This is a genomic window from Perspicuibacillus lycopersici (genome assembly GCF_025660475.1).
Taxonomy (GTDB): Bacteria; Bacillota; Bacilli; order Bacillales; family Caldibacillaceae; genus Perspicuibacillus; species Perspicuibacillus lycopersici.
Genome location: NZ_JAOUSF010000003.1, coordinates 1 through 57,671, shown reverse-complemented (window position 1 = coordinate 57,671; position 57,671 = coordinate 1). Strand labels below are relative to the sequence as shown.

At 35.4% G+C, this 57,671-nt stretch carries 61 protein-coding genes, 1 pseudogene and 2 riboswitches (1 of these 64 running past the window's edge); of the genes and pseudogenes, 39 read left to right on the top strand and 23 right to left on the bottom strand.

What is annotated here, in order from left to right:
- The 3 genes from OEV98_RS08285 to OEV98_RS08275 form a co-directional block, all read left to right on the top strand.
- A protein-coding gene (locus OEV98_RS08285) for a prolyl oligopeptidase family serine peptidase (protein WP_263072796.1) crosses the window boundary here: on the top strand, nucleotides 1-1,539 show its 3' portion. 480 nt of this gene lie to the left of the window's left edge; the window shows 1,539 of its 2,019 coding nt (coding positions 481-2,019); the start codon falls outside the window, past its left edge; its stop codon occupies nucleotides 1,537-1,539.
- 155 nt (nucleotides 1,540-1,694) lie between these two features.
- Nucleotides 1,695-2,225 (top strand): mismatch-specific DNA-glycosylase, encoded by a 531-nt coding sequence (locus tag OEV98_RS08280; RefSeq protein WP_263072795.1) that lies wholly within the window; start codon nucleotides 1,695-1,697, stop codon nucleotides 2,223-2,225.
- A gap of 87 nt (nucleotides 2,226-2,312) precedes the next feature.
- Nucleotides 2,313-3,158, top strand: a complete 846-nt coding sequence (locus OEV98_RS08275) for a DegV family protein (RefSeq protein ID WP_263072794.1) — start codon at nucleotides 2,313-2,315, stop codon at nucleotides 3,156-3,158.
- A 182-nt stretch (nucleotides 3,159-3,340) separates the two neighbouring features.
- On the opposite strand, the gene OEV98_RS08270 is transcribed toward OEV98_RS08275, so the two are convergent.
- A complete protein-coding gene (locus OEV98_RS08270) occupies nucleotides 3,341-4,477 on the bottom strand; it encodes a CAP domain-containing protein (protein WP_263072792.1) in 1,137 nt (378 codons plus the stop codon).
- A gap of 210 nt (nucleotides 4,478-4,687) precedes the next feature.
- Here OEV98_RS08270 and OEV98_RS08265 point away from each other — a divergent pair, with 210 nt between their 5' ends.
- Nucleotides 4,688-4,810: a DUF4023 domain-containing protein gene (locus OEV98_RS08265; RefSeq protein WP_263072791.1), complete on the top strand. Its 123-nt coding sequence runs from the start codon at nucleotides 4,688-4,690 to the stop codon at nucleotides 4,808-4,810.
- Between the two features lie 70 nt (nucleotides 4,811-4,880).
- Here OEV98_RS08265 and OEV98_RS08260 read toward each other — a convergent pair whose 3' ends face one another.
- Complete coding sequence (locus tag OEV98_RS08260) at nucleotides 4,881-6,434, bottom strand: BCCT family transporter (protein ID WP_263072790.1); 1,554 nt, start codon at nucleotides 6,432-6,434, stop codon at nucleotides 4,881-4,883.
- A gap of 561 nt (nucleotides 6,435-6,995) precedes the next feature.
- Nucleotides 6,996-7,574, bottom strand: a complete 579-nt coding sequence (locus OEV98_RS08255; RefSeq protein ID WP_263072789.1) for a GNAT family N-acetyltransferase — start codon at nucleotides 7,572-7,574, stop codon at nucleotides 6,996-6,998.
- A 309-nt stretch (nucleotides 7,575-7,883) separates the two neighbouring features.
- Here OEV98_RS08255 and OEV98_RS08250 point away from each other — a divergent pair, with 309 nt between their 5' ends.
- Complete coding sequence (locus OEV98_RS08250) at nucleotides 7,884-7,985, top strand: YjcZ family sporulation protein (protein ID WP_263072788.1); 102 nt, start codon at nucleotides 7,884-7,886, stop codon at nucleotides 7,983-7,985.
- Between the two features lie 173 nt (nucleotides 7,986-8,158).
- On the opposite strand, the pseudogene OEV98_RS17820 reads toward OEV98_RS08250, so the two are convergent.
- The 3 genes and pseudogenes from OEV98_RS17820 to OEV98_RS08235 all read right to left on the bottom strand — a co-directional run.
- A pseudogene (locus OEV98_RS17820) lies at nucleotides 8,159-8,236 on the bottom strand (YjcZ family sporulation protein); the annotation flags it as partial.
- A gap of 110 nt (nucleotides 8,237-8,346) precedes the next feature.
- Nucleotides 8,347-8,442, bottom strand: coding sequence for a YjcZ family sporulation protein (locus tag OEV98_RS08240; protein ID WP_263072786.1), 96 nt, complete (start codon nucleotides 8,440-8,442; stop codon nucleotides 8,347-8,349).
- A gap of 156 nt (nucleotides 8,443-8,598) precedes the next feature.
- Entirely contained in the window at nucleotides 8,599-8,817 is a 219-nt protein-coding gene (locus OEV98_RS08235; RefSeq protein ID WP_263072785.1) for a YppG family protein, read from the bottom strand.
- Between the two features lie 301 nt (nucleotides 8,818-9,118).
- On the opposite strand from OEV98_RS08235, the gene OEV98_RS08230 reads away from it, so the two are divergent.
- The 3 genes from OEV98_RS08230 to OEV98_RS08220 all read left to right on the top strand — a co-directional run bounded on the left by OEV98_RS08230 (nucleotide 9,119) and on the right by OEV98_RS08220 (nucleotide 13,424).
- A complete protein-coding gene (locus OEV98_RS08230) occupies nucleotides 9,119-10,912 on the top strand; it encodes a glycosyl hydrolase family 18 protein (protein ID WP_263072784.1) in 1,794 nt (597 codons plus the stop codon).
- A gap of 135 nt (nucleotides 10,913-11,047) precedes the next feature.
- Nucleotides 11,048-11,902: an STAS domain-containing protein gene (locus tag OEV98_RS08225; RefSeq protein WP_263072783.1), complete on the top strand. Its 855-nt coding sequence runs from the start codon at nucleotides 11,048-11,050 to the stop codon at nucleotides 11,900-11,902.
- A 355-nt stretch (nucleotides 11,903-12,257) separates the two neighbouring features.
- Entirely contained in the window at nucleotides 12,258-13,424 is a 1,167-nt protein-coding gene (locus OEV98_RS08220; protein WP_263072782.1) for a TraB/GumN family protein, read from the top strand.
- 51 nt (nucleotides 13,425-13,475) lie between these two features.
- Here OEV98_RS08220 and OEV98_RS08215 read toward each other — a convergent pair whose 3' ends face one another.
- A complete protein-coding gene (locus OEV98_RS08215; RefSeq protein WP_263072781.1) occupies nucleotides 13,476-14,606 on the bottom strand; it encodes a hypothetical protein in 1,131 nt (376 codons plus the stop codon).
- Nucleotides 14,596-15,183: a sigma-70 family RNA polymerase sigma factor gene (locus OEV98_RS08210; protein WP_263072780.1), complete on the bottom strand. Its 588-nt coding sequence runs from the start codon at nucleotides 15,181-15,183 to the stop codon at nucleotides 14,596-14,598. Before OEV98_RS08210 ends, OEV98_RS08215 begins: the two co-directional genes overlap by 11 nt.
- A gap of 184 nt (nucleotides 15,184-15,367) precedes the next feature.
- Between OEV98_RS08210 and OEV98_RS08205 the strand changes: the two genes are divergently transcribed.
- From OEV98_RS08205 to OEV98_RS08190, 4 genes are all read left to right on the top strand, one after another.
- Nucleotides 15,368-16,135, top strand: coding sequence for a DUF2087 domain-containing protein (locus tag OEV98_RS08205; protein ID WP_263072779.1), 768 nt, complete (start codon nucleotides 15,368-15,370; stop codon nucleotides 16,133-16,135).
- Between the two features lie 17 nt (nucleotides 16,136-16,152).
- Nucleotides 16,153-16,497 (top strand): DUF6176 family protein, encoded by a 345-nt coding sequence (locus tag OEV98_RS08200; protein ID WP_263072778.1) that lies wholly within the window; start codon nucleotides 16,153-16,155, stop codon nucleotides 16,495-16,497.
- Nucleotides 16,498-16,518: 21 nt separating this feature from the next.
- A complete protein-coding gene (locus tag OEV98_RS08195; protein WP_263072777.1) occupies nucleotides 16,519-17,379 on the top strand; it encodes a gamma-glutamylcyclotransferase in 861 nt (286 codons plus the stop codon).
- 224 nt (nucleotides 17,380-17,603) lie between these two features.
- Complete coding sequence (locus tag OEV98_RS08190; protein ID WP_407676499.1) at nucleotides 17,604-18,020, top strand: GNAT family N-acetyltransferase; 417 nt, start codon at nucleotides 17,604-17,606, stop codon at nucleotides 18,018-18,020.
- 124 nt (nucleotides 18,021-18,144) lie between these two features.
- Here OEV98_RS08190 and OEV98_RS08185 read toward each other — a convergent pair whose 3' ends face one another.
- Both OEV98_RS08185 and OEV98_RS08180 read right to left on the bottom strand, forming a co-directional pair.
- Complete coding sequence (locus OEV98_RS08185; RefSeq protein ID WP_263072775.1) at nucleotides 18,145-18,333, bottom strand: DUF6440 family protein; 189 nt, start codon at nucleotides 18,331-18,333, stop codon at nucleotides 18,145-18,147.
- A gap of 105 nt (nucleotides 18,334-18,438) precedes the next feature.
- Nucleotides 18,439-18,777: a DUF192 domain-containing protein gene (locus OEV98_RS08180; RefSeq protein ID WP_263072774.1), complete on the bottom strand. Its 339-nt coding sequence runs from the start codon at nucleotides 18,775-18,777 to the stop codon at nucleotides 18,439-18,441.
- Nucleotides 18,778-18,915: 138 nt separating this feature from the next.
- Nucleotides 18,916-19,001, top strand: a riboswitch (cyclic di-GMP riboswitch).
- An 85-nt stretch (nucleotides 19,002-19,086) separates the two neighbouring features.
- Here OEV98_RS08180 and OEV98_RS08175 point away from each other — a divergent pair.
- The 10 genes from OEV98_RS08175 to OEV98_RS08130 all read left to right on the top strand — a co-directional run bounded on the left by OEV98_RS08175 (nucleotide 19,087) and on the right by OEV98_RS08130 (nucleotide 27,123).
- Nucleotides 19,087-19,275, top strand: a complete 189-nt coding sequence (locus tag OEV98_RS08175) for a Flp family type IVb pilin (protein ID WP_263072773.1) — start codon at nucleotides 19,087-19,089, stop codon at nucleotides 19,273-19,275.
- A 146-nt stretch (nucleotides 19,276-19,421) separates the two neighbouring features.
- Entirely contained in the window at nucleotides 19,422-19,916 is a 495-nt protein-coding gene (locus OEV98_RS08170) for an A24 family peptidase (RefSeq protein ID WP_263072772.1), read from the top strand.
- Nucleotides 19,910-20,293, top strand: a complete 384-nt coding sequence (locus OEV98_RS08165) for a TadE family protein (RefSeq protein ID WP_263072771.1) — start codon at nucleotides 19,910-19,912, stop codon at nucleotides 20,291-20,293. Before OEV98_RS08170 ends, OEV98_RS08165 begins: the two co-directional genes overlap by 7 nt.
- A 2-nt stretch (nucleotides 20,294-20,295) precedes the next feature.
- On the top strand, nucleotides 20,296-21,201 hold the full coding sequence (locus OEV98_RS08160) for a TadE/TadG family type IV pilus assembly protein (protein WP_263072770.1): 906 nt from the start codon (nucleotides 20,296-20,298) through the stop codon (nucleotides 21,199-21,201).
- Between the two features lie 14 nt (nucleotides 21,202-21,215).
- Entirely contained in the window at nucleotides 21,216-21,713 is a 498-nt protein-coding gene (gene cpaB / locus OEV98_RS08155) for a Flp pilus assembly protein CpaB (protein WP_263072769.1), read from the top strand.
- A 50-nt stretch (nucleotides 21,714-21,763) separates the two neighbouring features.
- Nucleotides 21,764-22,948: an AAA family ATPase gene (locus tag OEV98_RS08150; protein ID WP_263072768.1), complete on the top strand. Its 1,185-nt coding sequence runs from the start codon at nucleotides 21,764-21,766 to the stop codon at nucleotides 22,946-22,948.
- Between the two features lie 11 nt (nucleotides 22,949-22,959).
- On the top strand, nucleotides 22,960-24,309 hold the full coding sequence (locus tag OEV98_RS08145) for a CpaF family protein (protein WP_263072767.1): 1,350 nt from the start codon (nucleotides 22,960-22,962) through the stop codon (nucleotides 24,307-24,309).
- Nucleotides 24,310-24,315: 6 nt separating this feature from the next.
- Nucleotides 24,316-25,281: a type II secretion system F family protein gene (locus tag OEV98_RS08140; RefSeq protein WP_263072766.1), complete on the top strand. Its 966-nt coding sequence runs from the start codon at nucleotides 24,316-24,318 to the stop codon at nucleotides 25,279-25,281.
- A gap of 3 nt (nucleotides 25,282-25,284) precedes the next feature.
- Nucleotides 25,285-26,217: a type II secretion system F family protein gene (locus OEV98_RS08135; RefSeq protein ID WP_263072765.1), complete on the top strand. Its 933-nt coding sequence runs from the start codon at nucleotides 25,285-25,287 to the stop codon at nucleotides 26,215-26,217.
- 69 nt (nucleotides 26,218-26,286) lie between these two features.
- Nucleotides 26,287-27,123, top strand: coding sequence for an SDR family oxidoreductase (locus tag OEV98_RS08130; RefSeq protein ID WP_263072764.1), 837 nt, complete (start codon nucleotides 26,287-26,289; stop codon nucleotides 27,121-27,123).
- Nucleotides 27,124-27,294: 171 nt separating this feature from the next.
- Here OEV98_RS08130 and OEV98_RS08125 read toward each other — a convergent pair whose 3' ends face one another.
- From OEV98_RS08125 to OEV98_RS08110, 4 genes are read right to left on the bottom strand one after another with little or no spacing between them, the layout of a single operon-like run.
- Nucleotides 27,295-27,888: a hypothetical protein gene (locus tag OEV98_RS08125; RefSeq protein WP_263072763.1), complete on the bottom strand. Its 594-nt coding sequence runs from the start codon at nucleotides 27,886-27,888 to the stop codon at nucleotides 27,295-27,297.
- Between the two features lie 45 nt (nucleotides 27,889-27,933).
- Nucleotides 27,934-29,040 carry a Ger(x)C family spore germination protein gene (locus OEV98_RS08120; RefSeq protein ID WP_263072762.1) on the bottom strand — a complete coding sequence of 369 codons (1,107 nt, stop codon included), beginning with the start codon at nucleotides 29,038-29,040 and terminating at the stop codon, nucleotides 27,934-27,936.
- Entirely contained in the window at nucleotides 29,037-30,125 is a 1,089-nt protein-coding gene (locus tag OEV98_RS08115; RefSeq protein WP_263072761.1) for a spore germination protein, read from the bottom strand. The genes OEV98_RS08120 and OEV98_RS08115 overlap by 4 nt, the downstream gene beginning before the upstream one ends.
- Before the next feature lie 31 nt (nucleotides 30,126-30,156).
- Nucleotides 30,157-31,500 (bottom strand): spore germination protein, encoded by a 1,344-nt coding sequence (locus OEV98_RS08110; RefSeq protein ID WP_263072760.1) that lies wholly within the window; start codon nucleotides 31,498-31,500, stop codon nucleotides 30,157-30,159.
- A 584-nt stretch (nucleotides 31,501-32,084) separates the two neighbouring features.
- Between OEV98_RS08110 and OEV98_RS08105 the strand changes: the two genes are divergently transcribed.
- Entirely contained in the window at nucleotides 32,085-32,816 is a 732-nt protein-coding gene (locus OEV98_RS08105) for an N-acetylmuramoyl-L-alanine amidase family protein (protein ID WP_263072759.1), read from the top strand.
- A gap of 97 nt (nucleotides 32,817-32,913) precedes the next feature.
- On the opposite strand, the gene OEV98_RS08100 is transcribed toward OEV98_RS08105, so the two are convergent.
- Nucleotides 32,914-33,531: a spore coat protein gene (locus tag OEV98_RS08100; RefSeq protein ID WP_263072758.1), complete on the bottom strand. Its 618-nt coding sequence runs from the start codon at nucleotides 33,529-33,531 to the stop codon at nucleotides 32,914-32,916.
- Nucleotides 33,532-33,794: 263 nt separating this feature from the next.
- On the opposite strand from OEV98_RS08100, the gene OEV98_RS08095 reads away from it, so the two are divergent.
- A complete protein-coding gene (locus OEV98_RS08095; protein WP_263072757.1) occupies nucleotides 33,795-34,040 on the top strand; it encodes a hypothetical protein in 246 nt (81 codons plus the stop codon).
- A gap of 95 nt (nucleotides 34,041-34,135) precedes the next feature.
- Here OEV98_RS08095 and rlmN read toward each other — a convergent pair whose 3' ends face one another.
- Together rlmN and yfkAB are read right to left on the bottom strand one after the other, a co-directional pair.
- A complete protein-coding gene (rlmN, locus tag OEV98_RS08090) occupies nucleotides 34,136-35,197 on the bottom strand; it encodes a 23S rRNA (adenine(2503)-C(2))-methyltransferase RlmN (protein WP_263072756.1) in 1,062 nt (353 codons plus the stop codon).
- 433 nt (nucleotides 35,198-35,630) lie between these two features.
- Nucleotides 35,631-36,761, bottom strand: a complete 1,131-nt coding sequence (yfkAB, locus tag OEV98_RS08085; RefSeq protein WP_263072755.1) for a radical SAM/CxCxxxxC motif protein YfkAB — start codon at nucleotides 36,759-36,761, stop codon at nucleotides 35,631-35,633.
- A 291-nt stretch (nucleotides 36,762-37,052) separates the two neighbouring features.
- Here yfkAB and OEV98_RS08080 point away from each other — a divergent pair, with 291 nt between their 5' ends.
- Nucleotides 37,053-37,136 (top strand): putative holin-like toxin, encoded by an 84-nt coding sequence (locus OEV98_RS08080; protein WP_263073542.1) that lies wholly within the window; start codon nucleotides 37,053-37,055, stop codon nucleotides 37,134-37,136.
- Between the two features lie 176 nt (nucleotides 37,137-37,312).
- Here the strand turns inward: OEV98_RS08080 and OEV98_RS08075 are convergent, their stop codons facing one another.
- Complete coding sequence (locus OEV98_RS08075) at nucleotides 37,313-38,065, bottom strand: (S)-benzoin forming benzil reductase (RefSeq protein WP_263072754.1); 753 nt, start codon at nucleotides 38,063-38,065, stop codon at nucleotides 37,313-37,315.
- A gap of 205 nt (nucleotides 38,066-38,270) precedes the next feature.
- Between OEV98_RS08075 and OEV98_RS08070 the strand changes: the two genes are divergently transcribed.
- The gene (locus OEV98_RS08070) at nucleotides 38,271-39,143 is read left to right on the top strand and encodes a manganese catalase family protein (RefSeq protein WP_263072752.1); all 873 of its coding nucleotides are present in this window, start codon (nucleotides 38,271-38,273) and stop codon (nucleotides 39,141-39,143) included.
- Nucleotides 39,144-39,225: 82 nt separating this feature from the next.
- On the opposite strand, the gene OEV98_RS08065 is transcribed toward OEV98_RS08070, so the two are convergent.
- Nucleotides 39,226-39,780, bottom strand: a complete 555-nt coding sequence (locus OEV98_RS08065) for a CDP-alcohol phosphatidyltransferase family protein (protein ID WP_263072751.1) — start codon at nucleotides 39,778-39,780, stop codon at nucleotides 39,226-39,228.
- Nucleotides 39,781-40,097: 317 nt separating this feature from the next.
- On the opposite strand from OEV98_RS08065, the gene OEV98_RS08060 reads away from it, so the two are divergent.
- On the top strand, nucleotides 40,098-40,844 hold the full coding sequence (locus OEV98_RS08060; RefSeq protein WP_263072750.1) for a class I SAM-dependent methyltransferase: 747 nt from the start codon (nucleotides 40,098-40,100) through the stop codon (nucleotides 40,842-40,844).
- Between the two features lie 107 nt (nucleotides 40,845-40,951).
- Complete coding sequence (locus OEV98_RS08055; RefSeq protein ID WP_407676498.1) at nucleotides 40,952-42,409, top strand: amidase; 1,458 nt, start codon at nucleotides 40,952-40,954, stop codon at nucleotides 42,407-42,409.
- Between the two features lie 75 nt (nucleotides 42,410-42,484).
- Here the strand turns inward: OEV98_RS08055 and OEV98_RS08050 are convergent, their stop codons facing one another.
- Nucleotides 42,485-42,763: a hypothetical protein gene (locus OEV98_RS08050; protein ID WP_263072748.1), complete on the bottom strand. Its 279-nt coding sequence runs from the start codon at nucleotides 42,761-42,763 to the stop codon at nucleotides 42,485-42,487.
- Nucleotides 42,764-42,923: 160 nt separating this feature from the next.
- Nucleotides 42,924-43,382 carry a DinB family protein gene (locus OEV98_RS08045; protein ID WP_263072747.1) on the bottom strand — a complete coding sequence of 153 codons (459 nt, stop codon included), beginning with the start codon at nucleotides 43,380-43,382 and terminating at the stop codon, nucleotides 42,924-42,926.
- 161 nt (nucleotides 43,383-43,543) lie between these two features.
- Between OEV98_RS08045 and OEV98_RS08040 the strand changes: the two genes are divergently transcribed.
- The 5 genes from OEV98_RS08040 to OEV98_RS08020 all read left to right on the top strand — a co-directional run bounded on the left by OEV98_RS08040 (nucleotide 43,544) and on the right by OEV98_RS08020 (nucleotide 46,936).
- Nucleotides 43,544-44,257, top strand: coding sequence for a GNAT family N-acetyltransferase (locus tag OEV98_RS08040; protein ID WP_263072746.1), 714 nt, complete (start codon nucleotides 43,544-43,546; stop codon nucleotides 44,255-44,257).
- Nucleotides 44,258-44,307: 50 nt separating this feature from the next.
- Nucleotides 44,308-44,354: riboswitch (PreQ1 riboswitch) on the top strand.
- 117 nt (nucleotides 44,355-44,471) lie between these two features.
- Nucleotides 44,472-44,957, top strand: a complete 486-nt coding sequence (gene queF / locus OEV98_RS08035) for a preQ(1) synthase (protein ID WP_263072745.1) — start codon at nucleotides 44,472-44,474, stop codon at nucleotides 44,955-44,957.
- Nucleotides 44,958-45,012: 55 nt separating this feature from the next.
- Nucleotides 45,013-45,549, top strand: a complete 537-nt coding sequence (locus tag OEV98_RS08030) for a VUT family protein (RefSeq protein WP_263072744.1) — start codon at nucleotides 45,013-45,015, stop codon at nucleotides 45,547-45,549.
- 110 nt (nucleotides 45,550-45,659) lie between these two features.
- Nucleotides 45,660-45,836, top strand: coding sequence for a hypothetical protein (locus OEV98_RS08025; protein WP_263072743.1), 177 nt, complete (start codon nucleotides 45,660-45,662; stop codon nucleotides 45,834-45,836).
- Nucleotides 45,837-46,129: 293 nt separating this feature from the next.
- On the top strand, nucleotides 46,130-46,936 hold the full coding sequence (locus tag OEV98_RS08020) for an enoyl-CoA hydratase (RefSeq protein WP_263072742.1): 807 nt from the start codon (nucleotides 46,130-46,132) through the stop codon (nucleotides 46,934-46,936).
- 140 nt (nucleotides 46,937-47,076) lie between these two features.
- On the opposite strand, the gene OEV98_RS08015 is transcribed toward OEV98_RS08020, so the two are convergent.
- Nucleotides 47,077-47,730: a GntR family transcriptional regulator gene (locus OEV98_RS08015; RefSeq protein WP_263072741.1), complete on the bottom strand. Its 654-nt coding sequence runs from the start codon at nucleotides 47,728-47,730 to the stop codon at nucleotides 47,077-47,079.
- A gap of 426 nt (nucleotides 47,731-48,156) precedes the next feature.
- On the opposite strand from OEV98_RS08015, the gene OEV98_RS08010 reads away from it, so the two are divergent.
- The 6 genes from OEV98_RS08010 (at nucleotide 48,157) to OEV98_RS07985 (ending at nucleotide 55,691) form a co-directional block, all read left to right on the top strand.
- Nucleotides 48,157-49,434 (top strand): SLC13 family permease, encoded by a 1,278-nt coding sequence (locus tag OEV98_RS08010; RefSeq protein WP_263072740.1) that lies wholly within the window; start codon nucleotides 48,157-48,159, stop codon nucleotides 49,432-49,434.
- Nucleotides 49,435-49,677: 243 nt separating this feature from the next.
- Nucleotides 49,678-50,886, top strand: a complete 1,209-nt coding sequence (locus tag OEV98_RS08005) for a CaiB/BaiF CoA transferase family protein (protein ID WP_263072739.1) — start codon at nucleotides 49,678-49,680, stop codon at nucleotides 50,884-50,886.
- A gap of 49 nt (nucleotides 50,887-50,935) precedes the next feature.
- On the top strand, nucleotides 50,936-51,454 hold the full coding sequence (locus OEV98_RS08000; RefSeq protein WP_263072738.1) for a gamma carbonic anhydrase family protein: 519 nt from the start codon (nucleotides 50,936-50,938) through the stop codon (nucleotides 51,452-51,454).
- 150 nt (nucleotides 51,455-51,604) lie between these two features.
- The gene (locus OEV98_RS07995) at nucleotides 51,605-52,753 is read left to right on the top strand and encodes a sugar diacid recognition domain-containing protein (RefSeq protein WP_263072736.1); all 1,149 of its coding nucleotides are present in this window, start codon (nucleotides 51,605-51,607) and stop codon (nucleotides 52,751-52,753) included.
- A gap of 168 nt (nucleotides 52,754-52,921) precedes the next feature.
- On the top strand, nucleotides 52,922-54,322 hold the full coding sequence (gene glcD, locus OEV98_RS07990) for a glycolate oxidase subunit GlcD (protein WP_407676497.1): 1,401 nt from the start codon (nucleotides 52,922-52,924) through the stop codon (nucleotides 54,320-54,322).
- A complete protein-coding gene (locus OEV98_RS07985) occupies nucleotides 54,315-55,691 on the top strand; it encodes a (Fe-S)-binding protein (protein WP_263072735.1) in 1,377 nt (458 codons plus the stop codon). Before glcD ends, OEV98_RS07985 begins: the two co-directional genes overlap by 8 nt.
- Before the next feature lie 161 nt (nucleotides 55,692-55,852).
- Here OEV98_RS07985 and corA read toward each other — a convergent pair whose 3' ends face one another.
- Nucleotides 55,853-56,794, bottom strand: coding sequence for a magnesium/cobalt transporter CorA (gene corA / locus OEV98_RS07980; RefSeq protein WP_263072734.1), 942 nt, complete (start codon nucleotides 56,792-56,794; stop codon nucleotides 55,853-55,855).
- Nucleotides 56,795-57,671: the final 877 nt, after the last annotated feature.

Below are 57,671 nucleotides of genomic sequence, written 5' to 3'. Positions count from 1 at the left end.
GAATGGGTGAAATTTACAAGTATTGCTTGGCTACCAGATGAATCAGGTTTTTACTATAGCAAACTTCCTGAGCCAGGAACGGTTGCTCCAGAGGATGAAAGCAAATATAACAAAGTATACTTCCATAAATTAAATACACCACAGAGTGAAGATCAGTTAGTATTTGCACATCCAACGAATAAAGAACTCATGTTTTATCCGTTTATTAGTGATGATGAGAACTATCTTTGTTTAAACGTTCATCTAGGTACTGCAACAGAAAATGCGTTTTATGTAAAAAAACTTGCAGATAATAGTCCGTTCGTATATTTACTAGACGAATTGGACGCTTCGTATGAATATGTTACAAATGAAGGGGAGTTATTTTATTTCCAAACAAATTTACAAGCTCCAAATGGTAGAATTGTCTCATTAAATATTGAGCAAACGGAATTAGCCTTTCAAGAAGTAGTTCCAGAGCAAAATAATTTATTAGATGGAATAAAATATATCGCTGGAAAATTTGTTATTGCTTATTTACAAGATGCCCATCATCAACTGCATTTATATGGAATAGATGGGGAATACTTGCGGGAAATCAAGCTACCAGTGATTGGTTCATTAACGAATATTACAGGTAATGTAACAGATTCGGAAATATATTTTGGGTTAACGTCATTTTTAACACCAACAGTCGTATATCATTATGAAGTCGAAAAAGATGAATTATCGGTATTTGCCCAATCCGAATTAAACTTTGACCCAAGTCTATATGAAACGAGACAAGTGTTTTATCCTTCCAAGGATGGTACAAAGGTTCCAATGTTTATTACATGTAAAAAGGATATTGTCTTAAACGGGGAAAATCCGGTTATTCTTTATGGCTACGGTGGCTTCAATATTAATATGACTCCAGCCTTTAGCCCTGCCTATTTACGTTGGCTAGAAAAAGGGGGCGTATATGCTGTTGCAAATCTTCGTGGTGGTACAGAATATGGAGAAGAATGGCACCGTGGGGGAATGTTAGAAAATAAGCAAAATGTATTTGATGATTTCAGTTCTGCAGGAGAATGGTTAATCGATAATAACTATACACGAAAAGGGAAACTTTCCATTATGGGTGGCTCTAATGGTGGATTACTAGTCGCTGCATCGATGGTGCAAAGACCAGATTTATTTGGTGCAGTTATATGTCGTGTTCCAGTAATTGATATGCTCCGTTATCATAAATTTACCGTTGGACGATACTGGATTCCAGAATATGGTGATCCAAGTATTCCAGAGCATTTTCAATTTCTTTATGCATACTCCCCACTGCATAATATAAAGGAAGGTGTACTTTATCCACCAGTATTAATTGCTACTGCGGAAAGTGATGACCGCGTGGTTCCAGCTCATGCGAAAAAATTTGCTGCAACATTGTTGGAAAAGGCAAATCCGAATTCTAAAGTTTTATTGCGATTAGAATCAAAGGCGGGACATGGACATGGTAAACCAACTTCGAAAATCATTGATGAATGGGTAGACTTCTTTGCCTTTTTAGATAAAGAATTATGTTAGAAATATAGTGTAAAATAGACTAGTAGAACACTGCTAAAAAGAAGCAGTGTTCTATTAATTTTCGAAAGCAAGGATACGAAAAACGCAATCTTTGTCAAACGGAGACGAACAATATATAATATTTTCATAAACGTTTCAATAAATGAGGGTAAATTATGTTAACATCCATTAGCGATCATTTAAAACATAATCTTGATATTATATTTGTTGGTTTTAATCCAAGCTTGAAATCTGGTGAATTAGGTCACCATTATGCGAATCCAAATAATCGTTTTTGGAAGCTTTTATTTGAATCTGGTTTAACGCCTCGAAAATATGCACCAGAAGAGGATGCGAAGCTGTTAGAATTAGGCTATGGGCTAACGAATATAGTTTCGCGGCCAACAAAAGCGGCTGATGAAATTACAAAGGAAGAATATCAACAGGGGAGAATTCTATTAAAGCAAAAAATAGAATATTATTCTCCTTTAGTAGTATGTTTCGTTGGAAAAGGTGTTTATCAACAATATAGCGGTAAGATGGCAGTAGATTGGGGAAGACAAGCGGAATCAGTAATAGAAAATGTCATTGATTTTGTTGCACCATCCTCAAGCGGGCTTGTACGAATGAAGCAAACAGAAATTTTATCTATTTATATTCAATTAAAAAAAGTAGTCGAAGAACGAAAAGCATTACATAAAAAATAACGCTATTTCATTTAGGAGTATTAAGTTTCATTGCTGTTTGATTAGTCAAATGGAAATTATTATTTTTAGTAACAGGAGTGTATCGTTTTGAGAAAAATTAAAATCACATGTGATAGTACAGCTGATATTTCCGATGGATTATTGGAAAGGTATTCGATTGATACCATTCCGCTTTATATTAATAAAGATGGTATTTCCTTAAAAGATGGTGTGGAAATTCAGCCAGAGGATATTTATTCCTATGCAAATGAGACCGGAAAACTGCCAAAAACATCCGCTGTTCCTATCGTGGAGTATATCAATTTATTTGGGAGATATGCAAACTCTTATGAAGCGGTAATACATATTAATTTAGGACAACAATTCTCCAGTACCTATCAAAATGCATGTATTGCTGCAAAAGAATTTCATAATGTTTTTGTTATTAATTCCGATAATTTATCTACTGGTACAGGACATATTGTAATAGAAGCTGCGAAGCTTGCAGAGCAAGGATTGCCTGCAGAGGAAATTGTGGGTAAAATAAATGAAATCATTCCGAAGGTGGAGGCAAGCTTCGTTATTGACACGTTAGATTACTTACGAATGGGCGGGAGATGCTCCGCTTTAACAGCATTTAGTGCCAACCTACTAAATATTAAACCTAATATTGAAGTAATCGCTGGGAAAATGGAGGTTGGAAAAAAATATCGCGGAAAAATTGAAAAGTCCATTGAAAAATATGTTGTTGACCGATTAAAAGACAGAGAGGACATTGTGACGGATCGAATCTTTATCACCCATTCGGGTTGTTCGGAAGAGGTCATCGAAAATACAAAACAGCTTGTGCAACAATATCAAAATTTTGATGAAATTATCATCACACAAGCATCCTGTACAATCTCCTGTCATTGTGGACCGAACACATTAGGAATTCTTTTTAAACGTAAATAAAGGCTGTATTTAAAGAATTTACAGACAAGAAATATGAAATTTAAACTGCTGTGCTCCCGCTCGTCCGTAGATGAGGCGGGTATATTTTAGTCTGCGGTCTACTGACAAATAACAACAAATCAATAAGTAAAAGGGCAAGCAATTATATGTTTTTTTGCTTGCCCTTTTATTCGTGTGAAAAATTATTTTGCATAGAAATTTTCTGTATAGTATGGATGTGCTTCAGAATTAAACGCTACACCTACTCCTAAATACTCAAAATCCTTTTGTAAAATATTTTCTCGATGACCTAATGAATTCATTAAACCTTCATGGGCAAAAATACTACTAAATTGGCCATAAGCTAAATTTTCTCCTGCAAGAAGGAAGAAGATATTATCATCCTTCATTCGGTCAAATGGCGACTTACCCTCTAGGTTTGTATGGTCGAAATAATTATTTACTGCCATATCCTCACTATGCTTCCTTGCAGTTGCGCGGACATGCTCATCCCAGGTTAAGACAGATAAACCATGCTCCACACGTGCAGCATTCGTCAAATCAAATAACTGATATTCAAATCCTTCAATCAATGAATCACTAGCCTTCGTATAAAAATCCTGTTTTTGTTCCTCTAATTCTTCACTAATCAATTGAATGGCAGATACCGAATTATTTTCATGCTTATCATAAAAAATAGTAATATAACTATTATTTTTGGAGAACATATCATAGTCACGATCTTCAGGGAGCTCATACATTACAAACCCTTTACGAATTTCTTGTAAAGGTTCTCCCATTGTTGCTATTACGTTATCTTTTGTGGATTTTCCAATTGTAATACCATTTGTAGACGATACCAATGCTTGATTCGTATATAGTCCTGCTACGTGATCCTTTTCGTCATACATAACCATAAAAAAGTTCTTATAGTTATCATGATACGTATCCCAATCGACACCATATTCATTTAAAGAGGAACGGTCTGGTTTCCCAAATTGTTTGATGACACTTTCTTTTGTATCACCTAATTCAATATTAGAAACAGAAAAAATTTGCGTTGTCGGTGTTTCTAAATTCAATTTCTCAATTTTAGCATTGTTTGTATTTTGCTCTTCACCATTATTAGTGAAACGATCAAAGGTTTGATTAATCGTTTGAACAACATCGGCAATAGTATTCATAATTGCCTCAGTATCTATATGGTCTTTAATAGTAGCTATACCGGATTGAATATGATCAAGGAAAGAGGTCGCATTTTCAGAATTTGTTGAGCTAGCATTTCCAGCGCCAGAAAAAAATAATACAAATATCGCTGCCAGTAATAATAATTTTCGCAAAAATACCTCGACTCCTTTCTAACAACAGTTTAACCATTGAAATAGAAAATAAGACACCACTATAAACTGAATGAATTTTTTCTTCCTATTATACAGTAATCAAACAGCAGAAAAAAATGAAAGAACTTTTTCATTTGAGATGTCCATACATGTAAATATCCGTGTACGGGCATACTAGCATTAAATTGGTAACATAGGAGGTTTTATGAAGTGGAAAAAAATACGCATGAATTTGTAGAGGAAATCCATTCAAAGCAAAAGAAAGACATGAAAAATAAACAGCATCAAGGGGATAATAATCCTTCAAAAAAATTGCCGAATAAACAACATTAATAAAAAAATTATAGAGACTCTTCTTTCAGGAAATATATATCCGATAAAGAAGAGTCTCTATAGTTTTGTTTTATGCAGTGATTTCCTTTTTCGCTGCTTTTTTCTTTTCAGATGGTTTTTCTTTTGGCACTAATTTTTCCTTCTTCAATCCTTTAAACAGTGATGCAGCCATTAATAATATGATAATAGTAAATGGTAGGGCAGATACAAGGGAAGCGGTTTGTAATCCAGTAAATCCACTTGTTACAAGTAAAACCATTGCGATTGAACTCATCAATACTCCCCAAACGACTCGTATTATTTTTGGAGGATTTAAACTACCACGTGACGTCATACTGCTTAGTATATAAGTAGCAGAATCAGCAGATGTAATTAAAAACGTAAAGATGAGAATGATCGCCATTACTGAAAGGATACTGGAAAATGGCAGGCTATCGAACATTGTAAAAATAGCACTCGTAATATCGTTATTTACTGCACCTGCGATATTTGCTCCTTCAAAAAGATCCATGTACAATGCAGTTCCACCAAAAATTGCAAACCAGAGAAAGGAAATTATCGATGGAGCTACTAATACACCGAGAACAAATTCTCGAATGGTTCTTCCGCGGGAAATTCTAGCGATAAAGGAACCGACAAATGGACTCCAGGCAATTGTCCAAGCCCAATAAAAAATCGTCCAATCATGAACCCAAGTATTTCCAGTATATGGCGTCATTCGAAAAGTATAATTGATAAAATTGGATAAGTAATCACCAATGCCTAATGTAAAGGTTTCTAAAATAAACACCGTTGGTCCAGTAAAAAATACAAATACCATGAGGCCGATAGCAATAAGCATATTAATATTACTTAGCCACTTAATTCCTTTATTTAAACCAGATGATGAAGAAAGGATAAATAATACAGTCATTACCGCAATAATGGCAAGTTGGACACCAGTTCCCATCGGAATTCCAAATACCGAATGTAATCCGCCATTTGTTTGCAATATTCCCATACCTAGTGATGTTGCAACTCCCATAACGGTAGCAACAACCGCAAGAATATTAATCGTATTTAGTATTGGTTTGGAATTTCGCTTTTTCTTTAAAATTGGTTGAATGGAAGTAGAAATTAATCCATTTTTTTGTTTGCGAAATTGAAAATATGCCATCACTAACCCGACAATCGCATATATTCCCCAAATGCTTACCCCATAATGAAAAAAAGTATAGCCGATTGCAGTTCTTGCAGCTTGTTCAGATAATGGTTCAATGGTTTCAAAAGGAGGGAGGAAAAAATGGCTCATCGGTTCACCAACTCCATAAAACACTAGGCCAATCCCAAGTCCACAGGAAAATAACATGGAGATCCAAGTAAAAATGGAGTAATCAGGTTTTTGCTTATCGCCGCCTAAGCGTATTTTTCCAAATTTGCTAAAGGCTAACGAAAATAGAAAAACTACAATAAATGCGACCGCCATTAAATAAAACCAACCAAAAGAATTCGTAGTGAATTCGTATACGGCACTGGCTCCATTAGAAAATGCTGTCGGGAACAATACCCCAATTACTACAAAGAAGGCAACGGTAATAGCAGAAATACAAAATACGATATTCAATTTATTTTTAATAAAATTCATCAACTCTTCCTTTCCGTGTGTTTGTTTGTTTTCGCAGTATTGAAAAAAGAATGTAAGCTATATAGATGACGAAGCTTAAAGAACCGAACGGGTCGACTATCTATATACAGTTTCGAAAGTATGAAGGGAAAAAAGGATAGACCTATCACGAGGTGTGTAGGTACAGTGGTTTTTAAATGTTAAGCACATAATTATTTTTCGTAATACCACAATCATGACGTCTCTTCACTATGGACTGTTCACAAGCTGCGAATACCTTGCGAGCCCTGAGCAGTATTAGTGTGATCAGTGATTATGAATATTGTCCTTTAATGGGAGTAACTCCTTCTTCTTGCAAAGAAGACATTGTGATAGTAGGAAAAATAATTCCTTCTATTAGCTTAACTAACCGAAAAGCATGCATAATTTTGAGAATTCTAGATTTTTAGATTGTTCACCTCCTATAGTTTCTTATGGTAACAAAAGATGGTATAGAATGCAAATATGCCGAAAAAATATCCCGAGGCTATTGTAAATTTACCACAAAAGGCAACGGGATAAACATGCTTTTTTATGTAATCGTTAATTTCTGGAACGAATGGGCATTATCGATAGTTTACGTTTGGTCCATTCTGTTGCTAATAAAGAAAAAATAAAAGCATCATAGGATTGTTGATTTTGATATAGGTAACCACGTAAATAACCTTCACGTTGGAACCCAAGTTTCTTTAATAAATTATTGGATGAATCATTTGCAGGAAATGTTACTGCACCAACTCGGAATAATAATAATTCCTCAAAAGCATAGGCTAAAACTGCTTTTACTGCTTCTGATGTATAACCTTTTCGCCAATAGTGGGGGTGTATTTCGTAGCCGATTTCGGCTTTTTTGCTCCACTTATTTAAATTATTTAAGCCAAGCGTTCCGATGAATTCATCGTTTTCTTTTAAAACAATACCCCAACGAATGCTTCTCTCACAATTGAAATTGGCAGCAAAGGATGCAATAATTTTAGCTGCATCTTCAAGGCTCATTAAACTATCCATACCATAATATTTTGTTACATCCTCTCTAGAAAGGATAGAAAAATAGGATTCAGTATGCTCCTTGCCAATTTCTACTAATCTTAATCTCTCTGTTTCGAGTACTGGGAAATCCATTTAACTTCCACCTCCATAAATTATTTTAAGGATCATGTGTAGCAGTTTTAATAGTTGTATTTCACAGTAGAGGCTATCCATTTCCTAGCACATTAAATAATCATAAATAGGAAGAATACAGCCTGTTCAAAAAACTTCATCATTTTTGAAATACCATTATTTATTACTTTAACAGATATTTTTAGCTCCGTAAGTTATTTCTTTTTCAACAAACAATTCGCACCCAATTTTTATAGAAATGGGTGAATGTCCATACGCTCTAGAGGAGAACTCATATACTATTAAGGAATAACGATTGGAGGTGTTTCTATGAGCGGTGCAGGATATGGTGGAGGTTTTGCATTGATTGTTGTATTGTTTATCCTACTTGTTATTGTAGGAGCTTCGTATATTGGTGGCGGATTATATTAAAAAAATGATTTAAGATCCTCAGTACATTTGAGGATCTTTTATTTTGTCACAATTTATTAGAAAAAAATTAAGGCTGCCGGTTTTTCGGCAGCCAATTGTACAATTCATACATTTTGTTCAGTCGAGAACTGTATCTCGAATTTTCATTTGTTCATATTGTTTATTCGTTTTTATTAGAGCCAAGAAGCTCCAACGATGATTAACAGGATGAATAACACCACAATTAATACAAATGCGCTTCCACCTGCAAATCCACCAGCAACTGGTGCTCCATATCCATATCCATAGCTAGGATAACCATATCCACATCCATGACCACAGCTCATTAAACATTCCTCCTTCTATATATTTAATTCACAAATTACCAAACAAAGGCTGCTCCAACAATAATTAAAAGGATAAACAATACAACAATTAGAGCAAATCCTCCGCCGTGTCCAATGCCTACTCCACTCACTAGAAAAACACCTCCTAGGTCATTTGTTATTACTATATGAAGAAAGAACAAAATTGGGATGGACATTATCCCAATTTTGATAAGATTCTTTAAAAAAAATGACAAATGCCCAATATAGGAGAGTTTTTTTGGTGATGTTAAATTCAACCGAACCAATTATTTTTTAATAAAGGATGAAAATTGCTTGATTAATGGATTTAATTCTCCAACAAGCTTATTCGCTTGATTTATTGATTTGGTAATTTTATCAATGTCCCATTGACCATCCTCGTTTTTGAAAAAACTAATGAAAGGTGTCGCCGTAGGATGCTGGGAGCGGCTGTTAAATGGTGAATATGGTTGTCTTCTTGGTGGTCTGCCATTGAAATAAAACATGGTAAAATTCCTCCTTTCTGAATATTTGACCATTGAAATGGAGAATGTTAATTTTGCTATACTATATTCTTTTTTCTCCTATGTGATTAGGACATTTTTCCATTGAAAAGAAAATTTTGTCTTTTATTGTTGATTGGATGATAGTGGTGTGGGATTTTGTGATTTTATGTATGAAATTCATTTTAAGCACTAAACTATGACAGTATAAAAAATAGGAAAAGTATATTTGGACAAAGAAATATATAGTGGCTGAGAAACAATGGAGTGTGAACGATTCGAAAAGTTAACAGGGGGCGTTTCATTGGATAATCTCATTATTCATCATCAAGTGATTGAAAAAAATGGCGAAACAACAATTTTACTATATGTTAATCCTCAACTTACAGAATTCTCTTCTGAATTAGGGACACCAGAAACGAATAAAAGCAAAAGCTTTGAAAAGCATATTCGCGAGTATATCAAAAAAAATCTTAAAGCTACAAAGGCTAATTCCATAAAAGTTCTACTTGGCTCGATGGTACTATCCCAATTAGTTTTTCCCTCTATTTCTCCAAAACAAGTGGAGGCAGCGGAGTTTAATATGTCTTATTTATTTTTTGGCTCCACTTCACAGCAAATTAATTTTGTGGATCAAACACAGAAGGCAGTCGATACTGTGTCGCCTAGTTATTTTGATATCAATGCTGATGGTACATTAGATATATCAAACCAATTTAGTCCAACGTTTATTAACGAAATGAAAGCACGGAATGTAAAGATTACGCCGTTTTTAAGTAATCATTGGGACCGCAATGTCGGAAGGGCTGCGCTACAAAATCGCGAACTATTATCCACTCAAATTGCCGATACAATCATCAAGTATGATTTGGACGGTGTGAATATTGATATAGAAAATGTAACTGAAGTAGATCGTGCAAATTACACAGATTTAGTAAGACTTATAAATGAAAAGCTTCCTGCCGATAAAGAGGTTTCGGTTGCAGTTGCAGCAAATCCATATGGTTGGACACAAGGATGGCATGGATCCTATGATTATAAAAAGCTTTCAGAGTACAGTGATTATTTAATGGTGATGGCTTATGATCAAAGCTATTATGGAGGAGATCCTGGGCCAGTTGCTAGCTATAATTGGGTAGAAAAAAGCATTCAATATGCAATTAATCAAGGAGTACCGCCAAATAAAATTGTACTGGGTATGCCATTTTATGGAAGATATTGGAATGATCAAGAGTCTGTTGGAGGTAATGGACTTTCTAGAAAAGAAGCAGAGACGTTAGTCAAAGATTTTAATGGAAAGATTACCTATGATGAAGCATCAAAATCTGTAAAAGCGACATTTACTATTAAGGAATCTGACCCGAAGCCACGGATATCCTCGCGAAATTTAACGGCGGGAAATTATACAGTATGGTATGAGGATGAAAGATCGATTCAAGCGAAAATTGATTTAGTCCATCAATATAATTTAAAGGGAACTGGTAGTTGGGCGTTAGGGCAAGAAAATCCCGCAATGTGGAATAGCTATGATTTATGGCTAGAGGGAACACCATTTCGTGATATTAATACCCATTGGGCAAAAAATGATATTATTGAAATCAATAATAAAGGCTGGATGGTGGGTGTAGATAACAATGTATTTGGTCCAGAACAAAAACTAACGAGAGCACAAGCAGCGGTAATTATTGCGCGAGCATTAGAGCTGGATCCTGTAACGAGTACAACTACTGGCTTTCAGGATGTCAATTCATCACATTGGGCGAGTAAAGAAATTGCAACCGTTCGTCAATACGGTTTAATGGCAGGGGTGGAAGAAGGTAAGTTTGCACCGGATGAACCATTGACACGTGAACAATTTGCTGTAATATTGGACCGGATTTTAGTAGAAAAAGGGGCAATATCCGAGGATGTAGGAAAGAGCGCATCCACATTCACAGATGTTGCTGCTAACCGTTGGTCAAAGGAATCGATTGTTCGGATGAATCAGTTAGGTATTGTTAAAGGAATGAAAGTAAATGAATTTCAACCTACCGGAGAATTAACACGTGCCCAAATGGCGACAATGATGAATCGAGCATCTAGTTTTTTGGAAAGTTAATTTCAGATTTACATGTAGGTAGGAAATTTTTATTTAAAGCGTTGTTGATTCAACGCTTTATTTTAGTTTACGATAAACGAATAATGGGTATAAAATGGAATTATAGGAGTTTGTTAAAGGGGGAGGAAATATAAAGTGGAAGTTAATACTAATTCGACTGATAAATTAAAGAAATATTTCCAAATTAATAGTGAGAAATTCGAAGAAACATTATTATCCGAAGCAATCAATGTTCGAGACAAAATTGATGAAATATTAAGAATTGGAAATATCGACTTAGTAAATAATGCACATAAATTAATTGGATATATTATTGAAGGTCTTGACCAAGAATTACTAGCATTTGCAAAACAAGAAGGTATTGCTTGGGCAACCCATTCAATCCCGTTGTCCTTCAAGCTAGAATGGATACACGCAATCCGGAGAACTTTATGGGATTTAATTAAAAATTTTGATGAACTTACCGAAAAAAATATAAAAGAAGAATTTTTTCGTTTAGAAAAACAAATAAACACGAGAGTAGATGTATTTTTAAATGCATTTTTTATTAATTATTCTACATATAAGGACACATTGATTACGAAACAAAAGGAATTGGTGGAAAATCTCTCTGTACCAATCATTCCAATCAACCCTTCGATTTGTATTTTACCGTTAATTGGATCCATGGATTCCTTTCGAGTGGAAATAATCGAAGAAAAGGTATTATCTGAAATAGGGAAGCTTCGAATTGATACGTTGATTATGGATCTTTCTGGAATTGCCGACATGGAGGAGGATGTAATCTTTGGATTAATGAAGATTATTGATAGTATTTCGTTAATGGGCTGTAAGGTAGTGATTACTGGATTCCGAAAGGACTTAGTAAAGAATATTACGAAATTAGGCATTAAATTTAGCCCGCAGACACATACATTAGGGACATTACAGCAAGCGTTACATACGTATTTATTACCAGGATTTGCTTATTCTTCCTTATCTAGTAAATAGAGAGCACTGAATAAAATATGTACCACATTTATGGGCTCGATTCCTCTACGGAATCGGGTTTTTCTTTTTCTTTTTTGTTGTTTAACAGGACAAAGAGGGAAGAAAAATGAAAAAATAATTCTATTTTACAATTATGTAGTTTATTATGGAATTATATAAATATTTATAAATCGAAATCAAATGGAAAATATAGGCTGTATTTGTATATATTGTTGCTTTTTGTAATTAGTCCGCATACTGAATACATTCCGCTTTCTTGTGGAATTCTACGTCAGTCTGCGTAGCAGTTTTTTTATTTATCAACAACGAATAAATACAAGTTAACTCATGATAGCATGGAAAAGGAAGGTAGTTTATGTCTGAAGAAAATATTACGAGAATTCATTTGAATGATAAAGAATACATATTAATCGGTACTGCCCATGTTTCCAAAAATAGTGCGGAGCTCGTAAAAGAAGTAATAGAGCGGGAGCAGCCGGATGCTGTTTGTATTGAATTGGATCAACAACGCTATCAATCCATTACAGAAGGAAATAAATGGAAGGATACCGACATTTTTAAAATAATTAAAGAAAAGCGAGCAACACTTCTTCTCATTAATCTAGCATTATCTTCCTTCCAAAAACGGATGGCAAATCAATTTGATATTAATCCAGGACAGGAAATGATCCAAGGAATTGAATCTGCAAAAGAGGCAGGAGCAAAGCTTGTCCTTGCAGATCGAAATATCCAAACTACTTTTGCACGTGTTTGGGGAAACTTAGGCTTTAAAGGTAAATCAACATTGCTTACACAAATTGTTGCTAGTATTTTTAGTAAAGAGGAAATTACTGAAGAAGAGCTCGAAAAAATGAAATCGAAAGATACAATAAATGCGATGCTTCAGGAATTCACCGATTATTTTCCTGATTTGAAAAAACCTTTAATTGATGAACGGGATCAATATTTAGCGCAAAAAATTAAAACTGCACCTGGTAAAAAAATTGTAGCTGTATTAGGTGCAGCCCATGTTCCAGGAATAACGAAGCAAATTGAAGTTAATCATGATTTGAAAAAGCTAACGGAAATACCGCCGAAATCAAAAGCGCCAAAAATAATAGGTTGGTCGATTCCAGTCATTATTTTTGCGATAATTTTATATACGTTTTTGGCAAATCCTAGTGCAGGATTGCATCAAACATTAAGCTGGATACTTTGGCACGGCTCCCTTTCTGCGATAGGTGCAGCCCTTGCAATGGGACATCCTTTAACCATACTAACAGCATTTATCGCAGCACCAATCACCTCTGTGAATCCGGTGCTGGCATCGGGCTGGTTTGCTGGAATTGTCCAAGCATGGATTCGAAAGCCAAGTGTACGTGATTTTGAAAGACTTTCCGAGGATGTTACGAGTGTGAAAGGCTTTTGGAATAACAAAGTGACTAGAATCCTTTTAATCGTGATTTTATCAAATCTTGGTAGTTCGATTGGGACATTTATTGGTGGAGCGGACGTCGTTCGCGTGTTCTTTAAAAATTTATAGTTTAAATGAAAAGCCCGAATCCTTGTTCATATGGATTACGGGCTTTCTTCCTTATTGCATGGCATTTAAAGGTATTTTCCAAACATCTTGTGCTGTATCTTTGATTAATCGAAACTGTGCCAAATTTCCAAAACTAGGAAAGGAAATCAATACTTCTGTATTTGATAAGTAAATTTCACGAAAGGAATCTAGTGTTGTTAATTGCTTATAAAAATTTTGCTCGTTTTCTTTCATTTCCGGAGTAGGTGCCCAGAACGGATCATGAAAATAGGTTTCTTCGTCTGGTGTACCGTAAGCATCTCCTTTAATTAACAAGCTATATTTTACTTTTTCATCTTCTAATGATAGCGCGTGTGCATAAATCTGGAATACTTCGAAAGGTAATAGCCCTTTGAGTAGTGAATCATTATAAGAAGATGCATACTGATCATATATTGTCAGCAATTTTTCGGAAAGCTCAATTGTCGTTTCATATGTTCTTTGATTCCTTGATGTAATCCCCAACTCTATAGTTGTTTGATCAGCGGTAATGATATACGTAATGGCTGCAATATCTACGGAAATATCTTGGATTGATTGGACGGCTTCCGTAAATTCAAGGGGAAGATTATATGTTAATTGCAATGCTTTCATATCATCGAATGTAAACAAGAGATTTTTATCAAAATCAGCTTCCTCTAACGGAAAGTCTGCAAGTGATTTTGGATTTGGCGTGAACCAACAATTGTTTTGTGTCGTAAAAATATCTCCTGTAATCATACTTTGTCCTTCAAAGGAAATAATAGTTTCCTTCTCTTGATGTGTAATATCAACTACTTGAAAAGCACCGATCGTATCGCCAATTGTAATTGATTTCTCATCAAACGTTAGAAATATGTTATCTTCCTTCATCAATTTTGTATATGGATTGATTTGCTCTGTTCTATCTGAATCGTTACTTGGTCCGGCTGATTGCTTATTCCATTCAACTGGAAATAATTGCTCCTTCATATATAGTATGCCAATGATGATTAGGCAGGAAAAAACTAGGATAGATAATGTTTTTGGAATGAGATATTGTTTTTTCCTTTTATAGGGTAGGGTACGTATTTTTCTTCGAACCGCTTGCCTATCCTTCTCCGTGAACGAAGTTGGAATCATTTGTTCTATTTGGCTATTGAGCTGCTTAAATTCATCCTTCACTGCTATCCCCTCTCTCACGTAAGATTTGTTTTAATTTATCACGACCACGGTCTAAACGAGTACGAACAGTTCCTTCTTTAACCATTAAGATGATACTTATTTCTTTTGTAGTCATTTCTTTGAAATAGTAAAGAATAACTACTTCGCGATATTTTACCGGTAAATCCATCAAGCAGTGTAATAATTCGTTTGCATCCTGTTTCTTCATCCATTCCAATTCCAATGTGTTTTCTATGCGTTTATCAGAATTGAGAGATAGACTAATTTTTTCTTTTAGCCTTTTATTACGGAATTGCCAGCTTCGCAAGTAATCTTTGCATTTATTAATAGCAATCGAATAAATCCAGCTTCGTAATGCAGATTTTCCTTTAAAGGTCGATAATTTCCGATACACTGTTACAAAAATTTCTTGCGTAATATCATCTGTATCTGCGGTATTTTGCACATAGGTGTATACTAATCTTTTTATTTCATCTCCAAAGCGGTCCATAATGACTTCAATTGCTTCATTTGGATCCATCTGCAGGATTTTCGCTTCATTCCATGAATTTGTATTGTTCTGTATTGAGTGGCCCACTCCATTTTCCTCCTTTCTCGGAAAAATCATAGGTAAGACGCTGTGATGGAGAAAATTGTTTCAATACTACTCAAAATTTTATTATATCATTAAAATGTTTTAAATTATTTAAAAACAGTTTGATTAATTATAAACGATAGTATAAAATGTTTATATATAATAAAACAAAAGGGAGAAATGTTTATTGATGGATAAGGATGAGCAATTTTGGAATGCGTCGGTAGAGGAATTAGCCAAAGGATATATTTATGAGGAAGAAAAATCGCGATTTGTTTGTTTAATGTGCCAGGAAAGCTTTTTGACTGGTGTGATTTATCCTTTTCAGCATTTATTATTAGAAGCAAAGCGTGCAATAGAAGCACATATAGAACTCGTACATCATTCGATGTTTGATTATCTAGTAAACTTAGACAAAAAATATACGGGCTTATCGGACCTTCAGAAGGAGTTAGTCATTAGCTTTAGAGAAGGACTTTCAGATAAAGATATTGTTTCTAAGATGGATGGCGGTAGTACATCGACGATAAGAAACCATCGATTTAAGCTAAAGGAAAAAGAAAAGCAGGCAAAAGTTTTTCTTGCGTTAATGTCATTATTAAAGGATGAAAAAGAAATAGGAATGAATGAATTTATCCAAATTCATAAGGGGGCTAAAATGGTGGATGATCGTTATGCAATTACGAAAGAAGAAAAGGAAAAAGTATTAGCAACATATTTTAAAAATGGTTTGGATGGGGGGCTTCATACATTCCCAAGTAAAGAAAAACGGAAAATCATTATCCTTCAGCATATTTTACAATCATTTGAACCAAATCGAATCTATACCGAACGGGAAGTGAATGAAATTTTAAAGAAATTTTATCAAGATTTTGTTACGATTCGCCGTGCATTAATTGAGTACGGATTTATGGAACGAAGCAATGATGGATCCGGTTATTGGTTAAAGGGGTAAGGGAAGGGAGTCTTCATATGGAAGTAGAATTAACGAGATTCCGGATAAAATCTGGAAAAGAAAAAAAGGTTGATGAGTGGCTTCATTTTTTAAACGAAAATATGGCAGAGGTTTTACTAACATTAGCAGATGAAAAAATGTATGTAGAGACGATTTTTCGCGAGCAGCTTGGTAAGCATCAATATTTGTATTGGTATTCGGTACAAGGTGCGAACGGTCAGGCAGTGGAAGAATCGAAGCATTGGGTGGATCAAAAGCATCTAGAATATTGGCAGGAATGTATTGATACCGATTATGTACCAGTAGATTTACAAACGGAGGTTGTCATGATACAGGAGACATTTCGTCAACAGATGAAATGAGTAGGACGGGAGAGGATTTTTTTGGAAAAGGTATTTGTTTATGGGACATTACGAATAAATGAAGCGAATTCCAGTTTCATGGAAGGTTCAAATTTGTTAGCAGCACAATGCTGGACATATGGGGAATTGCATGATACCGGTAATGGGTATCCAGTGATGAAGGATAGTTTAAAAAGAAAAACATATGGTGAGCTGTATGAAGTAACAAAGGAAAAGCTGGTGCAATTAGATGAATTAGAGGACTATGTTAAAAATCGAGAAACGAATTTATTTGTTCGAGAGCTCCGAACAATATATACTGACATAGGTACATATGAGGCTTTTGTTTATATTGTCGGTGACCAACTACAAACAATAAACAATATAATAGAAATCAATGATTGGCGGGTTTATCGATATTTACAGACAACAGAAAATCTTGCGTATTTTGCCTATGGTTCTTGTATGGACGATAATCGATTCCAGCTTGCAGGTGTTGCTCATTATTTTAAAAAGATAATTGGAACAGGTGTACTTTCTGGATACAGCTTGCGATTTTCCAGACCGACCGATGATGGAGGAAAAGCTGATTTGGTAGAGGATGGAGAAGGTTATGCAGAAGGTGTAATATACGAGGTTTCGAAAGAAGCAATCACATACCTCTACAAACGAGAAGGGGTTAATTCCGGGATGTATCGTCCAGCGGTTATCGAAGTGGAGCAAAAGGATAAAAGCATTCAGACAGTACTAACATTTCTCGTTGTCGAAAAAGAGGCAGAATCTGCGCCGTCAGAAGTTTATGCGACGGAAATTCTACGCGGCGGAAAACGACATTTATCCGAACAATATTATCGGCAATTAGAACATAACATTCAAAAGTTGCAGGAAAAGGCAAGATTTTAACAAATTTAATAGGTAGTAAATCTTAGGTAGATTATGCAATCTGCGATTGTTTATATTTATTATAGTTCCATGATATCCTTGTCTGTTGTTTCCATCGTATTCAATAGTCTGTAAACAAGTATTTGGATTAAAAGAAACATGAATATTTGCTATATTCACTGTAATAGATTTATAGAATAATACAATGCAAACAATCGATATTAGAAAAATAAAAAATAGTTAGGATGATTTTTGTGCAAAATAGCGATATTACGTATTCCGTTAATGAAAAGGTTACTGCCGAAGCGGTTGCTACAGTTTACAAAAAAGCGGGTCTTCGACGTCCGGTCGATGATTTAGACAGAATTGGCCGGATGCTCGATCATGCAGATATCGTGATTACTGCTTGGAGTGGTGATCAATTAGTTGGCGTTGCACGTGCAATTACCGATTATAGTTATTGTTGTTATTTGTCAGATTTAGCGGTAGATCCTGATTTTCAACAGCAAGGAATTGGGAAAAATTTAATCCAACAATTACAGCAACAAATTGGAGAAGAAGTATCATTAATTCTATTAGCATCAGCAGTTGCAATGGATTACTATCCACATATCGGCTTTGAAAAATTGAATAATAGCTATGCAATCGGAAGGAAAAGATAATATAATAGATTGTTATTTTACAAGAAACTAAAGAAGGGCAACTAAAATGAACGAAAACACTAGGTTTTATTCACCAGTTCAATCTAGTGTTTCTTATTTGTCCACAAGGAAGCTTTCGTATGTATCATTTTGAATTTGCTTTAACAACAGGATTTCCATTTGAATCTAACAATGGGGTTAACCCACCAGCATATCCATCCCAACTAAACAAATAATGAACCCCAGTTACTTTATCTCTATATATTTTACAGCCTGATAAAGTTCCTTCTTTATGAATAACCTCAAACCTATTCGTCGAATCTCCTTTAAACATTCATGCTTCCTCCATTAATATAACCAATTATCGTTAGGTGCTATTTCATTCGTTAAACCCGTATGATCAACTTTAAGGGAAAATTACCATTGAATGAAGACAATGTTAATACTCTAGCTTGTTTCCAATACGCAAGGAATAGGTAGAAATCGTTCCAACTGGTAATTCCAAAACGGAAACCGCATTTTTTTTCGGGAGAATTACAGTCCATGGCTTCACATTTTCCTTTTGATAGACAATCTGATCATTATTATCTAAAAAGACCGCATCAATGGCTATATACATAAAAAACATATGAATGGAATTGCAAGGTGTTAACAGAATTCCTTCTGCATTCAATGGTTTTTTGCGAAACATTAATCCTCTCAGCCTTTTGGAAAAGGTATGATACATATGGATTTTGATTGGAATTTGCTCTATGTATGCATCTTTGAAAACTCTCAAATGACTATCACCTACTTGTTTCCATTGTTTGGAAAAACATGAAATAATTTGCGATTGTCGAATAGATAATGTCCATGATAATATCAATTTGTAAAGCAACGACAACATAAAAAAGAAATACTGCCGTTGATTACAACGATATGTTAAGGGCAAACCAAAAGAAATTTTGGGACGCAAAACTATAGGGGCTTCATCTAAATTAGATATGCCAGCCAGTTGCCGAAAATAGTGATCACTACATACTATTCTTCGGGAAATAGTATTTTTTTATGCACTAAAACAAAAAACAAAAAAAGGTGGTCACATATAATGAACCAAGTAAAAAGATTTTTTAAAGAAGAAGAAGGACAAGGAATGACTGAATACGGTCTTATTTTAGGAGTAATTGCAATCGGTGCTATCGTAGCATTCACTGCATTCGGAGATTCTTTAATTGCAAAAGTTAACGAAGTAAAAGACTCTGTATTCAAAACAGGTACAGATACAACAACTCCTTAATAATTGATTTCTACTATATATTAATGCTGTTTCTAGAAGAGTGTCGTAAAAACAATTTAAACAAATAAACGTTACAACAGATACAAAAATCCTACTTTCATTCAAATGACTATTTGGAAGTAGGATTTTTTTACGAGGTGAAGAAAATGACGACGATTATATTACTAATTGCCTTGTCGATTTCCTTATGTACTGACATTAAAAACCGAAAAATATTAAATATCGTAACATTACCAGCAATGCTATTAGGTTTAGCTGCACATACGTTTACTGCAGGCTTGGAAGGCTTTTTGTTTAGCTTCTATGGGATTTTAACAGGTTTTGCATTGCTAGTTATCCCGTACGCATTAAAAGGTATGGCTGCAGGTGATGTGAAATTATTAATGGCAATTGGTGCATTAAAAGGTTCAGCATTTGTAATCGGATCGTTTTTGTATATTGCGATTATTGGTGGAATCATTGCACTTATTATTCTCATGGTGAAAAAAGATTTACTCGCCACGCTCAAACGAATGATATTCTCAGCAAAAATTCGCACATTAAGTGGATTAAGCACACATGAGCTACATCATGCATTCCCATATGGTGTGGCAATCGTATTAGGGACAATTAGCTTTTATGGAGTTGGACCGATATGGTGAAATCGCAAAAGGGGCAAGCGACAGTTGAACTTGCAATATCTTTAACATTACTTATGTTCATCTTATTTGCCATCATTGATTTCGGTCGAATGTTTCATGTCTACTTAACATTAGATAATGCGAGTAGGGAAGCGGCAAGAGCAGCCGTCGTCGGACAAGCAGATATAGATATCATTCAAGTAGTCAATAAAACGTCGACAACATTGGATTCAACAAAGATTAACGTGTCTATATCACCATCAAAAGCGAGCAGAACGAGAGGAACCTATGCAACAGTCGAATTGACTTATCCATTTTCGTTTTCCGTTCCTATCTTTAATAAAATTTTACCAGAAACCATTGATATAAAAGCAAAGACAGTTATGAGGGTGGAATAGGGATGAAATCCATTTTACAAAGAGAAGATGGTGCCATTACATTATTAACCGTGTTTGCCATGGTTGTAATGCTAGCTTTAATGGCACTTGTTATTGATATAGGCTCTCTTTACTTAGAAAAATCGAAAATGCAAAACATAGCAGATGCTGCAACATTGGCAGGTATACAAGAAATGCCGAATGATTATGAACAAGCAAAAACGGAGATTAAGAAAACGATTCAAGCAAATGGTGGAAATCCAGACGAGTATACGATTTCTACCAATGATAATTTTACAAGAATTGATGTTGCAGGTTCAAAAATAGGTACATTATTTTTTGCAAAAGCATTAGGTATTTCAGAACCAACGATTCAAGCGATGGCTAGAGCAGAATTACTACCATTAACTACTGGAAAAGGTGCAATTCCTTTAGGGATTCAGCCAAACATGGACTTCACGTTTGGCACGTTTATGAAGATTAAAGTTAGTGATTCTGCCAGTGGGAACTTTGGAGCCATTGCATTAACAGGTCCTGGTGCAAAAAATTATGAAACAGATTTAACGAATGGCTATCAATTTGATTTATCGGTCGGAACGATATTAAATACAGAAACAGGGAAAATGGCAGGACCGACAGAGCGCGCTGTTAATGCAAGGATTGCGAAATGTCCGAATGCTACCTATTTGGACTATCCGACAAATTGTTCAAGAGTTGTACTTGTACCAATATTTGAACCGGTATCTATTAATCAAAACCAAATTAAGCAAGTGAAGGTTGTTGGATTTGCCTCTTTCTTTTTAGAAAACGCATCATCCACTAGTTCTGGTGCGGAAGTATCGGGACGATTTATAAGTGTTGCAATGGTAGGGGAATCATCATCTGAACAAACGAATTATGGTACCTATTCGATTAAACTAACGAAATAAGGAAGGGCATGCAAATGAATAATAAAAAGATTTGGATGTACGCTATTATATCTGGACTCATTATGTCAGTGATATTTTATTTTGCTACTACATCGAATAATCATCCTGCCCAAAAGGAACCAGTAGTAGCGATGAATGAAAACGTAAGTGATGAAACAGATAAAAATGGAGAGACTAATGAAAATGAGCTTTCTATTGAAGCAGGAAAACGTGCGATGTCTATTCCAGTCGACCAAGTACAAAGTGTATCTGGATTTGTAGAGCCAGGTTCATTTGTTGATATTGTTGCGGTACTACCTGATGCAACTACAGGTGAAAAGGTTTCGAAAATATTATTATCACACGTAAAGGTACTAGCAACTGGAAAGGATTTGCAACCGAATTCAGAAGAAACAGAAGAAGCCTATCAAATGGTGACGATTGAGGTATTACCAGAGGACGGAGCCCGCATTTCTTTTGCAAAGGAAATGGGTGTATTAACTCTTATGCTGGAAGGAAGTAATGAGCAATAACAAAGTCCGCGCTTTTTTCCTTAACGATTCTATAAAAGGAAAGATGTTAAATGAGAATGAATTATTATGTTATTACAGAAAAGCAAATGTATGCAACAGCTATTAAGTCTTTGTTAGATGAAATAAAACGAAATAATAAACTTTTTGAAACGGTCTATGATTTAAAAACGAATCTTGTAGATTCGAAAGGGACAGTAGTTATTATCGGGCCAATGATCGGTCAGGATCCGTACCAAATATGTCAAGAGATTTCACATCATTATCCAGCAACTGCCGTGTTACTCCTATTAAAGAAAGAAGCTATCGATTATAAAAAGGCAATGTTTTCTGGTGCAATAGATGTGCTTGATATAGAATGCGATGAAGCCGATATTATTGAATCAGTGGAAAAAGCCGAAGCGGTAGTACGATTAAAGATGGATAATACTGGTTTGAAGGATGATGCCCAAAAAGGAAAGATCATCACGGTTTGTAGTACGAAAGGTGGCGTAGGAAAAACAACGATTAGTGTTAATTTGGCTACCGCCTTTAACAAGCAAAATTTGAAGGTTGCTGTCGTTGATTTAGACTTACAATTCGGAGATGTCGCCTTACTATTTGATATTCAACCTAGTCAATCAATTTATGACTGGGTGAAACAATCATTTGAAAATGGGGATAGGTCAACCGAAAGATTCCTTTCCAAGCATAAATCAGGGATTGATATTTTAGCAGCGCCAGCATTACCTGAATTTGCAGAGCTGATTAATGGGGAGCATATTTCTTATCTTTGTGAACGATTGAAACAGGAATATGACGTCATTATTGTGGATACTCCGCCAGCTTTTGTTGAAACGAGTCTTGTTGCATTGGAAAATTCGGACTGGATATTACTTATTGCGTCACTAGATTTGCCCGCATTAAAAAATGGTAAGCTTGCAGTTGACACATTAAGCTTACTAGGATTAAAGGAGCAGATTCATGTCATTATTAATCGGGATTCAGAAGTCGAAGGTATTAGTAAAGAAATGGTCGAGGATGTATTAGGGATGAAGGTGACAGGAAGTATTCCTAGTGATTATCGAACGGTCATTTCCTCGATTAATAAAGGAGAGCCCTTTGTTACGCTGATGCCAAGAACAGCTGTAGCTAAAGCCGTTTTGGCAATAACTGATCAATTAATAAATGGTATTCCAAAAAAATCAGAAGTAAAAAAGAAACATCGCTTGTTTTCATTAAAAAAGAATAAGGAGTAAGGAGGGAAAACATGTCATTACTTAGTCGGATTCATGAAATCAATACATCGGCTGCACCGCCAGGTACTATGCAAACAAGTGCAGGATCTAATAAGAACGGAAGAAAACCACAAGAATCAGAATTAAAAATTGCCCTGCAAAACCATTTAATAAATGAATTAAAAAAGCTTCCAGAACTTTCAGATGAAGAGCAAATGATATTAATTGAAACGGAAGCGATGAAATTTTTAAATGATAAAAGCGATCGTTTAACATTTGAAGGAAAAAAAGAACTAATTAATATGGTTGCAAATGAGTTGATTGGGTATGGTCCGATTACGACATTGTTAAATGATCCCGACGTATCAGAAATAATGGTGAACGGTCCTTACCAAATTTATGTAGAGAAAAAAGGGAAGCTCGTCTTGACGGATTACTTTTTCCGTGATGATGACCATGTCATCCAAATTATCCAAAAAATTGTTTCGCCTTTAGGTAGAAGAATTGATGAAAGCAGTCCGATGGTAGATGCAAGACTACCAGATGGGTCAAGGGTGAATGCGATTATTCCACCGTTATCACTAGTAGGTCCGTCGATAACGATTCGGAAATTCCCACAAAATCGATTACAAATGAATGATTTGATTAATTTTCATTCATTAACGGAAGATATGGCGAGCTTTTTAGATGCGTGTGTTAAGGCACGGCTAAACATCTTTATTAGTGGTGGTACAGGTAGTGGGAAAACGAGTTTATTAAATGTTTTATCCTCGTTTATTCCACATGATGAGCGAATCGTAACGATTGAAGATGCTGCAGAGCTCCAGCTATTACAGGATCATATCGTCTCATTGGAAACAAGACCACCAAATATTGAAGGGAAAGGCGCAATTACGATTCGTGATTTAGTGAAAAACTCGTTGCGGATGCGTCCGGATCGAATTATTATTGGGGAGGTTCGTGGTGGTGAAGCACTAGATATGCTCCAGGCTATGAATACCGGCCATGATGGCTCCCTTGCAACCGGTCACTCCAATTCGCCACGTGAAATGCTTTCAAGACTGGAAACAATGGTATTAATGGCTGGAATGGACTTGCCTATTCGAGCGATTCGTGAACAGATTGCAGGTGCTGTTGATATTATTATTCAACAATCGAGATTAAAGGATGGTAGTAGAAAGATTGTAAATATTACCGAAGTGATTGGGATGGAAGGCGACACGATTGTTTTGCAAGATTTATTTACTTTTAACCAAACGGGAACAACAAGTGAAGGGAAAGTCGTCGGCAAGCATGCCGCTACCGGAATTAGACCATACTGCTCAGAAAAATTAGAGCAATATGGATTTGAGCTTCCTGGCAGCTTGTTTATGGGAGAGTGATAAAGCATGGCTATTTTAGTATTTTTTGTATCGACGATATGTTTTGTAATCATAGCTTCCTATTTTACTAGAAAAAATGCAAAGGTAAAGAAACGAGTAGAGAAATTTATTTCGAAAGATAACCGGAATGTAAGTTCAGTAGACAATCTCGGCAATGAGAAAAAGAAGCCATTAACATGGAAGAGCTTGATCGAGAGGATTGCAAAAAATTTTAAAGCATCAGAGTCTAAACATCGAAAACTGGAAGAAAAGCTACAAACAGCAAATATTCCTTTATCTGTAGAAGAATTTATTACTATTAAAATTGTCGTAATGGGTAGCAGCTTTATCATTACGATGTTTATTGGTTTATCGTTTATTTTTGCATTAGTAGTTGCATTCATTGGCTGGCAAATTCCAACACTATATGTGAATCAGAAAAGGAAAAAACGATTAGAAGCAAGTGCGAAACAACTGCCACAAGTTTTAGAGACGATGACAAATGCGTTAAAATCAGGATTTAGCTTTATGCAAGCAATGAACACTGTTTCTAAAGAAATATCCGATCCACTTGGTAAGGAATTTCAATTAACGATAAAAGAAATAAATCTTGGAATTACGATGGAAGATGCATTTGAAAATATGTTGAACCGTTTACCAAATAAAGATTTAGAGATTATGGTAACTGCAGTATTAGTACAACGGACTACAGGAGGAAACCTTGCACAAATATTAGATACCATCCAAGACACGATATCCGAACGAATTCGGCTAAAGGATGAACTAAAGGCATTGACCTCTCAAGGAAGAATGTCAGCACTTGTTATCACATTACTTCCGGTATTTATCGGGCTTGCATTAAATCTCATGAATCCAGAATACTTTCAGCCGTTATTTTCCCACCCGTTAGGATATGTTTTACTTGGGATCGGAGTTACTTCTGGATTGTTAGGCTGGTTATTTATTAAGAAAATCGTGACAATTGAGGTGTAGATAATGCTATTCTTAATTTTATGGGTCACATCCTTCCTATTTTTTACTTTCCTCTCCTTCTTATTAATGAATCGGCTATGGAAAAATAAAATGGAGATGAATAGAAGACTTGCGCCATTTTATACGAGTGCAACAGATAAGCAGTTTGTAGAAGGAGAAGAAGAGGAAACCAATCGCTCCTTTTATGCACGTTTCCTATTACCGTTAGTGGAAAAATTACGCTTATTTACGATTGGAAAAATGCCGAAAAATAAGCTAGAGCAATTAGAAAAAAAACTGCAAGCTGCAGGACATCCATTTGGTTTATCGGCAGGGGATTTTCTGTTATTACAAATATTGTTGCCGCTTGGCTTATTCCTCTTATTTACGGTATTATTTATACCATCAGGGAATAAAATTGGTCAAATTATACTTTATTCGTTTTTCATTGCAGTATTCGTATATTTTTATATGAACTATTATTTAACTGCAAAAAGCAATCAGCGGACGAAGTTAATAGATAAGTCAATGCCAGATTTTTTTGATATGTTAAATGTCTCACTTGAAGCTGGAATGGGTTTAGATGGGGCGTTGCGAAAAGTTTCCTTGCAAATGGATTCACCTTTATCGACAGAATTTCTTTCTGCTTTAGATGATATGAAACTAGGGAAGTCAAGAAAACAAGCATTTACAGACTTGCGTGATCGTGTCCATTCCGAATTTTTTAAAAGTGTAATGAATTCGCTTATTCAAGCAGACCAAATGGGGATTGGGATGACAAAGGTGTTACGCACTCAAACAGAGCGAATCCGCGAAAAACAACGATTTACAGCAAAAGAAAAAGCGATGAAAGCACCAGTGAAAATGCTGATTCCGATGGTACTATTTATCTTTCCGACATTGTTCATTGTCCTTCTAGGACCAATTGTTATTAACTTAGTAACACAGTTTTTATAATTTGTATTCGGATCATTTTAAACAAGTGTTTTCCCGGCCAATTGCCGGGGAATGAAGGAAGGGAAATTCGTGAAAACAGTGCTAATTACAGGAACGAGTAGTGGATTTGGAATGCTAACAACACTTGCGCTAGCGAAAGCAGGGTATCAGGTAATTGCCACGATGAGAGATTTAGATAAACGGTATGACTTACAGTCTATTGCAAAACGAGAGCGAGTCGATTCCCTCATACATTTTGTAAAACTTGATGTAACCAATCAGCAACATATTGCGACAGTTCCCCGTGAAATTGAGGAGAGGTTTGGAAAGCTGGATATTCTCATCAATAACGCGGGCTATTGTCATGCTGGCTTTTTTGAAGAACTAGAGGCAACTGATTGGCATAATCAATTTGCTACTAATGTATTTGGACCAATTCAAGTAACCAAAAACTTTTTACCGCTTTTACAAAAGGGTGGCGGAGGAAAACTTATTATGATGAGTAGTATTAGTGGGTTTTTTGGATTTCCTGGGTTATCTCCGTATACTTCTTCAAAATTTGCGTTAGAAGGATTAAGTGAAAGCCTTCGCTTAGAATTACGGCCTGCAAATATTTGGGTCTCCTTAGTAGAGCCAGCATCCTATCAAACGAAGATTTGGGAAAAAGGGCTGGAAAATATAAACATTGAAGCAGACCGACCAGATTATCAGAACAATATATTGAATGAAGCAATGAAATCAAAAAATGGGGGAGCAAACCCACAGGAAGTGGCACAACTAATTGTAAAAATATGTGGAATGGAAAAACCAAAATTTCGCTATCCAGTCGGAAAAGGTGCACGGTCCTTGTCGGTTTTTAAACGGATATTTCCTTGGAGCTGGATTGAAGGAATTGTGAAGAAAAAATTATCTGTAAAAGGAAACTAGAAATTGGCACTGATGAAGGCAATGCAGATTACATACTGAAGAACAATAAAATATTTGAATGACACTCTTTTCGAACAAATGTATCTGCAGAGTGACTGATTGCGCCATTTCCCCAAGTCACTCTGCGGTTTTTTACAAGAATCAAAAAGATAGTAGCAGACACTATTGCCTTTAATCGATTGTTACGGAAATATTTCGAAAGGAAAAATTACTTTTTTGCTTTTGACTTGTCAATACCATAACATCCATTTGCTTCGTATTTTCATCCAATGCCAATTCTTGCGTATATTGCTTCCAATCATCCGTAAGCTGAATAGAAGGGGATTGGAATTCTTTTAAGTATTTTCCTTTCCTATTAGTTTCTTCTATCAATAAAATAACACTGCTGTCTCCTTTTAATTGTAATGTGAGTTGGAAATTATCCCCTGTTCCAGGATGATTGATGGTAAATACAAACCCTTCCTTTTCGCTATCTCCATTTGTTTGCACTTCATAATAATCACTTTCTCCAGCCTGATGAACGATTGCGTTTACGCCAAAATAGCGATAATTTTCCTCGAGCTCGCTTGCAATAGCAAACGAATGAATCGGATGGGTAAGAAGAAGCAGGAGGGAGAAGAAAAGTAGCTTACCATTCATCCCTTTCTTTTCACGGGAAAATGATGAGCGTTTCTCATGATATTGTGGCAGATTTGATTCTGGATTTTGGTCAAAATCGCCATGTCGATTCGATAATAGGTATAGAAATAGAAAAAGTTTATTCATTTAATCCTCCGCATCTATGCTTTCGTGAATCATGGAAGGGGGAAGTTATTTAACTAACCCCACTCCTTCTAATTCAGTATCTACATGTACATCGATTTTTAGTGATGGGTATAATTCTTGCCACTCCTTCATTTCTGTATCGTTTTGGAAATGTGTTGCTTGGTATAGTAAGCCAAAACCTAGTGGGTCTACATTTGCTTCTTGGAATTTCACAAGTAATTTCTCGATTTCATTTTTGATATCGATTGATGCAATCTTTCCGTAATATTCCATTTTATTTTCGAACAGACGCTGTTTCGCTTCCTCAAGAATACCGGTTAATTTTAAATCTACTCGTAGTTCAGGTGATTTCTCGTGTCCTTCCACAATCTTGTAATGAACGGATATACTTTCGGTTGCAATGATAAAGTATTGATCTTCCTTATTTACTTTTACATCTATTTTATCAATTGTATTATTTAATACATTTAATAATCTTGTTTCAGCACTATTCAGTTTCATTTCCTGCTTCCGGTCATCATTAAAAACAATTGCTTGATTGATTTCGAATAAGTCGTCCTTCGGTGCTTGGATAACGGGTAATACTGCATTTCTACCTGTATTAAATAATTCTCTTCGAAATTGAAAAAGGTATTTAGAAATAATATATGCCGACTCTGTTCCGCTTCTACCAAAGGAAAGAAATAAGGAGTTAGAGGGAATACGTTCGGATTTTGTCTTTCCTTTTAAAACCTCTTCTGCTGACGGATCTCCAACTGCCATCCATGCGATTTTTTGAATATCTCTTCTTCTTACGAACCAATACAGTAAGCTTGTAATATCTTCATCTGTTACGGATTCTCCTAAAATTATGATTTTCGCATGACCAAAATCAAGCTCTTTATCAACTTTAGATTTTAGAATTCGTACTGCTTCTGCAATCGTCTCTGCTTCCTCAGTAATGATTTCAAATTCACTGGAACCCTTTATAATATCTGCACTTGGTACGGCGAGTTTTAATGTAATTTTATACACGTTCTCCTTATTTTCTACTTTATCTACACCAATACCTACAACGAAAAAACGTTTATCGAGATCCTTATATCCGCATCCCCCTAAAAGTAAAAGTAGACTAAGAGCAAGTAATATACTTCTTTTCGCTTGGATTTTCATGCTTTTTTCCTCCTTGCGAGGATATACACGAGAAAAACTAGCAAGTACTCACTTATCATCCTTATGTTGTACCAATATGTACTAGTTTTATAAAGAAATATTTCATCCACCATTTGTCCGCTTACAATAGTTAATATTCCGAATAGGCAAATGAAGACTACGGATAATTTTTTTTGGATATTTGGCTTTTTCTTAGATATTTTAAATAGACCCTTTAATAGCTCTGAAATGGTATGCCAAAGGACAATTACACTTCCAATCGAGATACTAATATATATAAAGATATAGAGAAATACAGCTCTTTCAATAAAGCCAAATTCCATCCGCAAAGCATCTGCTGTAGATACCCAAGGATAGGTAAAATCATCCACTACATCTATTCCATGATATCCTATCGGGATAAAAAGAATCGTACATAGATTTACAAACCCTAATATTCCTAAAAAGAGGTTTTTTTTCCATGTTAGAACATTGTGACACACTCGATTAAATACCACCATGTTGATATAGCCGGAAAAGATATAGGTGGCTGCCGAAAGAGAAATTAAATTTGGCGGCTCTTTAATAAAAGTCCCTGCAGCCATTATGTCCTTCCAGCTTAATAAAGGATTGGTGTAAGCTTTAAAAAATATAAAAATAATGAATAAAACATTAATGACGAGTAGCATTTCTAGTAAATATAAAATTTTTTCTGTTTTAAGCAAAGCCCCCATACCGACAACGAAAATAATTCCAATTTGGATGACGATAATTGGCATATCGGGGTTAACAAACCGCTTAATAATAAAGGAAAAGGAGACTAGCCTATCCAGAGCAGCAAATAACCAGGCAATGGAAAAATGGATAAGCAGGATAGAGGCTAGCCACCTTGGTAATGATTGATGTAAAATTTCGGGAAGACCTGCTTTTGGAAATTTTGATAAAGCTTTACTAAATATGTACATAAAGAATAAGCCGATAAAGGGTGCAATGAAAATAGCTAGAACCGACCCGTGAAACCGATTTTCAATTAATTGGCGCGGGGTATGCCCAATACCGTTTACAAGCATATGGACAAAAACCAAATAATAAAAGTATCTCTTCATCATAGAGCCTCCTTCCCTTGGAAAAATCTCTCTATAAATTTTTATCCGTTGTATCTTGAATGAACAATTTTAAATATGGCTGGCCAAAGCTTTCTAAATGAACTAAATAAATTAGCAATGCGACGAATCCGAAAATAATGCCAATTAAACCAAATAAAGTAGATATTAGGAGTAAAACATATTTGACGACTCGAAAGGAAAAGCCCATTTCATTGATTGGTACAACAAAATTAGAAATGGCAACTGCAGCAACAATAATAATCATAATATTGGAAACCAATCCTGCCTGGGTAGCTGCCTGTCCTAAAATTAACCCGCCAACTGTTGTTGCTGTTGAGCCAATGGATTTTGGTAAGCGAATCGATGCTTCCACTAGCATTTCCATCATTAACAGCATAAATAAAACTTCGAGATATGCAGGAAACGGCACAGACATTCTACTACCAGAAATCGATAGCGTGAGCTGAACACGGAGAACTTCTGGATTAAAGGCAGAAAATGCAACATAGAGTCCGGGAAGAAAGGTACTTATAAAAAGTCCGGTATAGCGTAGAATGACCAAAGATTTCGTTACCCAATACGACTGGTACTTATCATCCATCGAACTCATAAAGTCAAAAAATACGGATGGAATGATTAATGCAAATTGACTTCCTTCAATAAGAACAGCTATTTTCCCCTTTAATAAGTTAAAGCTAATTCGATCCGGTCTTTCGGTAATCATGATCGTAGGAAATAACCTTCTCTTTTGATTGTTTAAATACCGCTGTAGCTGTGCGGACGATTCGATTTTTTGTTTGTCAATGGATGCTAATTTTTTTTGTACTTTAGCTAATAGTTCGGAATCAACCTTTGATTTATCGAAAAGTAAGGCCAGTTGAAGATTAGTTTGTGATACCGCTTTTAGCTCAACAGTAAGGGATTGTAAATGATACCTGTGTCTGATCAAATTTAGATTAGTAGCAAGATCTTCGCTTAATGCGTTTTTTGGTCCTTGTAGTGTAGACTCAACCGTTGTTTCAAAAATATTGTTGTTAACAATTTTTTTTACATCAATAAAAATACACTTTGTCGGAGTAAATATTGCTACATGTCCTCTTAACAGATTATTTATAGCTACCTGCTCAGATTGATAGGATTTATTTTCAGGTAAAGAACGTATGTACATTTCGTAAGCTTCAATGGAATTGATTTCAAAGAACGGTTTCATGATTTTAAGATCAATGGTTTGACTGTCACATATACTTTTTATATAAATGATCTCTACGCATTGATTGTCTCGATGCAATTGTTGATTAATTAAATCATCGGATTTTAACTTAGTTTTTAACAGTAGCTTTATCGATTCCAAAGATTTTTCAAATTGCTGCTTCATTATTGTTTGCTCCAATCTTAGGAAGATATCCCCATTTAAAATTTACGTTTGTATCTAGTGATTGTTGGAAAAGGAGATTAGAAGTCCATTGGATTCTGTCAGTGGCCATTTTTCAAGGCTGTTTTCGTATCGTTTGTTGCTTTTTATAAAGTAGCTCTCAAACTGAATCTACTCCACGCATCCATTCGGACGGGTAGGGAACCTACGTGTATTCAGAGTGCTCAGCAATTCATACAATATTTTTTTCTGAAGTTGTTACATTCGTTTAGAAAACGGCCATTCTCCAATAACGACAATCTAAAAGAGTACAGTGAAAATTTATAAGTTCTCCTAATAAACGGCGGTTCATGCATGTTGTATATGCAATTGTACATGTATTATTTGTCGAGTGCTCCAAAATTATCCACTGAATAAATACAGACTTTAATATGCGTAAGTTTAGTAAAGGATTTTTACATAGAAATGTAGTTATGTGACAGTTGAACGATTTAAAAACATTTCAAATAATAGGGACTTTTCAATCGATTTATTTAATAAATGTCGGTATAATAAATAAATAGAATCACAAGGAAAGAGGGTAATAAATGCGTAGAATTTTAGTATTTCTTGTTGTACTAGTTTTGTTAGCCGGCTGTTCCTTCGTTTCAAATGCGGATAATAGGAATCCGAAAGTTGCTAGGGATTTGGATGTTTCACAATTGGCAATGGCAGAACCATTAGCAGGAAAAGTCGTGGTGCTTGATCCTGGACATGGAGGAAAGGATCCGGGCGCAATGGCCAATGATTTAATAGAAAAAGAGGTAAATCTAGTTATTTCAAAATATACGAAAAGATTTTTAGAAGAGGAAGGGGCAACGGTAATCTTAACAAGAAAAAATGATCGCGAAATTTCATTGGAGGAACGGTCAGAAGCTAGTGAAAAAAATGATGCCGATATTTTTGTTTCCATTCATAACAATACAAATGAACTACCAAGTATACATGGGACCGAAGTATATTATAATGAAGTTCCATATGAAGATGCAAGCAACCCTTATCCGGAAGAAAGCAAACGTCTGGCAGAGCAAATTTATTCTGTCTTAACGAATGGAGCGGAACTGAATCCAATGGGGGTTAAGGATAGTGGCTATAATGTGTTGCGGAATAACACGGTGCCGAGTGTAATTGTGGAAGTTGCTTTTATTTCCAATGAGGACGATGCCGAGCGATTAAAGGATAAAAATCAGCTACAACAATTTGGACAGCTAATTGGGCAAGGGATTAGTGATTATTTATTAGGCTATCATTCGGAACGATATGCAAGCGATGCGTATTAATTTTTCGGTTAAAATAGGATAACTTACTTTGTACCTATAGAATGATATTCGAAATAGTACTTCAGTCTATAGGTACTGTTTTTGCTAATGTTTCTTTTTATTGCATATGTTGATTAAAGCCTTGATTCATAGTTTGGGACATGTTCGGATTGGTCATAGCCCCGGTTGGAAAAGTAGTAGGCTGAAACATGGAAGACAGTTGACTTGTTTGTTGTGGTGCAAAGGTAGGAGGCTGGTAATATCCATTTTGGTTCATCCAAGTCCAAATTTCAAAAGCCATCTCCTGGCATAAATTTGCACCATTTACATGATACATTCGTAATTGAGGGTCTGCACATTCATTTGCCCACATCATTCCCATTACCGAACCCGACTTATGAGTATTTAAGGCTAAAGTTGCGATAGTATGTTCAGACAAGGTTTGTGGATGAAGAGCAGGCTGTGACATTGTTGATTGATTTTGACTATTTACTCCCATTTGTGCTTGCTGATTATGAAAAACAGGTGCTTGATGGGGAACAGAAACACCTCTGCCTTGAAGTAAACTAATTCCTTGTTGGTAGGCGCTCATCATTTGTTGCTGATGCTTTATTAGTATTGCTTTTAATCGTTGATCCTGACATTGATTTGCAAAAATACCATGCTGCTCAATTTCTGCTGCTTTTGTACGAAGTGCCTCTGTCATTTCTAATAATTCATGTGCTCCGTAATTCATTACTTTTCCTCCATTAATAAAATAATACATTGCATTTCTTATAGTGTTCCATAAAGAAATAATAATGCATCACTTTTTTTGAAAAAGGATATTTTTTGTTGAAATGTAAACTTTTCAAGTTCTCCATTCGTCTTTCTCTTGATAAAATTAATAGTTTTCTCTATTATTTTACTATAGCGCTATTCTGAAAATAGGTGAATTTTGATTGTTATATTTAGAAGGAGGGGATTATAATTTTATCGATTACTGACCGAATTATTTCGTTGTTTATCGGGCATAAAGAGCCAACTGTTGAAGAGATTAATAGAAATATTACGCTTTTACTAGATTATCCATGGTTTCGAGAAATATTTGAGAACAAAGAGTTTCGTGAAATAATTGAGAACAATCAAGACTTACGGATGATTATTGGTAGAGAAAATATAAAAAATATCAAATACTATCCAAGGAAACAATTAAAGCTAAGAAGTATCATTATGAATGAGTTATTTAATGGGATAAAAGGGTGAAAGAATTTGAACTTTTGTACAAAAAAATGACCTTGTTTAAAAAGCCAACCACTAAAAAAATTTGTAGTGGAGTTTTTAAACAAAGGTCATTATTATTAATTAGCTTTTTTTAATTGTTTACTTCGTAATTGTCCACATGCAGCATCGATATCTGTACCATGCTCTTGACGAACAACACAGTTTACGCCTTTTTTCTTTAAAGTATCATAAAAGGCAAGTATCGAATCTTTTGTACTTCTTTCGTATTGAATATGTTCACTTACTGGGTTATATGGTATTAAGTTTACATATGAAAGATGACGAATATCTTTTAGTAACTCACCTAATTGTTGGGCTTCTTCTACATGATCATTAACGTCCTTCAATAATATATATTCGAAGGTAATTCTGCGATTTGTTTTTTCGATATAATATTTAATCGCAGGGAATAGTTTTTCAATCGGGTATGCACGATTGATTTTCATGATTTGTGTACGTAGCTCATTATTTGGAGCATGTAAAGAAATCGCTAAGTTTACTTGTAAGTCAAGATCTGCAAATTCATAAATTTTTGGAGCTAATCCACTCGTAGAAACGGTAATATGTCTTGCACCGATTCCTAAACCTTTTGGATGATTGACTACACGTAAGAAGTTCACTAAGTTATTAAAGTTATCAAATGGTTCTCCGATTCCCATGACAACGATATGACTTACACGTTCTCCTTGGCCAACTTCATCTAAATGCATTTGAACATTCATAATTTGTTCTACAATCTCACCAGCGACAAGGTCACGATTTTTTCGTAATATTCCACTGGCACAGAAAGAACAACCAATATTACAGCCGACCTGTGTCGTAACACAAACGGATAAGCCATATTTTTGACGCATTAATACTGTTTCAATTAAATTACCATCCGTTAATTGGAAAAGAAATTTAACCGTACCATCTTTAGAAACTTGCTTAATTTGAATATTTAACGTACTTAAGGAAAAATTTTCATCTAGCAAGTGAAGTAGTTCTTTGTTTACATTGGTCATTTCGGAAAATTGTTTTACACGTTTTTGATACAACCATTCCCATACTTGCTGGGCACGGTATTTTTTTTGTCCATTTTCTAGCATCCATTCAGTCATTTCGTCTATTGTTAATCCGTAAATGGATTTTTTATTCATTCATAGCCCTCTTTTCAACTTACTTTTCGTCATTCTAATATTTTAACTGAAACTGTAGAGAATTGCCAATGGATTTTCATTCCACTTATTAATTTTTCATGATAAGGCTATTTTTACAGGCTATAGAAAAATGAGGCAGGGAACAAAATGAAAAAGCTAATTTATTAGATAAAATTGACTTCCGTTTTAGGGGACGCTTTCCGCGGGTCTTTTTTTCACTGCGTTCCTGGGAGTATCCAGTCATGAGTTATTCCCGCAGGAGTCGCACTTCAATCCAATCAATTTCCAATAGTATCCAATTTTTATTTTTGGTATAAGATACTTTTTCAAAAAATTCACTTATGTCCCATCCTCATTAATCACTAATGGTAAGGCGAAATAACATGGTGCTTATTTCATCCGGTAGTTAATATCCAATAAATAGGACAAAACATTAAAAATCAGGTTTCTGTATCAATGACTTTCTTTCTTGGAAGTTTACATCTTTGTAGTAGGCATCTTTGACGAGTACGTTTGGTCCTAAGCATTGTACTGCTGGGCAGTGGCAGTTTAGAGACTTGGCTACATCAGTATCCATCCATTTATCAAATAGGCTAGGGAGATCGTCGGTTACAATATTACCAAGTGCAGGTGTGTCGCCAAAATCGGTAACAATTACATCTCCCGAAAAAATATTAACATTTAGTCGGGAACGACCGTCGGGATCATTCCGAACGGTGACATTTTTACTACTATATAATCTCTTAATTAAATCCAAATCCTCTTTCATTGGACTACAAGGATAGAAAGGCAATGTTCCAAATAGCATCCATACATTCTCATCACGAATATCTAATAGATGATGAATTGCATCACGAATTTCTTCAAGGGATAATACTTCCAGGTTCGAGGCGAAATCGCTTGGGTACATTGGGTGAATTTCATGTCTGGCACATTTCATTTCTTCTACGATTTGTTTATGTATATGTTCTAAATGAGGCAATGTCCGTTTATTTAGCATCGTTTCTGCAGACACGGTAACACCAATTTCGGAAAGACGTCTGCTATTTTCTATCATTCGATCAAAATATTTCATACGCTGTTCAGGAGTAGGTTTTCTTGCCATATTGGCAAAACCGCCTTCAATGAAATCGTCCGGTGTTCCCCAGTTATGTGAAATATGTAGTACATCTAAATAAGGAGCAATCATCAAATAACGGTCAAAATCTAATGTTAAATTTGAATTAATTTGTGTCCGTATTCCTCGCTCATGTGCATATTTAAAAAGAGGAACCACAATATTTTCTACTGATTTCTTCGATAGCATTGGTTCTCCACCAGTAATACTAATAGCTCGTAAATGTGGGATTTCTTCTAATCTTTGAATCAACAAATCTATCGGTAACGAATTAGGGTCTTTTGGTTGAAGCATATAACCAACGGCACAGTGCTCACAACGCATATTGCATAAATAGGTTGTAGTAAATTCTACATTGGTTAATATGTTTTTACCAAAGTCCTTAATATTTAAATAAGATTCCCATGGATCATAAACCGGAGTAATAGGTTGTAAACTAGTTTGCATAAAAAAGACTCCTTTAAATAAATTTCCCTTAGCCATTATCGGAAATGAAAAACAAATTGTCAACATTTCCATCTATGTGCAAGGGAATAATTCTCCTACGGTTGATAACAGCCTTAATTATATGTATCGTGTTCACAATAAAAATAGAACAAAATGTCGATTTCAAAACAATATGGAACATAGTTCATAAGTAACTAGTACATATGTTCGTATTTGTGATATTATTAGTGGGCAAGTAATAGGGAGGAAAAATGGCAAAAACATATCCAAAAGAAGGGGGGGTTATTGTAGATGACAATCTTTCAAGCGCTAACATTAATGATTGCTTTTGCTAGTTTGATTGTATCGCTAATTTCCATTGTCCAAAAAAAATAATCCACCCATAGCCGGCAAGCAGTGTGAGTGGATTTTTTTCACGCATTAACAGTTGTTCCATAAAGGATCTCTATTATTGCAGGACCGATTGATGGACAAGCATCATCGGTCTCTTTTCATTATGTTTTTATTATACCTAATCTTTGCAGACATGGAAACTGCTCCATACGTAATTGTTATAAAGAGCGAATGTCTAAAATCGGCTCTAGTTCGGAAAACTTTGGACTTTCCATTAATTGAACTAGCTTTTGTGCCGTTTGTTCAGGAGTACTTAACATTCCTTGCGCTTTAAATTGAATAAATCGATCTAATTCCTCAAAGTCATCTTTTGTAGCGGAACGAATCGTTTCTTGCATGCCTGTATCAATAATTCCTGGGGCAATGGATATTGCTTTTACGCCAAATGGAATATTTTGTTGTTCTGCTGCTACCACCCGTGTAAAGTGATCTAATCCTGCTTTCCCAGCACAATAGCTACTCCATCCAGTCGTTGGATTCCGACCTGCTCCAGAAGAAATATTAATGATTTTCTTTTCAATCGTGACATTTTCAAAGGTCCGTATAAATGCAGAGCATAATATCATTGGGGCAATTAAATTAACGGAAATGCTTTTATCAATTAATTCTGCTGGATTATCCTCAACTCTTCCGATTGGATCAATCATTCCTGCATTATTAATTAGCGCTACCGATGTAGGTGCTTCTAATAGTTCCTTCCTTATTTTTGTCATTAATAATTCTACATCTTGTGTGTTGGATAGATCTGCCTGTAGAAATGTAAGCGGGCAATTTTTTTCTTTTGCTTCAGATAATAATTCTTCATTTATCGTACGAGCAACACAAACAAGCTGGTTCCCTTCAGCCAATAAAAGTTTACTTAATGCTAGTCCAATTCCTTTGGATGCACCAGTAATAATATATGTATTCATTCCATCTCCTCCTTTAAACAGAAAAAATATTTACATTGCCTGAAAATAGTAATTGAACATAATTATCATACCATTTTTTGTGTTTTTTAACGTTAAAACAATCATAAAAGATTAACGGAAAGTTGCATAGTTTTTTCTAAGCTAGCGAATGCTAGTGATGGTTAGAAAAATATGTTCACTACATATATCAAGGGAGATGAATACGATGTTCTTTCATATTAAAGAACTGCAGTATAATGCGAAGCCCGAACGACCAGATCCTTTATTTGCAAAAAAGTTACAAGAAGTACTGGGCGGGCAATTTGGTGAAATCTCTGTATTTATGCAATATTTATTCCAAGGTTGGAATTTTCGTGGGGAGCAAAAATATAAGGATATGCTGCTTGATATTGGAACCGAGGAAATTGGGCATGTTGAAATGCTTGCAACTATGATTGCCCAATTACTAGACGGTGCACCTGCTAATGTACAGGAAGAAGCAGCAAAGGATCCAGTAATTGAAGCTGTATTAGGTGGAATGAATCCCCAACATGTGATTGTATCTGGACTAGGAGCATCACCAACAGATAGTGTAGGATACCCTTGGAATTCTCGGTACATTATTTCTAGTGGAAATATACTCGCTGATTTCCGTGCAAATCTAAATGCGGAGTCCCAAGGAAGACTACAAGTGGTTCGTTTATATGAATCAACTACCGATCCAGGTGTTCGTGATTTACTATCTTTCCTAATTGCGAGAGATACAATGCATCAAAATCAATGGATGGCAGCAATTGAAGAATTAGAGCAAAAGGAAAAATCTCCAGTTGTCCCAAGTACATTCCCAAGAGAGCTTGAGATACAGGATGTCTCTTATAAATTTATGAGCTTTTCAAAGGGAACGGAAAGCTCGGAAGGTAGATGGGCAAAGGGACCAAGTATGGATAAGCAAGGACAATTTGAATATGTGGAGAACCCTACAGCAATGGGACAAGTTCCAATTTTAAATCAAGCACCGGCATATATTCATAATACACCAGTTCCAGGACAACCAGCACCAGAAGCGGAGAAATCCCATTACCAACCACCGAAAGGCTAAACAAAAAACTCATTCATGTTCATGAATGAGTTTTTCTATGTTCACTGTTATCTATAACAAAATCCGATTAAGAAAATCTCTTTTAGCTTCGATACATGTTAATAAATATTGGAATATATAAAATAAAGGATAGTGCTAGGAAGATTGCTGTAATAATAGATAAAATAATAGCAATAGTTGTATCAATCTCCGGAAAGGCTATTAGCGAAAGCATGGCTACATAAAATACTGCAGTTGATAGCTTTCCAAACCACATCGCCCCATTTAATTTCTTCCCGCGGCGTAGTAAAATAACTCCATTTATTCCCATAAATAATTCTTTTACAACAAATAATGTAATTAACATCCAAAGAAATTCATAACGAAAAAGTAAGCAAAAGGCGATTGCTGCCTGCTGTAATTTATCTGCAACAGGGTCTAATACTTTTCCAAGCTCTGTAATTAAATTAAACTTTCGAGCAAGTTTGCCATCTAAGAAGTCAGAAATCGCTGCAATGAAGAAAATAATGGTTGCCACTAAATAATCTGTAGATTCTGTAGCATTTATGTACACATATACAAATATTGGAATAAGTAATATTCGTAAAAGCGATAAACAGTTAGGGATTGTAAAAATCTCTTTGCTAGTAATACGCACGTAATTGGTCCTCCTGTATTTCATTGTAGGTAAATAAGTATAGTTATTATTTTATAGAATAAAAGCAGATATCTCTAGATGTTATTTACAGAAATAAAAAAATTTTCAAAGGAATGATTTGTAATTCTTTCGAGGGGATAATGGTAACCGTCAATTGAGAAATACACTTCTTTTATGCAGCATTTCTTATTATATATGCGCTAGTAAGAAAATGCTTAAAAAATGCTCATAAAAAACTATAGATAAAATAAACAAATTTGCAGGAATTGTCGAACGGGAAACAGAATATATGTTCTATAAAGGATGGGGGAGAGCAAATGGATATTAATAATCTTATGAGGAATAAAAAAAGTTGGGATGAAGTAGCATCTCGATTTTTTGGGAGAAATCCACTCCCAGAATATGGACCAATGGCACCTTTAGAAGATGAGCTTAATTTGTTAGGTAATGTAACTAATTGGAAAGTACTAGATATTGGTTGTGGAAGTGGCCATTCATTAAAATATATGGACGAAAGGCAGGCAAGTGAACTTTGGGGGATTGATTTATCCACTAAACAATTGGAAGCAGCAGCCAAAACTTTGTCAAATAGTCATGCACCTGTACAGTTATTTGAATCTGCAATGGAAGTAAATCCTGGTTTACCTAATAACTACTTTGATCTCGTTTATTCCATTTATGCAATTGGTTGGACAACCGATTTACAGAAAACCTTTCGAAATGTACACCAATATTTAAAACCAGGTGGAATCTTTGTCTTCAGCTGGGAACACCCTTTCTACCGCTTAGTGAGTCAGAAGGACAACCATTTTGCAATGAAAATATCGTATCATCAAGAAGGCCCCTATGATCATATTAGCTGGCAACAACCTGCTATCATGCAACAATATAAGATAAGTACGTATGTTAATTACTTAGTAGAAACTGGCTTTCAAATCGAACGACTTATTGAGGATATTGCTATTTCTCCAGAAGATTTAAAAAGACAGGAGAATCGCTGGTATTCTATAGCAAAGGCAAATATGATACCACCTACATTCATTATTAAATGTAAAAAAATTTAAATAAATAAAAAGGTTGGTAAAACTAATTATTCCGTTTTTTTATTTTCCTCTATATAATTAAATAATAGTTTGTTATTTTACTGTTTGATAAGAAGGGAATGGAGAGCATGAATATTGAACCGAATTGGTTAATTGAAGCTACTATTGATGAAGTACAAGAAAAACTAGAATCCGAAGAAATTACCTCCAAACAATTAGTAATGATGTATCTCCATCGAATTGCAAAACTGGATAAGCAAGGTCCTAATATTAACTCGATTTTAGAAGTAAATCCAGATGCACTTTCCATTGCAGCAGCATTGGATTATGAAAGAAAAACTAAAGGTGCTCGTGGTCCGTTACATGGAATACCGGTTGTTATTAAGGATAATATTGATACAGGAGATAACATGCATACAAGTGCAGGCTCGCTAGTACTTGCTAACTCCTATGCGAAAGAAGATGCGTTTCTTGTGAAAAAGTTACGCGAAGCAGGGGCAGTTATTTTAGGAAAAGCAAATTTGACAGAATGGGCGAATTTTATTGGAGAAAATATGCCTTCTGGTTATAGCTCTAGAGGTGGTCAGGTGAAAAATCCATATGGTGACGCCTTTGATATAGGAGGTTCAAGCTCCGGATCAGCAGCTGCGGTGGCGACGAATTTAGCAGTAGTGGCAGTTGGAACAGAAACAAGTGGCTCGATTTTAAGTCCGGCAAGTCAGGCTTCCTTAGTAGGAATTAAACCAACCGTAGGGTTAATAAGTAGAAATGGGATTATCCCTATTTCCCACACACAGGATACAGCAGGTCCGATGGCACGTACTGTCCGAGATGCAGCGATACTATTAAATGTATTACAAGGTCAAGACACAGAAGATGCCATCACAGGAACGAATCCATTAGAATCTATTGATTTTACCAATTGCTTAAAGCGTGAAGGGTTAAAAGGTAAGCGGATTGGTATTGCTAGAACACCGTATTACGATTATTTGTCGCAGTCTAAGCTTGCAGTAATGGAAAATGCGATTGCAGAATTAAAGCAATTAGGTGCGGAAGTGATCGATCCTGTTGAAATACCTTCAACGAAGGAACAATGGGATATGAATGTGTTAATCTATGAATTTAAAAATGATTTGAATGCATATTTAAAAACGGTGGATTCCTCACTTGGTATTCGTACGTTAGCAGATGTGATTCGCAAAAATGAGGAATTAGGGGAAACGGCGTTAAAATATGGACAAAAATTATTTTTGGAAGCTGAAGCTGCGAGCGGCAATTTAACAGATCCAACCTATCTCGAAAGTCTTGTGAAGGATGCTTATTATTCTCGAGAAATGGGTATTGATGCTGTGTTAAAAAATTTCCAATTGGATGCAGTGTTATTTCCAAATAACTACGGTGCGATGATGCCTGCAAAAGCAGGGTATCCTTCGATAACTGTACCGGCGGGCTATACAGAAGAGGGGGAACCTGTTGGAATAACGTTTACCGCAAGTGCATATTCAGAGCCTTTATTAATCGAGCTTGCCTATAGTTATGAACAAGGAACGAAGCATCGCATTCCACCGGTATTTGCTGATAATTGAACAAAGACAAAAGTGGATTGTATTGCATTCATAACAAAACCTCCATCCATGCATAGGATGGAGGTTTTTCGTGCCTTATTGTTCAAAAAATCCAAGAGCAAAGGTTACCGCTTGATGAACATCCGTTGTCTCATAACCTTCTAAATCTTCATGAGATAACATTAATTTTGCACCCTCTAATTCATAGCCACTGTCCAGATCGAGATTAAGCGTCACCTCAAACCCTAGAGGTGTTGTAGTCGTGTTTACTATCGAAAAAGTACGAATAGCTGTCCCATATCCAAAGCTATCCTCACTTTTTTTCAGATGGGGAGGCTCCCCTTCGAAATAACTTTCTTCGTAAATTTCATCCATTTTCCTCACCGCCATTTTTCCAAATTCTTTAGTTCCTTTCGAAAAACATCGAGATTAGTTTAACCGCTAAAGATTTCGATATGCTATTAAATAACAAGTGAAGAACAAATTCTTATTTTTCAGTGAAAAATAGCGTCAGCTCGTATTTTCAAAACAAACATTAGATAAATCTTTTGATTGCTAAAATTGCTTGTAAATGTAACCCTTCATGAAAGATTGTTCGTACAAGTACTTGTGCAATGGTATACATCCCAGATTCTGTTGGGGCAAATTCTTCTTCGAGACGATCACCAAATTGTTCTTTAATCCTAGATGGTTGCTCTGTTAATAAACGAATTAAGGTTTCTAGTGATGGTGGCGGTGTTTGCCAATCTTTTGGACTAGTTCCATATCCAAACCATTCTTGAAATCCGTCAGGAATTGCGAGTGGTTCTTTCGTTATATGTTGAATCCATAACAATTGGTCTAAATAAACATGGCCTAAATTCCAACGAATATTGTTGTTAAAGCCTGGAGGAATTTTGTCTGCCTCTTCCTCAGTAATAGATTCCACAATGCTTAATAAATGTTGCCGGTAATCTGTTAATTGTTGAAAAAGTACTTCGTGACGTTTTAACATGAAAAACCTCCTAATAAAGTGATGAACTAACATTTCGACATTATCTACAAATTTCCTGCAATCTTTGCGAAAAATTTTAAAAATAATGTTTATTGATGGAGCTAAATCAGGAGGTCTGTGCTACGATAGGAAGGAAAAACCATCTGTGGAGGAGAATAGTCTTGAATTTATTCAATATTATAAAAAACAAAAAACAATATTGGTTAGTAGATCAGGTGAAACAGGAAGTGGACGATATGGAATATCAACAACAATTCGAGCAATTGTTGGCAGCTTGGAATGAGGAGCGAGTCGGTTATCTTTCTTTATTGATGGATGAAGCTTATGAAGCATGGCTATTGAATAAAGGGTTCCAAAAAGTTTCTAGTATTGTGGAATATACTCGGGAACTGATAGAGATACCAAATGCCAAGGAAACGATCCTTCCCCACTGTCTTGCAGAAGGTTTGATTAAGGATGAGGACTACGGAGCATTATATGAACGTTGTAGAAGTGGTTCTGCCAATAAAAACGTTCAACAACCAATCGAAACGGTAATGAATTCGTTGCAAAGTGAATTAGGACCAAATTGGCAAAACCATTGCTATTATTTTTCACAAGGTGGAACAATTGTTGGTATTTCCATCCCGCATATTGAAATGGGGACAACAGATGAGGGAAGATTATTTTATTTTGGTGTGGTGCCAGAAATGAGGGGAAAGGGAATTGGGACTATGATTCATCGAATTACGTTATCATTGCTACTACAATTTCAGGCGAAATATTATGTAGGCAGTACCGATGTACATAATCACCATATGATAAAAATTTTTGAACAAAATGGTTGCAAGCTTCGTGACCGCAAAGGTATTTATAAAATTGTATTGACTAGTTAACTAGTAATCTGTTATAAATAATGCATATGAAAATAATATTCCCCGATGAAGCGGGAGAGGTTCATAGCTGAAACCCTCTATAAAAAACTATGGATACTTGTTAATTCGCCATGTCCATACCGACATGGCTTATTTTATTTCTATTATCCAGCGTTTCTTTTCATTTCAGCAGGAACTCCTCCTAATTCTACGGTGAGAATAGGAGGAGTTTTTTATGGGAAGAAATTTAGAGGATGTAACATTACTTGGCAATAAAGAAACAAAGTATACGACAGAATACGCACCAGAAGTACTAGAAGCGGTTACGAATTTACATTCCAATCGGGATTATTTTGTTAAATTTAATTGTCCGGAATTTACGAGCTTATGCCCAATTACAAATCAACCTGACTTTGCTACAATTTATATTTCTTATATCCCAAATCAAAAGCTTGTCGAAAGTAAATCATTGAAATTATATTTATTTAGCTTCCGGAATCATGGTGATTTTCATGAAGACTGTGTCAATATAATTATGAATGATTTAATCAAACTATTGGAACCGAGATATATAGAGGTTTGGGGTAAATTTACTCCAAGAGGTGGTATTTCTATCGATCCATATTGTAATTACGGAAAACCAGGAACAAAATATGAGGAAATGGCTACCCATCGTTTAATGAATCATGATATGTATCCTGAAAAAGTAGATAATCGATAAAAGTTTAGCCGAAATAAATTTTTACTATTTAGTATAGTAAAGGAGCATTTTTTTTATGAGAGTATTATGTTACTTAGTTTCCATTGTTTTAGCCAATGTATTAACGGCTGCATTTCACCCATTAACAATAGGTGCGTTCATCATTCCAATGGGTTCATTTTTAATCGGAGCAACCTTTATCTTTCGAGATATTGTACAAAATAAATATGGAAAAGCCAAAACGTATTTGTTTATTGCAATTGCATTGATTTTATCAGCAATTGTGTCCTATTTATTAGGAGATACACTTGCAGTCGTCTTTGCATCCGCAATCTCGTTTTTAATAGCGGAAACAAGTGATACTGAAATTTATTCGCGGTTGAGGCTTTCCTTTGCCTGGAGAGTATTTTATAGCGGCGTTGTAGGCGGACTTCTTGACTCTGTTATCTTTGTCACTTTAGGGTTAAGCCCATTAGGTGCAAACTTTTTACCTTGGGAAGCTGTTCCATATGCAATCATCGGGCAAATGCTTGCGAAATTGGTGATGCAAACAATTGGTGCATTAATCTTATCACAAGCAACAAAGCTTCCGAAATTTAATCATGTTGCATAACAAGTAAAAGCTAAAAGGCACTCGAGTCACTTATCGGGTGCCTTTTTTGTTTAATAAATAAAAAAGACGTTATGTTACATACTAAATGAAAAAGAGGCGAGGTGAGTTTGATGGGTAACCAAAGGAAAGGTAGTGGTATTGAAAATGATATGGATTCAAATTTACCATTTCATCATAAGGGAAGGGAGCATCGCACCGTTCAACTTAATGTGCAAGAACGCGCAGCAACGCGGATGAATGAAATAGACGTAGACAATCCGGCTAATGTTTTACATGTAGAGGATTAAATTGATGGAAAGCAGATTGGGCTGGCTATAAGGTCAGCTTAATTTCTGTTTTAATAAATAAAATTGAATTTTCGTTTCCTATTAAAAGAAGTTTGCTTAGCGTTAGATATGTTTATTCAGTTTTCTAATGTTGACATTATTCTAAAAATTATTTATTATAAATTTGAATCCTGGATACAGTATTCAATGCACACAAATAGAATTGATACGTATTATTTTCTATTATTAAGTGCAAGGTTGTAGTCGTTTTAACTCATAGTTTAATAATAATAAAGAATAAAGGATGGGTTTTTATGGGAGAGGTAAAAACAAAAGAGGTAGGAAAAGTTATCCTTGAACGGTTTGATGCTGTGGCACAATTAACGTTATCAAGACCGTCTGCTTTGAATGCGCTTACTTGGGAGATGTATCAACAATTAGAGGAGCATTTAACAGAGCTAGCAGCTGATCCTTCTGTACGTGTTCTTGTTCTGCGTGGGGACGGAGACAAAGCTTTGGCAGCTGGTACTGATATTACGCAATTTAAAGACTTTACTGGTCAAGATGGAATTGAATATGAAGAGCGGATTGATCGAATTGTTGGCATGTTAGAAGCATTTCCAAAACCAACGATAGCTGCTGTTCATGGCTATGCAGTAGGTGGGGGATTGGTTCTTTCCACAGCCTGTGATCTACGTTACGGTACCGCTAAAGCACGTTTTGGAGCACCAATGGCAAAAACATTGGGAAATTGCTTGAGCATTGATAATTACCAAAGATTAGCAAAAGAATTTGGTTCCATGCGTACGAAAGAGTTGCTGTATACTGCCCGTTTAATTTCTGCTGAGGAAGCTTTTTCCATCGGATTTTTAACGGCTATTTTTGAAGAAGAAAGCTTTTTTACAAAAGTATTGGAAATTGCAACGAAAATAAGTAAAAATGCACCATTAACGGTTGATGCAACAAAAGAGGCTTTTCGAAGAATAAACTTGCGGGGAAACTCGGAGCAGTCATCAATGTCATTTGATGATGTTGTAGCAAAAGTGTATGGTAGCGATGATTTCGCAGAAGGGGTTGCAGCACATATGGAGAAGCGTCCCCCTGTTTGGCAAGGGAAGTAATAAATAAGAATTATTTAAAGATGGACAAATAACCCTTGGCCACGAAAATGTGCGTCAAGGGTTAGTAATAATAGAGGTAAGTGGAAACAGGGTAAATAAGTATAGTAGAACATCTGTTATTATTCATTTTCTTACAGATTTTACGATTCGTATTCTTTCAAAACTTTTGTTCCACGCAATCTATCATTTTCTAGATGGTTTTCAATTAATTCTAGCACTTTTTCTTTATCCTGCTCTTTTAGTGCCAGGAATATTTCTTTATGCTCTTTTACAATTTGCGGATCCGGGTTTTTATTAATATTTGCCCGATAAATGAGCATGAGCGATCGAACTTGTTCTAATAGTTGAACTAGTCGTCGATTTGGGCAGCAATCCATAAGAAGCTGATGGAATTGAGCGTTTAAGCTAAGAATTTTCAATAAGTCATCTTCAGCAATAGCTGTCTCTGTAGCAGTCAGAACTGCTTCAATTTTATTTAAATGCTCTGTTTCTATTTTTCCGACAATAAGCTCCATTAATTTTTTTTCAAGGACGAGGCGACAATCACATAGGTCTTCGAACTCATTCCGATCAAGCTCGATTACAGCAAATCCGTTTTGATCGGGTATTAATAATCCCTCGTTTTGAAGTTGGCGAAGAGCTTCTCGCAGAGGGGTTCTACTAATTTGATATTTTTCCGCTAATTGGGAGGCAATTACTTTTGAACCGAGCGGTATAGTTCCTGTTAAAATGGATTTTTTTATTTCTTCATATGCTTGTTGGTATAATGGTTTTGAAATTGAAAACTGGCTCATTTTTTCCCTCCTAAAGATTTGTACTATGTATCCAGGATGCACATACAATAGTTTAATAGTAGTATGATTTTAAATATTAGTCAATAATCACTCAATTTAGGAAATTATACAAAACTCCGAAAAATAATATTGACTTTTCGTAATTTGCTAATTATTATTTATACTATCATCGGTTGCATCCGGTGTGCAGGATACATATTTTTGGGGGTGATTATTTAAAATTGAAATTGTAAGCGTTTTACTATTGTGTAAACTATTTTCAAGTATAGCATATCCATTGGAAGGTGGTGTTAATGTTTTTTAAACAATGTGTTAGAAAAATATATTACTAGGGTGGTAATATTCGATTTTCAAACACAGGTAATACAAGGGGAATAAAACAAAATAATGGGAGAAATAGTCACTATTAACTTAGGGGGAAAATGAATGAACATAGAGCTCATTGGAATCATAATATTATTGCTTATGTTTATTATTGGGGCAATTTTGCCGATAAACATAGGTTTATTAGGCTTCGTAGCAGCATTTTTTCTTGGTTCTGTAGTATCTGGATTGGATGTTGATGAAATATTTGCTGGCTATCCTGGTGATTTATTTGTACTTCTTGCAGGGGTAACCTTTTTCTTCGCAATTGTTCAGAATAACGGTACCATAGATTTGATTACTAATTGGGGATTGAAACTAGTAAGAGGGAAGATTGCATTAATACCATGGGTAATGTTTGTTTTAATTGCGTTATTAGCTAGTATTGGAACACAAGCAACAGCATGTGTCATGATTGTTGCTCCAATTGCCATGAGATTAGCTGCTCAGTACAATATTAATCCAGTAATGATGGGAAGTATGATCGTTATTGCATCAACTGCAGCTTCATTTTCACCATTAAATCTATTTGGATTAATTGTAAAAGGGGTTATGGAATCAAGCGGCATCCCACATGAACCATTATTGTTATTTTTAAATACGATGCTATTTACCATCGTTGTAGCTGCAATCATGTTTGTTTCGATGGGTGGTTTACGAATTGGAAAGAGTCCAAATTTATCTGCACCATACATTGCTGCGACAGCAGAAGATGGAGTAGAGCAAAAGGAAACCGGGCTAAATTGGTATCGAGCAATGACATTAATAGGAATTGTAGTCCTTATCTTTTTAGCGCTCGTGCTAGAAATAAACATGGGATTTGCTGCCTTGATTGTCGGATTTGCCTTAACATTAATGGCACCAAAGGATAACGAAAAAGTATTTAAGAGCTTGCCTTGGCCGGTTATATTTATGATTACTGGTATTGTTACGTATGTTGGTGTACTTGATACGATCGGTGCATTAGATTATTTAACGGATTTAATTGCATCTATTGGAAGTTCGACTTTAGCGGCTTTATCTGCATCTTATGTAGGCGGTATTATTTCTGCTTTCGCTTCAACGACAGGCTTTTTAGCAGCTATTATTCCGTTGGCTACACCTATTTTGGAAGATCCAAATATTTCTTCTATCGGAGTTGTGGCAGCGATTGCAATTTCTTCAAGTATTGTTGATTTAAGTCCGTTTTCCACTAGTGGTGCATTAATTGTGGCAAATGCACAAGGGATGGATGTGCGCGTATTTTATCGTAAGCTATTGATTGTTGCTGGTTTAATCATTGCATTTGGACCTGGGCTTGCTTGGCTAGTTTTCGTGTTAATTGGAGTACCATGGGGTTAATTGCTTGTCATGATACGAAACAATCAGAGGATTTCATTAGATTAAATGTATCGCCAATTTCTTGAACATTCAAAAAAGTAAAGGATCCAAAAGGTTATTTACGAATTCGTAATAAAGATATTTTTTTCTCATATACTGGATGCAGGATACAGAATCCGAAATCCAGTATATGATAAATATATTATTTTTTATGTTTCTATAAATCTTTAGAATTTCCAACGATAGAAAAAGGAGTGACACACATTGTCTTTACTTTCTGGAGTGAAAATATTAGATGCATCGCAAATTATGGCTGGTCCATATTGCACTATGGTACTTGCAGACTTAGGTGCAGAAGTAATTAAAATTGAAAAAATCAATGGTGGAGATGATTCACGACAAATGGGGCCTTATGTTAATGGAGAATCCACTTGTTTTTTTCAAATTAATCGGAATAAGAAAAGTGTTGCATTGAATTTAAAATCAGACGAAGGAAAAAAGATATTTTTCGAATTAGCGAAGGATGCAGATGTGATTGTAGAAAATTATCGTCCAGGTGTAACGAAATCACTTGGAATTGATTATGAATCGATTAAAGAAGTTAATAAAGGGATTGTTTATTGCTCTATTTCTGGATATGGGCAAACAGGCCCATATTCCCATAAAGGCGGATTTGACTTAGTTGCCCAAGGGATGACTGGATTGATGAGCATGACGGGTATACCTGGAGGCAGACCATTAAAATCTGGAGTTGCCGTATATGACATCGGGGCTGGGATAACAGCAGTTTATTCTATTTTAGCTGCCTATATAAATAAAATAAAAACAGGTAGCGGACAACATGTTGATGTGTCGCTAGCGGAAGCAGGTTTGCCTTGGTTTACTTGGGAGGCAGCAGCCTATTTTGCTAATGGGACAATTCCAGAACCATCCGGTTGGCGTCACCGCGTATCTGCACCATATCAAGCCATTCAAGCAAAAGATGCCTTTATGATGATAGGTTGTGCTAACCAACGGACATGGGAAAAATTCTGTCTAGAGGTTCTTAACAAGCCAGAGTGGTTGACAGATGAGCGTTATTTAACGAACTCACTACGTCATGAGCATGTAGAAGAGCTGGAAAGAGAAATTGAAGAAATTACGACAACAAAAGATGCAAGCTATTGGATTAATAAATGTGAGCAAGCTGGTGTTCCTGCGGGACCAATTAATAACTTTGCTGAGGCTGTAAATAATGAACATTATTTGGCTAGAGATATGATTCAAGAGCTGGAACATCCAGTACTAGGGAAAATGAAGGTTATTGGATCTCCAACGAAATTTTCTGATGCAAAAATTGATATAAAAACACCAGCGCCACTTTTAGGGGAGCATACGGAAGAAGTTTTGAAGCAGCTCGATTATTCAGATGAACAAATTCGTAGCTTAATAGCGCAAGGATGTGTGTCACAGTATCCGAAGGTGACATCCTGATCATTATACAAATGGAATGTTTTAAGGAATAGGAATGGAGGATCAACGTATGGGAATATACCGTTTAAATGAATATGAACCAATAATTGACCCGACAGCATATATCGCACCAGGGGCACAAATTATTGGAAATGTAGAAATAAAAGCAAATGCCTCTATTTGGTTTAATGCCGTATTACGAGGCGATAATGAAAAGCTAACGATAGAAGAAGGTGCCAATGTCCAAGACGGATCGGTAGTCCATGCCGACCCAGGATATCCAACCTATATTGGTAAAAATGTCACAATTGGACATAATTGTGTTATCCATGGATGTACAATTGAAGAAGATGTTGTCATTGGAATGAACGGAACAGTTTTAAACGGTGCAACAATAAAGAAACAAGCATTTGTTGCAGCAGGCAGCCTTGTTTTGGAAAATAAAGTAATCGAAGAAAAAATGCTTGCGGCGGGTGTTCCAGCCAAACCATTAAAACCTATTTCTGACAGTTTAGTTGACCGTGCAAAAGAAGGTGCAGTTTTTTATCAAAATAATGGCAAGCGTTTCAAAGAAAACAATATTTTATAAAGATTCGCCTATCTTTTTAAAAACTATCTGTAGGCAATATGCCTTTTTTTACAGATAGTTTTCTTTTATTTTTTGAGTGGATAGTGCATAAGGCAGAGCATCACTGTTTATTGCAAGAAGGTGGATTATTACGGGAAAGGAGTAGGGAAAATGAAAAGCCTATATAATCGTGAAGGATTTTATTCATCCATTGTGCGAGAAATAAGAAACCTAATAAATGAAAATGTTCTTTTCACAAATGAGGAAGGAGTTGTTGTAGCTAGCACGGATATGTCCCGTATTAAGCAATTTCATGAGGGTGCCTACATTGCTATTAAACAAAAGAAAAAGATAATTATGACAGAGGAGCATACGAAAAAATTACAAGGTGTTCAGAAAGGTGTCGTCATTCCCATTATTATTGAAGAACAACCGATTGGAGTTATTGGTATTACCGGTGACCCAACCGTCGTTTCTCCATTTGCTGTGCTTGTGCAAAAAGTTACTGAATTGTTTGTCCAAGATTTAATGGAACAAACCAATCGAGAACGACAGGCAAGAGAGCTAGAATTTTTTGTTTTTGACTGGTTGAATGCAAAACAAGTAACCGAATCCTTGGTAGAGAGAAGTAGCTTTTTTTCCATTAATATGGAACAATTCGTCCAAGTTATTATCATTAAAACTAATTATTCTCGGTTACAGCTAACCTATGAAAATATAAAGCAGTTAAAATTTTTATGGGGAAAGGAAAATGAAACGTTATTTATTCGCTGGGGACAGGATAAGCTACTTATCCTCACTAGTTTGTTAGAAAAAAAACGTTTAAAGCAAAAATTACAACAATTTAAAAAGGATATATATTTCAATTTAAAGACAGAGGTATTAATTGGAATTGGGCAAATAACTAGCTATGATCAATTATACCTTTCCCTCGAGCAAGCAGAGCGTGCTTGTCAAGTGGCTACTAAGGAGCAAGGCATTGTATTTGAGGATGAGTTGAAATTCGACCTTCTCCTACATGAATTATCCAATGAAACTAAGGAAGCTTTTGTAATGCGAACGATTGCCCCATTAAAACAAGATACCGTGCTATTAGAAACATTAGGGTGTTGGTTTGAAAATAATATGCTGAAACAAGAAACTGCAAATAGACTACATATCCATAAAAATACACTCCAATATCGATTAAAAAGAGTAGAGGAGATAACGAAACTTAATGTCAATCATTTACAGGATCTTATGCTGCTTTATATTGGCTATCGAATATTAAAAGATGGTAAAGCACTGGATAAAAAAAGGAAAAATAAAGCAGCAATATAGTAAAAAGTATTAGTGGAGTAAAGAAGATTTTTGTTTGGAGTAACAAAAAATGATCCAGAAACCATATATTTTTTTGTTCTATCTTCCATAGATATCGAGGTTTCGGAATAATATAATAATAGTCAGAAATAACAAACAGGGAGGAGAATTTTTATTTTATCCAAACAAATGATCCAATTATTTGAAAATATATCTGGCGTTGAAAATGTTCAATATTCGACTGCTTCACTATTAGCCTATTCATATGATGCTACTGCTAATTTTCAAGCACTTCCGGATTTGATTATAGCACCGAGAAATACTAGTGAAGTATCACAAATCGTAAAGCTATGCTCTACACATAATATTCCCATTGTCCCTAGAGGCTCGGGTACAAATTTATCTGCAGGCACGACGCCAACAAGTGGAGGCGTAGTCCTATTGTTTAAAAATATGAACAAAATAATCGAATTAGATGAAGAAAATATGACCATTACCGTCCAGCCAGGAGTAATCACGAAAGCAGTATCGGATGTAGTGGAACAGAAGGGGTTGTTTTATCCACCAGATCCTAGCTCTCGAAAAATATCGACTATCGGCGGAAATTTAAGTGAAAACTCTGGTGGACTTAGAGGCTTAAAATATGGGGTTACGAAAGACTATGTAATGGCATTAGAAGCGGTTCTTCCAAATGGAGACATTATCCGTACGGGTGGGAAGTTAGCAAAAGACGTGGCAGGTTATGATTTAACTAGTCTTTTTGTTGGCTCGGAAGGGACACTTGCGATTATTACGGAAGCTACATTGAAGCTCATTCCGAAACCAATCTATCAAGAAACAATATTATCACTGTTTAGGACAATCGAGGAGGCTGCCGAAACAGTATCTGCGATTCTTGCAGCTAAAATAATTCCGACAACACTTGAATTTATGGATAAAGGAACATTAGAAGCTGTCGAGGACTATAGCAAAATTGGTTTGCCAGTAAACTGTGAAGCTGTATTACTAATTGAACAGGATGGTGCACAAGAAACGGTGCAACAGGATATTGATAAAATTTATGAAATTTGTGCACAGCACGGAGCGATTAATGTTAGTAAAGCAAAAACAGAAGAAGAAGCCGAGCAATTAAAAACGGCAAGAAGAGATGCATTATCAGCTTTAGCTAGACTTCGACCTACATTAATACTAGAGGATGCAACTGTACCTCGATCGAAAATTCCTCAAATGGTCCATGCAATCAAACGGATTGCGGATAAATATAATGTTACGATTCGGACATTTGGCCATGCAGGGGATGGTAATCTTCACCCAACTTGTCTCACCGATATTCGTGATGAAGAAGAAATGGAGCGAGTGGAGAAGGCGTTTGAAGAAATTTTCCAAGCATCTATTGATCTTGGTGGTACGATTACAGGAGAACATGGTGTCGGAGAAATGAAAGCGGAATATTTAGAGTGGAAGATTGGCGAAGCTGGCATGAGTGTCATGAAAGCAATAAAACAAGGACTAGACCCGAAAAATATAATGAACCCAGGAAAAATTTTTGCAAAGGCAACAAAGAAACGGATGGTGGTTCATAATGGCTAATACCTCTTATTCAGAAAGAATACAACAAGGCTTTATTGAACATGTCGATGAATCCAAGCTGTTGGATTGCATGAGATGTGGTTTTTGTTTACCATCTTGTCCAACTTATATCCATTCAAACTTTGATGAATCCCAGTCGCCAAGAGGTCGAATCGCATTAATGAAGGCTGTGCGCGATGGACTTGTACCGTTTGATGATTCTGTCGAGGAATCACTTGATATGTGTTTAGGATGCCGTGCCTGTGAACCAGCCTGTCCGGCAGGGGTTGAATATGGTAGTTTACTAGAAAGTGCACGTGAGGTTATTCAAAAGGAAAAGAAAAAATCAGTTAAAGAGAAATTTGCACGAAAGGTAGCATTTGAGCATCTATTTAAAGAACCAGAAAAGATGAGCAAAACTGTGGGATTGGTCCGATTTTACCAAAAATCTGGCCTACAAAAACTATCGAGAAAAACACATGTACTTTCCTTATTTCCTACCATCTTGAAAGATATGGAGAGTGTCCTACCAGAAATTGAAAAGAAAAATCTAACCGTAATGCGTGGAATGGTATTTGAGGCGAAGAAAAAGGCCACAAAGGTTGCATTCTTTACAGGCTGCTTAATGGAAACAATTTTTTCAAAAACAAATAAAGCAACTGTGCAAATTTTACAGCAGCTTGGTTGCGATATCGTAGTACCACAAAATCAAGTATGCTGTGGAGCACTGCAAGGACATAGTGGCGAGCTAGAAAATGCGCGAGAGAATGCCCGCAGAAATATCGATAGTTTTTTAGCGGAAGAGATCGACTACATTGTCAATAATGCAGGCGGATGTGGTGCGTTCCTATCCGAATATAATCACCTACTAAAAGATGACAAGGAATATATGGAAAAAGCAAAAAGGTTTTCGGAGAAAATAATTGATATCACATCCCTTATTTACAAATTAGGTATTACGAAACTTCCGTTAGCTAACAAAAAAGGAAGCTTAACAGTCACTTATCAAGACTCCTGTCATTTACGAAATGTAAATGGTGTAATAACTGAGCCACGAGAAATTTTACAATCGATAGAAAATGTAAACTACATAGAACTAAAAGGTGCAGACCAATGCTGTGGTTCTGCAGGAATTTATAATTTAATTCATTCAGAAATGTCAATGAAAATACTAGATACACGAATGGAAAACGTCCAACATACGAATGCCCATATCATTATTACTACCAACCCGGGTTGTTTATTGCAAATGAAAGTAGGTATTGAACGAGCAAATCTTACAGGAAAAATCGAAGCACTACATCTTATTGATTTTCTATATGATTATGTGTTAGATGAGGGGAAGCTCAGCTTGGATAGTCGGAAAAAAGAACAAATATCGATAAATTAACAAAAATAGTGTTCTGTCAAAGGAATTATATTCCAACGGCTAGAGCACTTTTTTCATCGATAGTGAAATATCTCGAATAGGTAGTACAAACAATAAAAAATTCTCATCTAAATATTTCTATGGATGAGATATTCAAAATTATAGAGGGAATTACAAATAGCTCATTTGAACCAACCTTTACTCCATAACCAATATGCCATACCAAAACCAACAACAAACATTAACCCTAAAACACCAAAATATCCCCAACGCCAGCCTAGTTCGGGCATATATTGGAAATTCATCCCGTAAATACTACCGATAAACGTTAAAGGAATAAATATAGAAGACATAACGGTTAACGTTTTCATGATTGAATTCATGCGATCCGAATTTAAAGAAAGATAGCTATCTCGAATATCATTTGTCATTTCCCGATTAGATTCAATTATTTCACTTAGCTTTAATAAATGATCATGAATATCCATAAAATATGCCCTGTCTTCTTTTGGGATAATCAATCTTTCGGAATTCAGAATCCGATATAATAACTCTCGCATTGGAAACACAATTCTCCGTAATTTTAATAATTGCCTTCTTATCTTAAATACATCTTCTACAAGGTTATTATCGGACTCTTCCATTTCAATCTCGTTCAAACTATCTTCCAGTTGATACACATTTGGAAAATATTCATCAACAATTTCATCCATAATTAAATAAAATATATACATGGCACCCTTTTTTGCGATACTTTCGTCATTAAATAAACGATTTTGCACATTCTTAATTTCAATAGAAGAAGTAAGGTGGAATGTAACAATGAAATATGCTCCGACAAAGACATCTATTTCTATAGGGGAAAGTGTAGATTGGTCAATTGCTTGGGTAACAAAAAAATCATAGCCATCGTAATGATCTAGCTTCGGACGTTGCAAAAATAATAAACAATCCTCAATTGCAAGGGGATGGAACTTAAAGTGGTTACGAAGGCATGCAGTCTCTTCATCTGTAGGTGAATCAAAATCTACCCAAAACCAATGAATGTTAGTATCAGATAAACTATTTAGGGATTCCTCCGATTTTATCTTTCCATCATTTGTTATGATAAACGTACGAATCATAAGATCTAAACCTCTTTAGTTTTTCTCTTATTTTTTCACGAAAAATCAAATGATATGCATTTAAAAAAAATACGAATGAAAAATACTTATAATGAATTCTTAATTTTAATAGGCTAAATGAGAAATAGTTATTAGTTAATGAAAGGTATTTTAGCGTTATTATTATTAGTCGAAGAAGAGAAATTTGAAGCATGATGATAGGAGCTATGTACAATAGGTACAAAAATCGAAAAAGTTATTATGATAATGATAAAAATGATGATGCCGATTATTATAACTAATTTCTTATTCCTCAAAAAAACAACTCCTTTAATTATGGTGGGACAACAAGCAGAAAATGAATACATAAATTCTAACATAGGATAAGAAAGATAATTGTAGAAATTTCGTATGAAAAATATAGAAAAAATTGGTAAAAATAATTATGCGTACAGAAATAAGGTCATCGTGTAATAAACGACATAGATTCACGAAAAATGGTTGACGGAAAGTAAATTGCCGTATATAATAATATAGCTGACTAAGACAGCAGTAATGAAATTCAATATTGTATTAAAAGATATTGACAAAGCTATTAAACTTTGATACTATATAAAAGTTGCTTATGTAACTTTAAATAAAAGCGAAGAATTAACCTGTTGACATAACATTATTATTTTGATATAATAAGTTTTGTTGATGTCGAAAAGCAATTGATTATTGAACCTTGAAAACTGAACAAGACGAAGCGTTTAATTAAACTATTTTTAAACATTTTTGAGCTAATCAAACACTTTTTGGCCGATTAAGAGCCGCGACGTCCTGTCGCGAACATCGGCACAAAAACATCCTATTTTTGGAGAGTTTGATCCTGGCTCAGGACGAACGCTGGCGGCGT

Coding starts and splice junctions, on each gene's coding strand:
- OEV98_RS08115 (WP_263072761.1), bottom strand. CDS start 30,125: ATGAAGAGATACTTTTATTATTTGGTTTTTGTCCATATGCTTGTAAAC.
- glcD (WP_407676497.1), top strand. CDS start 52,922: ATGATCCAATTATTTGAAAATATATCTGGCGTTGAAAATGTTCAATAT.
- OEV98_RS08150 (WP_263072768.1), top strand. CDS start 21,764: ATGAGAATGAATTATTATGTTATTACAGAAAAGCAAATGTATGCAACA.
- OEV98_RS08075 (WP_263072754.1), bottom strand. CDS start 38,065: ATGAATACATATATTATTACTGGTGCATCCAAAGGAATTGGACTAGCA.
- OEV98_RS08010 (WP_263072740.1), top strand. CDS start 48,157: ATGAACATAGAGCTCATTGGAATCATAATATTATTGCTTATGTTTATT.
- OEV98_RS08030 (WP_263072744.1), top strand. CDS start 45,013: ATGAGAGTATTATGTTACTTAGTTTCCATTGTTTTAGCCAATGTATTA.
- OEV98_RS08070 (WP_263072752.1), top strand. CDS start 38,271: ATGTTCTTTCATATTAAAGAACTGCAGTATAATGCGAAGCCCGAACGA.
- OEV98_RS08055 (WP_407676498.1), top strand. CDS start 40,952: ATGAATATTGAACCGAATTGGTTAATTGAAGCTACTATTGATGAAGTA.
- OEV98_RS08050 (WP_263072748.1), bottom strand. CDS start 42,763: ATGGATGAAATTTACGAAGAAAGTTATTTCGAAGGGGAGCCTCCCCAT.
- OEV98_RS08260 (WP_263072790.1), bottom strand. CDS start 6,434: ATGAATTTTATTAAAAATAAATTGAATATCGTATTTTGTATTTCTGCT.
- OEV98_RS08170 (WP_263072772.1), top strand. CDS start 19,422: ATGACGACGATTATATTACTAATTGCCTTGTCGATTTCCTTATGTACT.
- OEV98_RS08080 (WP_263073542.1), top strand. CDS start 37,053: ATGACAATCTTTCAAGCGCTAACATTAATGATTGCTTTTGCTAGTTTG.
- OEV98_RS08020 (WP_263072742.1), top strand. CDS start 46,130: ATGGGAGAGGTAAAAACAAAAGAGGTAGGAAAAGTTATCCTTGAACGG.
- OEV98_RS08060 (WP_263072750.1), top strand. CDS start 40,098: ATGGATATTAATAATCTTATGAGGAATAAAAAAAGTTGGGATGAAGTA.
- OEV98_RS07995 (WP_263072736.1), top strand. CDS start 51,605: ATGAAAAGCCTATATAATCGTGAAGGATTTTATTCATCCATTGTGCGA.
- OEV98_RS08160 (WP_263072770.1), top strand. CDS start 20,296: ATGAAATCCATTTTACAAAGAGAAGATGGTGCCATTACATTATTAACC.
- OEV98_RS08025 (WP_263072743.1), top strand. CDS start 45,660: ATGGGTAACCAAAGGAAAGGTAGTGGTATTGAAAATGATATGGATTCA.
- OEV98_RS08045 (WP_263072747.1), bottom strand. CDS start 43,382: ATGTTAAAACGTCACGAAGTACTTTTTCAACAATTAACAGATTACCGG.
- corA (WP_263072734.1), bottom strand. CDS start 56,794: ATGATTCGTACGTTTATCATAACAAATGATGGAAAGATAAAATCGGAG.
- OEV98_RS08110 (WP_263072760.1), bottom strand. CDS start 31,500: ATGAAGCAGCAATTTGAAAAATCTTTGGAATCGATAAAGCTACTGTTA.
- OEV98_RS08140 (WP_263072766.1), top strand. CDS start 24,316: ATGGCTATTTTAGTATTTTTTGTATCGACGATATGTTTTGTAATCATA.
- OEV98_RS08125 (WP_263072763.1), bottom strand. CDS start 27,888: ATGAATAAACTTTTTCTATTTCTATACCTATTATCGAATCGACATGGC.
- OEV98_RS08000 (WP_263072738.1), top strand. CDS start 50,936: ATGGGAATATACCGTTTAAATGAATATGAACCAATAATTGACCCGACA.
- OEV98_RS08235 (WP_263072785.1), bottom strand. CDS start 8,817: ATGTTTTATTTCAATGGCAGACCACCAAGAAGACAACCATATTCACCA.
- OEV98_RS08135 (WP_263072765.1), top strand. CDS start 25,285: ATGCTATTCTTAATTTTATGGGTCACATCCTTCCTATTTTTTACTTTC.
- OEV98_RS08200 (WP_263072778.1), top strand. CDS start 16,153: ATGGAAGTAGAATTAACGAGATTCCGGATAAAATCTGGAAAAGAAAAA.
- cpaB (WP_263072769.1), top strand. CDS start 21,216: ATGAATAATAAAAAGATTTGGATGTACGCTATTATATCTGGACTCATT.
- OEV98_RS07985 (WP_263072735.1), top strand. CDS start 54,315: ATGGCTAATACCTCTTATTCAGAAAGAATACAACAAGGCTTTATTGAA.
- OEV98_RS08105 (WP_263072759.1), top strand. CDS start 32,085: ATGCGTAGAATTTTAGTATTTCTTGTTGTACTAGTTTTGTTAGCCGGC.
- rlmN (WP_263072756.1), bottom strand. CDS start 35,197: ATGAATAAAAAATCCATTTACGGATTAACAATAGACGAAATGACTGAA.
- OEV98_RS08015 (WP_263072741.1), bottom strand. CDS start 47,730: ATGAGCCAGTTTTCAATTTCAAAACCATTATACCAACAAGCATATGAA.
- OEV98_RS08220 (WP_263072782.1), top strand. CDS start 12,258: ATGTCTGAAGAAAATATTACGAGAATTCATTTGAATGATAAAGAATAC.
- OEV98_RS08145 (WP_263072767.1), top strand. CDS start 22,960: ATGTCATTACTTAGTCGGATTCATGAAATCAATACATCGGCTGCACCG.
- OEV98_RS08190 (WP_407676499.1), top strand. CDS start 17,604: ATGATTTTTGTGCAAAATAGCGATATTACGTATTCCGTTAATGAAAAG.
- OEV98_RS08255 (WP_263072789.1), bottom strand. CDS start 7,574: ATGGATTTCCCAGTACTCGAAACAGAGAGATTAAGATTAGTAGAAATT.
- OEV98_RS08185 (WP_263072775.1), bottom strand. CDS start 18,333: ATGTTTAAAGGAGATTCGACGAATAGGTTTGAGGTTATTCATAAAGAA.
- OEV98_RS08175 (WP_263072773.1), top strand. CDS start 19,087: ATGAACCAAGTAAAAAGATTTTTTAAAGAAGAAGAAGGACAAGGAATG.
- yfkAB (WP_263072755.1), bottom strand. CDS start 36,761: ATGCAAACTAGTTTACAACCTATTACTCCGGTTTATGATCCATGGGAA.
- OEV98_RS08280 (WP_263072795.1), top strand. CDS start 1,695: ATGTTAACATCCATTAGCGATCATTTAAAACATAATCTTGATATTATA.
- queF (WP_263072745.1), top strand. CDS start 44,472: ATGGGAAGAAATTTAGAGGATGTAACATTACTTGGCAATAAAGAAACA.
- OEV98_RS08250 (WP_263072788.1), top strand. CDS start 7,884: ATGAGCGGTGCAGGATATGGTGGAGGTTTTGCATTGATTGTTGTATTG.
- OEV98_RS08100 (WP_263072758.1), bottom strand. CDS start 33,531: ATGAATTACGGAGCACATGAATTATTAGAAATGACAGAGGCACTTCGT.
- OEV98_RS08165 (WP_263072771.1), top strand. CDS start 19,910: ATGGTGAAATCGCAAAAGGGGCAAGCGACAGTTGAACTTGCAATATCT.
- OEV98_RS08120 (WP_263072762.1), bottom strand. CDS start 29,040: ATGAAAATCCAAGCGAAAAGAAGTATATTACTTGCTCTTAGTCTACTT.